The following is a 56,603-nucleotide window of genomic DNA, read 5'->3' on the forward strand; positions in this document are numbered from 1 at the left end:
CCGCACGCCCGTGCTAGAAAGCGCGGACAACGGGGGTGACGCCGCAGCACTGGTGTTCGCCGCCCGGGACACCGCGGCCGGCTACCAGGCCAAGATCGCCGCGGCGGGGCACCAGATCGCCGAGGGCAACAGCTACGAGGTCTGCCTCACCACCGCCCTCACCGCGGAGGTTCCGGCCGGCGGCGTCGACCCCTGGGAGACCTACCAGGCGCTGCGGCGCCGGAATCCCGCCCCGTTCGCCAGCTTCCTGCGCCTGGACAACGTCACGGTCGCCAGCACCTCCCCGGAGAGGTTCCTGCGGATCACCGCCGACGGCGCCATGCGGGCGGAACCGATCAAGGGCACACGCCGCCGGTCAGCGGACCCGGCAGCGGACCGGGCGCTGCGGGACGAGCTGGCCGCCGCGCCAAAGGACCGGGCCGAGAACATCATGATCGTGGACCTGCTGCGCAACGACCTCAGCCACTTCGCCGTCCCCGGATCCGTCTCCGTCAGCCGGCTCTGCGCTGTGGAGAGCTACGCCACCGTGCACCAGATGGTGAGCACCATCGATGCCCGGCTCCGGCCCGGCGCGTCCCGGGCCGAGGCGGTGGCGGCGTGCTTCCCGGCAGGCTCCATGACGGGCGCACCTAAGGTCAGCACCATGGCCATCCTGGACCACCTTGAGTCGGCCCCGCGCGGCGTCTACTCCGGCGCCGTCGGCTACTTCTCGCTCGACGGCGGCACGGACCTCGCCGTCGCCATCCGCACCCTGGTGATGCACGACGACGGCGCGGCGGGCACCACCCTGAGCCTCGGCGTCGGCGGCGCGATCACCGCCGACTCGGACCCCTCCGAGGAATACGAGGAGGTCCGCACCAAGGCCTTCGGCGTGCTCTCGGCCCTCGGTTCGGTGTTCCCGCCCGGCTGAAAGCCCTCTACTGCAGGGTTGCGGTGAGGCGGGCGACGTTGTCGATGTACTTGATCCGGCGCGGGCGCTTCATCCACTCTTCCAGCGTTAGTTCGCGGGAGATGCCGCGGTAGGTCTCCTCGACCTCGCGGATCCGGCTGACGATGTCCTCGCCGAGCATCATCACGGAGACTTCGAGGTTCAGAGAGAAGGAGCGCATGTCCATGTTGCTGGACCCCAGCACGGCCACCTCGTTGTCCACGGTGAAGTGTTTGGCGTGGAGCACGAACGGGGCCTTGTAGAGGTAGATCCGCACCCCGGCCTCGAGCAGCGCCTGGTAATAGGACTGCTGGGCGTGGTGGACCAGGAACTGGTCACCCTTCTCGGAGACGAAGAGCTCGACGTCGACGCCGCGCTGGGCCGCCGTCGTCACCGCATACAGCAGCGAATCGTCCGGAACGAAGTAGGGGCTGCAGATGGAGAGCTTGTGCTGCGCGGAGTAGATCAGCGTGTTGAAGAGGCGGAGGTTGTTCTCCGTGATGAACCCGGGACCGCTGGGAACCACCTGCGCGGTGACGTGGCCCGGCACCGACTCGGGCCGGTGGCCCAGCTGGTGCTCAAGCGACTCGTCCGTCTCGCTGAGCCAGTCGGTGGCGAAGACGACGTTCAGGGTGGTGACGATCTGGCCGCGCATGCAGGCCATCAGCTCGACCCATTCCCGGCCCACCTTGCGGTGCTTCGGGTTGTTATAGGACGGCTCGATCAGGTTCTGCGAGCCGGTGAAGGCCACCTCGCCGTCGATCACCATGATCTTCCGGTGGTTGCGCAGGTCAGGGCGGCGCCACTGGCCGTGGACCGGCTGCAGGGGCAGCATCGGCCGCCAGCGGATCTTGCTGGCCTTGAGCCGGGCGATCAGCTTGCTGTAGCCCTTGATCCGCAAGGTCCCGAGGTGGTCGAACAGCAGCCGGACCTCGACGCCGCGCTCGGCGGCCTCCTCCAGCGCCGTCAGCAGGTCATCGGTGACGTGGTCCGAGCTGAGGATGTAGAACTCGGCGTTGATGAAGCTCTTGGCCTCGCGGGCCGCGGCGGCCATCGCCTTGATCGAATCCGGGTAGCCGGGCAGCAGTTCCACGCTGTTGTTGTCCACCATCGGCAGCGAGCCCAGCGTCTTGTTCAGCTCCGCCGCGGAGGCCACCCATTCGGGGCCGTCGTAGCGGCTTTCGACGGCGGCAAGTTCGGAGGTGCCGGCGCGGATCCGGGTGTTCACGGCCTCCTGCTGGGCACGGCGGCGGCGGGAGAGCCGGAAGTTGCCGAACAGCAGGAACAGCACCAGACCGACGGAGGGGACGAAGAAGATGCCCAGCAGCCACGCCATGGCGGTGGTGGGGCGGCGGTTGCCGGGGATGATGCCCAGCGCCAGCACGCGGATGGCGAGGTCGATCAGCGTGAGGATCAGGATCGCCCAGGACGGGAGTGACCCCACGAACGGTAAAGGCCAGAGCACAGGCGAACCCCTCTAGTTCCAGACCCGCGGAACAGTTCCGGAACGGGCAATTTCCAAATCCTATCCCGGCGCGCCGCACTAAGCTGAAGCCATGACTACGTCCGCCTCCGCTCCCGCCAACGCCACGGTGCTGGTCTTCCTCGATTCCGCTTTCGAGGACGGCCGCGTCGCCGACTCCTCCAAGCCCCAGTTGATGGCCACGGACCAGGGTGCCACCCGCGGCGACGGCATCTTCGAATCCCTCCTGGCCGTGGGCGGCCAGCCCCGCAAACTGCCGCGGCACCTGGCCCGGCTGGCCGGTTCGGCGCGGACGCTGGAGCTGGATATTCCGGCGGAGGACGCTTGGCGGAAGGCCATCGCGACGGCGCTCCGGGAGTTCCGTGCGGGTGCCCATGAGGACGGCGACGACGAGGTGGTGGTAAAGCTGATCGCGACCCGCGGTGTCGAGGGCTCCCCCGTCCCGACCTGCTGGGTGCAGGCTTCCACCCCGCCCGCGGCCGGCCGCGAGCAGCGCGAGAGCGGCATCGACGTGATCCTGCTGGACCGCGGCTACGACAGCGAGGTGGCAGAACGCGCGCCGTGGCTGCTGCTCGGCGCGAAGACCCTCTCCTATGCGGTGAACATGGCCGCCCTGCGCTACGCCCACCACCAGGGCGCCGACGACGTCATCTTCACGTCCTCCGACGGCCGGGTGCTGGAGGGCCCGACGTCGACCGTGCTGCTGGCGCACCTGGAAACCGCCGACGACGGCGACGGCGGAACCCGAACGGTGCGCCGCCTGATCACCCCGCAACTGGACAGCGGCATCCTCCCTGGCACCTCGCAGGGCGCCCTGTTCGCCGCCGCGAAGGCCGCCGGCTGGGAGCTGGGCTACGGCCCGCTGGTGCCGGAGGACCTCTACGACGCCGACGCCGTGTGGCTGATCTCCAGCATCCGGCTGCTGGCGCCGGTCAACCACATCGACGGCAAGGAAGTCGGCACCGCCGACGTCCGCCGCCAACTGACCGCCGAACTGAACGAACTGTTCGCCACCGTCCAGTAGCAGCCGGGGCGTCCGCGTTCCCGCTTAGCCCTGGGCCAGGGCGTCGCTGACGATCTTCGCCAGGGTGGCGGCCGGCTCCGCACCCACGCCCTGGCCGATGGCCACGGCGGAGACGGACAGGGAACCCTTGATGCCGGTGACGACGGCGGTCTGGGTAGCCTGCCCGTCCGGCAGCCCCTGCGTGGTCAGGGACCCGAACGAGGCGTCCCCGCCGGTCTCGACGGGGAGGACCTCCGTCTTGCCGGTGATCTTCTTGCCCTGCAGTTCGATGGTGTAGTTGGCGCACTTGCCGGCGTTGTCCTTTGCGGCGGCGGCTCCCTTGGACAGCACGGACGGGTCCGAGACGGACACCAAGGTCACGGTGGTCATCGCCTGGCCGGAGGAGGACTTCGCCACGCCGCCGGTGTAAGTGCTGCCGGCCGGGATCTGGCCGCTGGTGTCCACCAGGGCGGCGCATTCCTGCGGGGTGATGACGGCCGCGGAGATCATCTGCTTGGCCGCCGCGATGCCCGTCTCCAGCTGGTCTGCCGGGACCGCCGTCAGGGGGTGGCCCTCCCCGTCCTTCAGGCCGGCCAGGATGGTGCCGAGTTCGGCGGTGGTGTAGGCCTTGGGGCTGGCGGTGGCACTGGGGCTGGGCGCCGACGACGAAGCCGCGGACGTCGCCTGGGATCCGGCCGCCGTCGTTTCCGGGGAGCCGGTGGATTGGGCGGCGGTGGATTGGGCGGCGGAGGAACCGCCGCCGGAGCACCCGGCCAGGGCCAGGCCCGCGGCGATGATCAGTGCGGAAGGTACGAGGCGGTGCGTGGTCATGTTGTCCCCCAAAGGATTGTGCGGATACGTGCGGTGCCAATAAGTGCAGTGCGGATGGTTGCGGTGCGGATGCCAACGTTGTGGATGAGCGTGGAGAGGTGCGTGTTGTGCGCGAGCCTACGACATTGCCGGCCGCCGGGACAGCCCGCGGCCGGTGTCATGCCCACGCCTTGCGCAGGGCCGCCCACGCGGCGTCGTCCAGCATGCTCGAGGGGGTGACCGCGACGGCGTTAGCGCCGCCGGCCACCGAGTCGGCGAGCGCGGTTTCCAGGTCTGCGGCGGACACGGTCCCGGAGCGGGCCCACATCCCGGTGGAGATGACGAACCGTCCGGGCCTCGCCGCCATGGCCGCGGCCAGTTGCTTGGAGTAGTCGGGGCCCTTGCCGTTGAGCGCGAAGTAGTTCCAGAGCACCAGCCGGTCCGCCGCCTTGGCCAGCAGGGCGTAGTCGTGCCCGCTTTCCGGCCGGTCCCCCGCCGGGTCCTGCCAGGGCGCCCGGACGTCCATGTCCAGGCTGGCGCCGTTGGCGTGCGCGGCGGCAGCGGCTTTGGCCACCACGGAGGCGAGGGCCTGGGACCGCCAGGCGCCGATGCTGGCGTCCCCGGTGTCGATCCCGCCGTCGGCCGTCCGCGGCCAGTCCTTCGCGCCGGTGGCGCGCATATAGGAGTCGCGGTCGTCCCCGCCGTAGGTGTTGTCGTCGAACATCAGCTCGGTCAGCGCCACGGCGTCGGGGTGGTAGCGGCGGGTCACCTCGTCGACGAACTCCACCAGCCGCTGGCCCACGGGTCCGGTGGTCAGGGCGGTGACGCTGGCGAAGTCCTTGGACCGGGTGCCGTCAAGGTTGATTCCGGCCAGGCCCTGGTTCTTAGCGATCCAGCCCGGGATCAGCAGGTCGATGGTGAGCGTGACCCGGCGTTTGCTGCCGTTGCCCGCGGTGCCGAGGGCCTTGATGGCCTCCGCCACGTGGTCGCGGCCGCCGGCGGCTTCAATCTCGGGGTGCTTGTCCCACCGGAACGCCGTCCAGTCCAGCCGGCCCACGCTGATGGTGACGCTGTTGGCGTTGACCTCGTCGAGCCGCTTGGCCAGGGCCGGGAGGCCGCCTGGGTCCTCGACCACGGTTTCGTAGCCGACGCCCACGGTGCGCTCCGGCGCCGGTGCCTCCGCCCGGGGAGGCACCGGCGTCGAGCAGCCCGTCAGGGCCAGCAGTGCCATGGCCAGCGTTGCGGCCAGCAGCCTCACACCCTGACCTCGGTGACGGCCGCCGCCGTCGGGACGCTGACCACTCCGGTGCGCTTCAGCTTGTTCCAGTGCGCCTGCTTGCCGCGGGTCTCCTGCAGCAGCGCCGCCGCCATGGTCAGGCCGGTGAACACGGAGTAGAAGGGGACCAGCGGCAGGGTCCAGGCGTGCCGCAGGTCCGGCCACGCCCGGTTGAGGGAGAGCCCGAACAGGGTCAGGACCGCCGTGACCACCAGCCCCAGCCAGCCCAGGACCGCCCACGCGTCGGCGCCCAACGGGCTCCGGCCGCCGGCCACCAGCAGCAGCAGGTCCAGCAGGAGGAACAGCTGCAGGACCGGGAGTGCCACCATGGTCACGGTGTTGAACAGCAGGTAGGCGCCGAACCGGCCGCGCCGCAGGTTTCCGATCATGTCCTTGTGCACCCGCATGGTCTGCAGCAGCCCGCGGGCCCACCGGACCCGCTGCCGCCAGAGGGCGTGCACCGTGGACGGCGATTCGGCGTAGACCAGGGCCTTCGGCGCGAACACCACGTTGTACCCGGCCCGGTGCACCCGCCAGGTCAGCTCCAGATCCTCCCCCACGGTGTCCTCACGGAACGGTCCGACGTCGGCCAGGACCGAGCGCGGGAACGCGCCGATGTTGCCGGAGACGATCGGCAGGCAGCCGATCACCGTCAGTGCCCGCCGGACCAGGCCGGTACCCACGTGGCTGATGAACGCGAGCATCCGGGTCTGGACGCGGTTGAGGTTGACCGGCCGGTCGTCGCCGCAGACGGCGCCCACCCGGCGGTCCGTGAAGCCCTGGAGCATCCGCTTGACCGTGCTGCGGGAGAAGATGCCGTCGGCGTCGACGAACATCAGGACCTCGCCGGTCGAGTAGTTCAGGCCGCGGTTCAGCGCGGCGCCCTTACCGGCGTTCTCCTGGGTCAGGACCGTGATCCTCGGGTCCCCGGCGGCGAGCTCGTGCATCAGTTCCAGGGTGTTGTCCGTGGACCCGTCGTCCACCAGGACCACCTCGTACCGGTCATAGGTGGTGAGCTGGATGGAGCGGACGCAGTTCTCGATCACGGTGGCCTCGTTATAGGCCGGGACGATGATCGAGACGGTCGGCCACTCGTTCAGCAGGGTCCCCTGGCCGGTGCGGCGGCGGCGGGTCACCTGCACCTGGAACCAGAGGGCCAGGGGCAGGACCAGCAGCTTCAGGAGGCCGAAGACCAGCACCGGAATGCCGAGCACCACCAGCAGCAGCTGGGCGCCGGGCATCAGCCCGGCCAGGAGATTCTCATACCAGGGCATGGGCGAACGCTCCCCTCGTCTGCCGGAATGACGCCGGGTTGAAGGCCGGGAGGGAGAACGAGGCGAGGACGGCGTCGAGCAGTTCCGGCGCGCGCTGGCTGTTCGCCCCGAATCGGGCATTGATTTCGAGCACCACCGGGGTGCCGTCGGCCCGGCGCCGGACGTCGAGGTCCACCGGCCCGGTGAGGGACAGGGCACGGACGGCGTTCATCGCCAGGTTGCCGACGTCGTTCGCCTCCCCCGCCTCCACCCGGCGGGTACTAAGGGCGTTGCCGACCTCGCCCTGCGCGAGCGCGGTTTTCTCCACGACGACGGCGAACGGCGGTGTGGTGTTGTGCGCCGGGGTTCCGAAGACCATTGGCCCGTACTCGGTGCCTGGGATGAATTCCTGGACGATCAGGCCGCCGGGAAGTCCGGCCCAGTCGACGTCGGAGCCGCTCCGGACCACCGTCACGCCGCGGCCGCCCCGGGACACCCGGGGCTTGATGACGACGGGTCCGCCCAGGAGCTCGATGGCCTCCTCCGCGCAGCGGAAGTCCCGGGGAACCCCGAAGGCGGGAACCGGAACGCCGGCAGAATGCAGCTGCCAGGCGGTGTAGAGCTTGTCATCGGCGAGCGCGACGGCGCCGGTCGGCCCGATGATGACGCGGACGTCCGGGCCAAAGCCGGCCCGGAAGGCGGCCAGGCGGGGCAGTTCCTCACTGACCGTGGGGATCACGAGGTTGATGCCCTCGGCGCCGACCAGCCGGCGCAGCGCGGACACCAGCTCGGGATCCGTGGCCGCGGGTACCCGGACCACCGGCACCCCGGAGACTTCGGCCAGGTCGCGGATGTCCGTGCCGAGGACCGGGATGCCACGTTCGGTCAGTTGCGCGGCGAGGGCACGGCCGGCGGGGCCGCCGACGCCGGTGACCAGCACGCGCGGCTTCACAGCTTCTCCATTTCGGTGCTCAGCAGGCGGACGGGTTCATAGGCCTCGGCCACCCGGCGGCGGGCCTGGCCGCCGCGGAAGGAGGCGATGCCGCGGACCCGTTCGGGCGTCATGTACGGCTTGGCCAGCTGGTCGCTGTGCATCTTCACCGCCTGGACCTTGGCGTCGACGTAGTCGTCAATGTCCACGAAGACGCTGGGGTTGAATTCCCGCGTGGCCGAGGGGCTCTCGTAACAAAGGATCGAGTGGTGCTGCCGCGCGGCCCGCAGGGTGGCCTGGTGCACCGCCTGGTGGTCCTGGTGCTGGTCGTGGTTGGAGTGGGTGAGGATGATGTCCGGGTTGAAGCGCACGATCGCGTGCTCGATGGCGCCCACCATTTCCTGGCTGTGGCGGTGCAGCTCGGTGTCCGTGAAGTTGTGATGGATCATGCCGGTCAGGCCCATGAACGTGGCGCCGCGCTGGGCGTCCAGCGACCGCTCCAGGGCGTTGCCGCCGCGCTTGCCGTCGCTCATCACCAGCCCCTGCACCTCGTGGCCGGAGTCGACGAACTTGGCGAGCGTTCCGCCGCAGGCCAGCTCCAGGTCGTCCGGGTGGGCGCCGATGGCCAGCACCCGGCGGGGCTGCCGGGCCGGGCTTCCACCGGTGCGCAGGGCGGTCAGCGCGATGGCGAGGGCGGTGAGTCCGCCCAGGGTGGCGGTCAGGTCGGCGGTCTGCCAGAACTCGGAGGCGTCCAGGGCAAAGGCGGCGACGTTGGCCAGCAGCAGCACCGCGCCGGTGGCGAGGGAAATCCGGCGCAGAAGTTCGGGACGGCGCAGCCGGCGGTGGAACCAGGATTTCCCCACCGCCGCTGCGACCAGCAGCGCAATCAGCAAGACGATTATCAAGACGTAAATCGAGACCATGAATCTTTCCAGTTCTTCTTCGAGGTGCCGGCCGCCCCCAGTGCTGCGCCGGACAAAATGATGGATCTGCAACCCGCCCGGCAGAGGCTGCCGGGTTCTGGAGGGAAGGATTGCTTGTCAAAGAACCGGTCCGCGGTATCCCGGCGGAGACGTCAAAACCCATGCGCCAGCGGCACTGCGCATACGGCCGGAAGCGGCCGCGCAGCGGGTGCTGAAAAGGCGTATGCGGTATGTGGAGACCCAGCGGAGACCTTGGACTGCCACTTCAGTAAACGTGACGCCCCTATCGGAAAACCCGAGTAGGCAATACCCGAAAAGCATTCGGCCACCGCGGACGGAACTGGCTTTTTGTACTCGATCACGACGGGCGCGATACTCGGTCGGCCTACGGCGGACGGCCTCCCGTGACCGAACATGACGGGGCCGACGCGCGGGCGCGGGCCCCGGGGTGTTAGGTTTTTTGCAGAGTAATGAGAACCGGTGCCAAGCCCTGACTGGCCGGTCGGCAACCCTCCTTTTGCGGCGGGGTGCCTCAGGTGACTACTCGGCAATCGACCATTCGAGCTGCAAGCGTGAACGTAAGGAGTTTGTCGTGTCCGACGCGACCCCGCCCCCAGTCCCCGCCCCCGGAACCGGCACCCCGGCCAACCCTCCCGCGCAGGCCGCAGCGCCCGCGGAGCGGCTGGCCTACCGGCTGCTGACCGGCCCAGACGACCGCAGCTTCTGCGAGCGGATCTCGGCCGCCCTTGCCGAGGGGTATGTGCTGCACGGCAGCCCGGCCGCAACCTTCAATGGCACATCGGTGATCGTGGCGCAGGCACTGGTGCTGCCGGCCGCCGTCGCGGAGGCGGACGCCGCGGTGGCCCGCGCCGTCGACGGTCTGGAATCCGAAGGGCTGGAATCCGAAGGGCAGGCGGGGGCATGAGCTACGCCGGGGACCTGACCCCGCAGGCAACCTGGGAACGGCTGCAGTCCGGCGCGGTGCTGGTGGACGTCCGCACCCGGGCCGAGTGGGCCCAGATCGGCGTCCCGGTGACCGGCGGGGCGGCCGCGGAGCCGGTATTCATCGAGTGGACCCGGGCCGGCGGCGTGCCGAACGAGGACTTCCTGGACGAGCTCCGGCAGCGCGTCCCGGCCGACGCCGAACTGCTCTTCCTCTGCCGGTCCGGGGCCCGCTCCGTCGCGGCGGCAGGGGCTGCGACGGCGGCGGGATTCACCGTCTACAACGTGCTGGACGGCTTTGAGGGCCAGCCGGATGAGGCCGGCGTCCGCCGCGTCAACGGCTGGAAAAACGTGGGCCTGCCGACCGACGGGACCCGCACCGCATGAGTTTCAATCCCGAGGCCGCGGACTGGAACCCGGACACCCAGGCCGTCCGTGGCGGCCTGGACCGGACCGGCTTCCAGGAAACCACCGAGCCGATCTTCCTCAACTCCGGCTTCGTCTACGAATCCGCCGCCGCCGCGGAGCGGGCCTTCACCGGCGAGGACGAGCGGTTCGTCTACTCCCGCTACGGCAACCCCTCGGTGGCCACCTTCCAGGAGCGGCTCCGCCTGCTCGAGGGCACCGAGGCGTGCTTCGCGACGGCGTCGGGCATGTCCGCGGTGTTCACCGCTCTCGGCGCGCTGCTTGGGGCCGGTGACAGGGTGGTCGCCGCCCGGTCCCTGTTCGGATCCTGCTTCGTGATCCTGAACGAGATCCTGCCGCGCTGGGGCGTGGAGACCGTCTTCGTCGACGGCCCGGACCTCGACCAGTGGCGTGACGCGCTCTCGACGCCGGCCACCGCCGTGTTCTTCGAGTCGCCGTCGAACCCGATGCAGGAGATCGTGGACATCGCCGCCGTGAGCGGGCTGGCGCACGCCGCCGGCGCCACCGTGGTGGTGGACAACGTCTTCGCCACCCCGCTGCTGCAGCGCTGCACGGACTTCGGCGCGGACGTGGTGGTCTACTCCGGCACAAAGCACATCGACGGCCAGGGCCGGGTGCTGGGCGGCGCGATCCTGGGCAGCAAGGAGTTCATCGAGGGCCCGGTCCGGCAACTGATGCGCCACACCGGACCCGCGCTGTCCGCCTTCAACGCCTGGGTGCTGACCAAGGGCCTGGAAACCATGTCGTTGCGGGTCAACCACGCCTCCGCCTCGGCGCTGCGGCTGGCAGAGTGGCTCGAGGCGCAGCAGGCCGTGACTTGGGTGAAGTACCCGCTCCTGGCCTCCCACCCGCAGCACGAGCTGGCCGCCAAGCAAATGAAGTCCGGCGGGACCGTGCTGACCTTCGAACTGGCGTCCCCGGCCGGCCGGTCCGCCAAGGATGCCGCCTTCGGGCTGCTGGACGGGCTGCGGATCATCGACATCTCCAACAACCTGGGCGACTCGAAATCGCTGATCACGCACCCGGCCACCACCACGCACCGGGCCATGGGTCCGGAGGGGCGGGCCGCTATCGGGTTGAGCGACGGCGTGGTGCGTCTCTCCGTCGGACTGGAGGACGCGGAGGACCTGATCCGGGACCTTGGCCAGGCGCTGGCGCGGATCCAGTAATCCCCGGCGGCGGCGTGGAACGTACGGCCTAGAACCGGCGGACGGGTGCCAGTGCCGGCAGCGGACCGGTAGCGGTGCCGGCGTCGGGCACGTCCCCGCCGACCGTGGTCCGCACCGCCTCGCCGACGACGGCGCCGAGCCCGGCGCGGCGCTGCAGCTCCGCACCGGTGCCCTCCGCCAGGATCCTGGCCACCCCGGCGCGCACCACGCCGAGCTCGCCCTGATCCGCCAGGACCGGGGCGAGGTAGTCCACCAGGGCGTTCACCACCTCGGCCGCGGGGCGGGGCCGGAAGGTCCCGAAGTCCAGCAGCTCGGAGGACAGCCCGCAGTTGCTCGCCTGCCAGGCCGCCATCCTCAAGAGCACGGTCGGCACCGGCGCCGGGTCCACGCCGTCGTACCACTCGCGCGAGGCGGTCTCCACCAGCGCCCGCACCAGCACCGCCAGCAGCGCCGCGTCCTCCGCGCGCAGGCACACGTCCGCCACCCGGATCTCCACGGTGGGATGGTTCCGGGCCAGCCGCGCGTCGAAGTACACCATGCCCTCATCGAAGAGCACGCCGCTGTCCAGCAGCCGCGACACCACCCTGCGGTAGGCCGCATGGCTGCCGAAGACCATCGTCGGACCGGCAGCGGGCCAGCGGTTCCAGGCTTGGGTGCGGTAGCTCTCGAACCCCGTTTCCATCCCGTTCCAGTACGGGGAGTTGGCGCTGAGGGCGATCAGCACAGCCAGCTTGTCCCGGATCCGGTCCAGCACCGCCACCCCCTCCTCGGGCGAGTCGATGGCGGCGTGGACGTGCAGCCCGCAGGTGAGCTGCTCCTGGACGGTGAGGCCGAACCGCCGCTGCATCGTGGCGTAGCGCAGTTTGGGGGTGGTGTGGGTGGGTGCGGCCAGCGGCGAGGTGGCCAGTGCCGCGACCCGGGCGCCGTGCACCCGGGCGGCGTCGTCGGCGGTCCGGCGGGCCCGACGAATCTGCCGCAGCAGGGCGTCATGCTCCCGGCACGGCAGCGTCTGGGTTTCGATCTGTTCGAGCTTGAGCTCGAAACTGAAGCCGGAATGGCCCTCGCCGGTCTCCGGGCCCCGGACGAGCCCGCGCAGCATGGCGTCCGCGAGCGCCAGCGGCACCCCGCTGACGGGGTCCACGATCAGCAGTTCCTCTTCGACGCCGAAGGTGCGCATACCCCATTGTGCGCCGGGGGTCTTTAGTCCTGGAAGTACTCGATCTTCGCGCCGATGGTGTTCAGCCGCTCGGCCAGATCCTCGTACCCGCGCTCGATCACGTAGATGTTGCGCAGCTCGGACACGCCCCGGGCGGCCAGCATGGCCAGCAGCAGGCAGGCGGCAGGGCGGAGGGCCGGCGGGCACCCCACCTCGGCGGCGCGCCACTTGGTGGGGCCGTTGACGTAGATCCGGTGCGGGTCCAGCAGCTGCACCTGCGCGCCGAGCCGGTTCAGTTCGGTCAGGTAGATGGCGCGGTTCTCGTAGACCCAGTCGTGGATCATGGTCTGGCCCTGCGCGTTGGCGGCGATCACGGCGAAGAACGGCAGGTTGTCGATGTTCAGGCCCGGGAACGGCATGGGGTGGATCTTGTCCTCGGGCGCCTTCAGCTCGGAGGGCCGGGTAGTGACATCCACCAGCCGGGTCCGGCCGTTGCGCGCCACGTATTCGGCGGAGACCTCCAGCCGCTGGCCCATCTGCTCCAGGGTGGCCAGCTCGATCTCCATGAACTCGATCGGCACGCGGCGGATGGTGACCTCGGAGTTGGTCACGATGCCGGCCGTGATCAGGCTCATCGCCTCGATCGGGTCCTCGGAGGGGAAGTACTCGATGTCCACGTCCACCGCGGGCCGGCCGACAATCTTCAGCGTGGTGGTCCCGACGCCGTCGATCTCCACGCCCAGGCGCTGCAGGTAGAAGCAGAGGTCCTGGACCATGTAGTTGGGGCTGGCGTTGCGGATGACCGTGGTGCCGCGACGGTGGGCGGCAGCCATGATGGCGTTCTCGGTGACCGTGTCGCCCCGCTCGCTGAGGACGAAGGAGCGGTTCTCGCCGTCGGCGGGCGGCGCCTGGACGGTGTAGAAGCCGGAGGTGGCCTCCACGCGGAGGCCGAACTGGCGCAGCGCCTGCATGTGCGGCTCCACGGTCCGGGTGCCCAGGTCGCAGCCGCCGGCGTAGGGGAGCCGGTACTCGGCGGACTCGTCCAGCAGCGGGCCCAGCAGCATGATGACGCTGCGGGTGCGGCGGGCTGCGTCGACGTCCATGCCGTCGAGGTCCAGGACGGCGGGGCGGCGGATCTGCAGGTCGGTGGCGTTCAGCCAGGTGCACTCGACGCCGATGCTGGTCAGCACCTCGACGATCCGGTTGACCTCCTCGATCCGGGCCAGCCGGCGCAGTACCGTGGTGCCGCGGTTGATCAGGCTGGCGCAGAGCAGGGCGACGCCGGCATTCTTGCTGCTGTTGACGTCCACGGCGCCGGAGAGGGTGTGGCCGCCCTCCACGCGCAGGTGGGTCATCTGGGGCCGGCCCACCTTGACGATGGTGCGGCCGAAGATGGACTCCAGGCGCTGGATCATCTTCAGGCTCAGGTTCTGCTTGCCCTGTTCCATCCGGGCGACGGCGCTCTGGCTGGTGCCAAGCTCTGCGGCAAGTTTGCCCTGGGTCCAGCCCTTTTCGCCGCGTGCGTCCTTGAGGACCGTGCCGAGGTGTTCTGCAGTGGGAAGCGTCATACCCAAGAAATATCACACATGAGTTACCGACCGCCTCCGGATGCGCTTCAAAGCGCGTAACGTCACACCCCTAGTCGGATGGTGCGATAAATCGCGCTGGTCACTGCTGGCCGAGGAACACCATGTTCCAGGTCCCTGCGGCGACGGCGGCGGCTACTGCCGACCCGGCGATCACCACGCCGCCCAAGACCACCCACACATCCAACCCGGTGAAACGAGCCTGCCGGGCCCAGGTCCGCCGGGCACCGCCGAAGCCGCGCGCCTCCATGGTCACCGCCAGCCGCGACGCCCGCCGGACCGCCTGGACCAGCAGCCCGAAGCTTTGCCCCAGCATGGCCCTGAGCCGTTGCGCCGGGCTGCCGTGCGAGCCCACGCCGCGGGCCCGCCGGGCCATCCCGATGGTCTGCCATTCCTCCGCCATGAGTCCCACCAGCCGCATCGCCGCGAGGGTGCCCAGCACGAACCGGTGCGGCAGCTTCGCCTGCTGCGCGAGGGCGTCGGCCAGGTCCGTGGGGTCGGTGCAGCTCATCAGCAGCACGGCCGGCAGCGCGATCGCGAGGCCGCGCAGCAGGAAGCCGAGGCCCAGCTGGAGTGAGCCCTCGCTGATGGACCAGAGCCCCACGTCCAGCAGGATCCGGCCACGGTCCGGGGCGAGGATGGCGGTGCTCCAGCCGCCCAGGGCAGCGGCCAGGATCAGCGGCCAGCCGCGGCGCCAGAGCAGGGCGGGGGTGAGCCCGGCCAGCGGGAAGAGCAGCACCTCGAAGGCCAGCGCCACGGACGCGGAGACCCAGTCGATGGACAGGGCCAGCGCCACGGTGACCAGCACGACGCCGGAGAACTTGGCCAGCGGGTTGGCGCGGGCCAGCAGGGCGCGGTTTCCCTCCAGGGTCAGGGCTTCCCTCATGCCGCCACCCCCTGCAGCTTGAGCTCGTCGCCGCCGAGGACGTCACTGAATTCGGCGTCGTGGGTGACGGAGACGACGGCGGTGCCGGCGTCCAGGAGTTCGGAGAGGAAGGAGGCCAGCTCGGCCCAGGTGTTGGCGTCCTGGCCAAACGTGGGTTCGTCGAGGACCAGGACCTGCGGGTGGGCGGCCAGCACGGTAGCCACGGACAGGCGCCGCTTCTCGCCGCCGGAGAGGGTGTAGGGGTTGGCGTCCACCAGGTCCCGCAGCCGCAGCCGCTCCAGCAGTTCGTCCACCCGGTCCGCGCCGCGGCCCAGCTGCCGCGGCCCGAAGGTCAGTTCGTCCAGCACCCGGCCGGTCACGAACTGGTGTTCGGGTTCCTGGAAGACCGTGCCGATCCGCGGGATCAGCTGCTGCGCCTTCCAGGCATAGGGGTCGATGCCCGCGCCGGCGCTGAGGTCGGTGGTAGCGGACACGGTCCCGGCCACCGGGGCCAGCAGCCCGGCGAGGGTCAGGGCGAAGGTCGATTTCCCGGCGCCGTTGGGCCCGGTGATGGTGAGCGCGCGCCCCGCACGGACCTGCGCGGCGATACCCTCCTGCACCGGCACGGGCGGCACGGCGCGGAAGCGGGTCCGCAGGCCGCCCCGGCGGGGACGGTCGCGGGACACGGCCAGGGACTCTGCGGCCAGCAACAGCCGGCCCGCTTCGAAGCCGGGTTCCGGACCCTGCCCGGTGTCGCCGGCGCTCCGGGCGCGGGTGGCCGGCACGTGGCCCGGGACCCAGACCCCGGCGGCGATCAGCATCTCCCGCGCCTCGGCCAGCACCCGGTCCGGCGGCCCGTCCAGCAGTACGGCGGATTCGCCCGCGCTGCCGGGCTGCAGCACCACGATCCGGTCCACCAGGTCCTTCCACACGGAAACCCGGTGTTCCACCACCACCAGGGTGGCGCCGGTCCGGTCCAGGCAGCGGCCCACGGCGTCGCGGACCTCCAGCACACCGGCGGGGTCGAGGTTCGCGGTGGGTTCGTCCAGCAGCAGGAGCCCGGGCCGCATCGCGAGGATGCCGGCCAGGGCCAGCCGCTGCTTCTGCCCGCCGGAGAGGGCAGACGTCGGGTGGCCCAGGGGCAGGGATCCGAGCCCGACGTCGTCGAGCGCCTCCCCTACCCGGGCCCAGATCTCCGCGGGCGGGACGGCGAGGTTCTCCGCCCCGAACGCGACGTCGTCACCCACCCGGGAAAGCACCACCTGGGTCTCCGGGTCCTGCTGCACCAGCCCGGCGCGTCCGCGGCGGTCCCGGGGTGGGGCCCCGTCGATGAGCAGGCTGCCGGTCTCGTCGGCGTCGTCGGCGTCCGCGTCCGCGCCGCCGCCCTCGCCGAGCACCCCGGCCAGGGCGTGCAGCAGGGTCGACTTACCGGCGCCGGAAGGTCCCAGCAGCAGGACGCGTTCGCCCGGGCTGATGTCCAGGTCCAGTCCGCTGATGGCGGGCCGGGACCGTCCGGCGTGCCGCCAGCCCCAGCCGCGGGCGGTGACCGCGGCGGGGCGGACGTCGTCGGCGTTCATGCGCGCGGGTGTCAGGAGAAGACGGGTTCGGTGGCCGCCTTGCGGGAGGCGAAGGAGGCCAGCACCCCGGTCCGGGCCAGGCCGCGGGTGGCGATCCAAGCCAGGCCGCCGGCGATCACGGCACCGGAGATGGCGCAGAAGACGATGTAGGCGGCCTTGTCCCCGGCCTCGAAGGCGATGTTCCAGCCCCAGGGCAGGAAGCAGTCGTTCAGGCCGCAGAAGAGGCCCGCGCCGGCGCCGGCGAGCAGGGAGACCGGGAGGTTGAACTTGCTGTAGCGGAAGGCGGCGAAGACCAGCTCCGCGCCGAGGCCCTGCAGGATGCCCGAGATCAGCACGGTGGTGCCGTACTGGGAGCCCATGATCAGCTCGCCGGTGGCGGCGACGGCCTCGCAGAACAGCGCGGCGCCGGGCTTGCGGACCACCAGCATGCCGAGGACCGCGGGGATCATCCAGCCGCCGGCGTAGAGGCCGGTCAGGGGCGGGTAGACGGCGGTGAGCGGGACGGACACCACGTTGGAGCCCTGGTCCCAGGCCCAGAAGATGACGCCGCCGGCAATCGCGATCAGCGCCGCCAGGACAATGTCGACCACGCGCCAGCTCTTTTTGCCGGCCGCTGTGGTGCGGGGGGTGGAAATATCGGTCATGTCGTCCTCCTGAGGTACAGGAGGGGAGGGTATTCCGGCCACGGCGGCCGCTGCCGCGTGTTCCGGACACCCTGAGAACTCGACTCCCTTGCGCCGGTACTAACCGGATCAGGTTCGAGGGTCTGCGGCTGTCCGCACTCTCAGCGCCCACCTACGGTTCCCGGATTCCTCCGGAAGGGTCCGACGGCGGCGCTCCCCTGTCGTTATGAATGTCGCCCGTGTGGGCTGGCCCAGTTTACACCCGCGCCGCCGGGGCCCGCCTCCCCTCCCTGCCGAGCCGGATCAGCACGATCCCGGCCGCCACGAACCACGCCCACATCAGGAGGCCGTAGCCGCCGTAGAGCGCCGGGACGAGGTACCGCAGCGCCTCCGCGAGCAGCCCCAGGGCACCGGCGCCGATGCCCAGCCAGCCCACCGCCCGGGAGAGCCCTGCCCGCACCATGGCCACGGACATGAGGAGAATGCCCGCCGCGGAAAGCACCCCGGCGACGGCGGGTGTGTTGTTCTCGGCGATCACCGCCTCGGCGGCGGCGCTGATCCGCTGCCGCGCGGCGTCGTCGGCCGCCCCGGCGTACCGGTCGCTGAGGTAGACCAGCACCAGAGAGCCGCGGCTGGTAACCGGGATGGCGAGGATCAGCGCCCAGGACAGCCCGCCCACCAGGGCGCCGCCCAGCGCCAGGCCCCGTGCCAGTCCCTCTGCCGCCGGAGCGCACGCCAGGAACAGCGCAGCGAAGACGGGCACCGCCAGGATGTTCGGGACCGTCCAAAGCAGCTGCTCGGCGACGTAGACGGGCTTGTTGCGGGCGATGAACTCAAGCGTCGGCACGGCCCCGTCGACCGGCGGCGGCGCGATGAAGTCCAGCACAAGGGCCAGCACCAGCAGCACCACGAACGCGATCGAGCAGCAGCCGGCCGCCAGCTGGAACGGCGCCCAGGGTGCGCCCCGGTCTCTGTCCATGCCCGACGGTAGGCCGGGCGGCGCGCGGCGGACAGGGGCGTCCGCCCCGGACCGGTGTGCCAGTAGGCTAGGGGCAGTCCTGTTTCCACCCGCAAGGAGCACGAAATGAACATTGTCATCAAACTGCTCGGCACCGGCATCAGCCTGGTCGCCGGTCTCGTCGGCACCAAGCTCGTGGACACCGTCTGGGAGAAGACCACCGGCAACAAGCCGCCGAAGGGCCACGACGACGACGTCCCCACCACGCTGCGCCAGGCCCTGACCTTCGCGCTGATCTCGGCCTCGGTGAGCGCCGTCATCCAGGTCCTCGCCAACCGCGGCACGCAGCGGGCCATCACTCGCTTCGCCAAGACCCAGGACATCGTCTAGGCGCACCGCACCACCGGACTCCGACGGGGAGTCCCCCGGGCATCAGTCCCGGCGGGGCTCCCCGTCCTCGTTGAAGCCGCGTTCCCCGGCGGCCTGCTGCACCACCGCTTCGAGCTCATCCGCGCTCAGCAACTCCGGGTGGAGGTGCTTGGTGCGGTAGCCGGCGCGGCCCACCATGTGCGCGGAGACCGGGACGGTCAGCAGCTGGAAGATCCACGCGACCACCAGCACCGGCCACACCCACCAGGTGCGCATCTGCAGGCCCACGGCGCACAGCAGCAGGAACAGGCCCAGGACCTGCGGCTTGGTGGCGGCGTGCATCCGGCTCATCAGGTCCGGGAAGCGGAGCAGGCCGATCGCGGCGCCGAGGGACATCAGTGCACCCACCACCATGAACACGGCGGACACGGCGTCGATCACCGTATCCCCGGAGAAGGTCTCAGGATTCATGGGGGTGCCTCCTGCGGTCGGCTACGAAGCGGGCCACGGTCACGGACCCGACGAAGCCGATGATCGAGATCGCCACCAGCAGCATCAGGTTGTTCAGGTGCCGGTTGACGGCCATGTCGATGCACAGCGCGGCGCCCAGGATGGCCAGCAGCACGTCGGTGGCGAGCACGCGGTCCAGCAGCGAAGGCCCTCGGGCGATCCGGATGATGGCGCCGCCCGCCGCGAGGGACAGAATCACGGCGGTCACGGCCAGGACGATCGGCATCATGCGGCTGCCTCCTGTTTGAGGGCGGAAACTTCCTCCGGGGAGCCCATGATCCGGATCAGGCCGGCCTCAGTGTCCCGGACGTCCTTGCGGAGCCTGGCGGCGTCCTCGGCGTCGCGGACGTTGATGCCGTGGATATAGAGCGTGGACGTACCCCTGTCCACCTCCACGACCAGGGAGCCCGGAATCAGCGAGATGACGTGGCCGGTGGCGGTGACCAGGAGATCCGAGTGGCTGCGGAGCGGGACCGCGACGATGGCGCTGACCACCCGGGGCCCGCGCACCACGGCGAGGTAGAGCAGCTGGAAGCTCGCCGCGACCACCTTGCCGAGGAACACCAGGCCAAAGGGGACGGCGCGCAGCACGTTGAACCGTCCGCCCAATTCCACCGGCGGCAGGTAGAACAACCGGGCCACGAACACAGCGATCAGCGCCCCGAAGAGCAGGTTGCCGGCGCTGAAGTCCTGCCAGAGGGCGCCCCAGACAATCACCAGCCAGACCAGCAGCGGCAGTTCCTGGCGCAGCGAGATGCGTTTGCGGGTCATTTGCCGCCTCCCTGGGCCACGGGCTGCGGCGGGGCCGGGACCGTGACCTCGTCGCCGAGGACCGCGTGGATGTAGGAGGACCGGTCCAGCATCTCGGCCGCGGACTGGCCGGAGAGGCGGAACAGCGGCCCGGCGAACACGGTCAGGGCCACGCCGAGGATGACCAGCGCCAGAGTGGAACCGACCATGGTGCGCGGCAGCAGGCTCACCGTGTGGCGTGCGGAGGATGTCCCGGCCCCGCCGGTTCCCTGGGACTCACCGCCCGGGGCGGCGAGCAGCACCGGGTCCGGGTGCTCGGCGTCCTCGGGCTTGCGCCAGAAGGCACGGTTCCAGACACGGGCGATGGCCAGCAGGGTCAGGAGGCTGGTCAGGACGCCGCCGGCCACCAGCGCGTACGCCAGCGGGGTGCCGAGCAGGACGCCGGCCTGGAGCAGGCCCAGTTTGCCCAGGAAGCCGGAGAGCGGAGGGATCCCGGCGAGGTTCATGGCCGGGATGAAGAACAGCACGGCCAGCAGCGGGGAGAGCTTGGCCAGGCCCGCCACCCGGTCCACGGAGGAGCTGCCGGCGCGGCGTTCAATCAGCCCGGTGACCAGGAAGAGGCTGGTCTGGATGGTGATGTGGTGCGCCACGTAGAACACCGCGGCGCCCAGGCCGGCCACCGAGGACATCGCCAGCCCGAACACCATATAGCCGATGTGGCTGACCAGGGTGAAGGAGAGCAGACGTTTGATGTCGCTTTGCGCGAGCGCGCCCAGGATCCCCACCACCATGGTCAGCAGCGCCACCACCATCAGCGGGGAGTTGAAGGTGTCGCCGGGGAAGAGCAGCGTCTCGGTGCGGACGATCGCGTAGACGCCCACCTTGGTGAGCAGGCCGGCGAACACCGCCGTAACCGGGGCGGGGGCGGTCGGGTAGGAGTCGGGCAGCCAGAAGGAGAGCGGGAAGACGGCGGCCTTGATCCCGAACGCCACGAGCAGCAGCACGTGCAGCAGGTTCCGGGTTCCCTGGTCCAGGTCCCCCAGCTTCATGGCCAGGTCCGCCATGTTGATGGTGCCGGTGGCGCCGTAGATCATCGCGATGGCGATCAGGAACAGCACCGAGGAGACCACAGAAACCACCACGTAGGTCACGCCGGCGCGGATCCGGGGCCCGGTGCCGCCGAGGGTCATCAGCACGTAGCTGGCCGTCAGCAGGATCTCAAAGCCCACGTAGAGGTTGAACAAGTCTCCGGAGAGGAAGGCGTTGGACACCCCGGCCACCAGGATCAGGTAGGTGGGGTGGAAGATCGAGACCGGGGCGTCGCTGTCGCCGTCGGCCATGCCCTGCCCGGTCGCATAGACCAGCACGGCCAGGCTCACGGCGGAGGAGACCACCAGCATCAGCGAGGAGAACTGGTCCACCACCAGCACGATCCCCCACGGCGGCAGCCAGCCGCCGATGCTCACCGCCGCCGTGCCGCCCTCCCAGACGGAGGCCAGCAGCCAGCACTCGAGCAGCAGGGTCACGGAGAGCAGCGCGATGCTGACCGTCCGCTGCGCCCGGGAGTGCCGGATCAGCAGGAAGGTCAGGGCGGCGCCCAAGATGGGGAGGACGACGGCGAGCGGGGCAAAGCTGGCGATGTTCACTCGGACCCTCCTTCCTGGTTCGGGGCGGTGGTGCGGGAGCCGGGCCGTTCCTCTGCCGCGGCTTCGCTGGCCGGCATCTGGCGGGCGCCGGCCAGGATGGTCCCGCCGGCGTCGGGCTCGACGGCGGGCAACGGGAATTCGGAGGTTTCCTCGGGGATGACGGCGTCGTCCTCGGCGTCGAAGCTGGGCGTCTCGGCGACGCGGAGGTCCTCGGCGTCGTCCTGGATCTCGTCCTGCCGGGCCAGCACCCAGGTGCGGTAGATGATGCCGAGCATGAACGCGGTCACGGCGAAGGAAATCACGATCGAGGTCAGGATCAACGCCTGCGGCAGCGGGTCGCTGTAGGCGCCGGGATCGGTGTCCTTGGCGAACAGCGGGGCCAGGCCGGCGTAGCCGCCCGTGGTGAGGATGAGCAGGTTGGTGGCGTTCGCCAGCAGCATCAGGCCCAGCAGCACCCGGGTGAGGCTGCGCTCCAGGAGCAGGTAGATGCCGCAGGCGTACAGCACCCCCATCACGGTCAGCAGGGTCAGGTTGACGCTCATGCATTCCCCCCGGGGGTGGTTCCGGCGGCCGCGTCCGACTGCTCTTCGAAGTGTTCGTCGATTTCGGCGCCGAGGCTGCGGAGCACGTCCAGGGCCAGGCCGACGACGACGATGTAGACGCCGATGTCGAAGATGGTGGAGGTGACGAACTTGATGTCACCGAAGACCGGGAGCCAGAGTTGGACGATGGCGCTTTGGAAGACCTCGCCGCCCAGGAGCAGCGGCGCCACCCCGGACACGGCCGCCGTCGCCAGGCCGATACCCAGCAGCGCGCCGGCGCTCAGCGGCGCGGCCTCGCGCAGCTCGAACCGGCCGCCGGCCAGGTAGCGGATGGTCAGCGCCAGCCCGGCCATCAGGCCGCCGGCGAAGCCGCCGCCGGGCAGGTTGTGCCCGGCCAGCAGCAGGTAGATCGAGAAGACGATCATCGAGTGGAACACCAGGCGGGTCACCACCTCGAAGATGATGGAACGCCGCTCGGGGGCGAGGGTCCGGCCGGCCACCAGCCAGGCGTCCTTGGTGGACGCCGCGAACCGGCGGCTCAGGGCCAGCGCGGCGCCGTCGCGGCTGTGCGCGGGGGCGGCCAGGCGGCCCACCGTGCCCTCGACGACCGAGCCGGAGGACCGGATCCGGTCGCCACGGCCGCGGACGAAGATGAGGCTGGCGACGCCGGTGGCGGCAAGGGCCAGCACGGAGATCTCGCCGAAGGTGTCCCAGGCCCGGATGTCCACCAGGGTGACGTTGACGACGTTGAGCCCGCCGCCGCCGTCGTAGGCCAGCCGCGGGAAGTCCAGCGAGACCGGCGTGGCGACCCGGGCACCGAGGGCGTAGATCGCCACGAAGATCATGGTCAGGCCGAAGCCGGCGCCGATGATGATCCTGACCACGCGGTACCGGCCGCCGGTGCGGTCCCGGAGTTCGGCCGGGAGGCTGCGCATGGCCAGCACGAACGCCACCAGGATGATGGTTTCCACCAGCATCTGGGTCAGCGCGAGGTCCGGGGCGCCCTGCAGTGCGAACATCAGCGCGATGCCGTAGCCGGTGACGGAGACCATCAGGACGGCCAGGAACCGCTTGTTGGCGCGGACCGCGGCGAGGGCGCCGACCACGATGCCGGCTCCGGCCACCAGTTGCAGCGGGGACCCCGGGTCGATGACGTAGAGGTCCGCCGGGAGGGGCTTGCCCGCGAGCAGGATGGCGGTCAGCGGGAGCAGGAAGGCCACGCTGAGGATGACGGCCAGGTAGAAGTAGAGCGAACCGCGCTGGGTGCGGCCGGTGACCCACACGGCGGCGTCGTCGAGCGCGCCGATGGTCTGCTGGTAGGCGCGGTCGCCGTTGATCCAGCCCGGAACCAGCTCCTGGGCCTGGGCGACGGCGCCGCGGCCGTAGTACATCGCCAGTCCGAGGGCGAAGGTCACGGCGGTCAGGCCCAGCGCCGGCGTGATTCCGTGCCAGAGGGCGAGGTGCCCGGCGTCGTGGGCGTCCTCACCGGCGAACAGCGCGGCGTAGGGCTGGATCCAGCCGTCCACCGGCGCGGGCCACAGCCCGTAGGCCACCGTGAGGACGGCCAGCACTGCGGGCGCGGCCAGGAAGGCGGGCTTGATGGCCTTGAACCGGGTGACCGGGACGCCGTCCTTGACCGCGAACGCGCCCCAGAGGAAGCGCGCGCTGTAGGCGAAGGTCAGGATCGACCCGACGACGACGCCGGCCAGGACCACCACTCCCCAGGGCCCGGACCCGGCGTGGTGCACGAAGGCCTCGAAAACGGACTCCTTGGCCACAAACCCGGCCAGCGGGGGCACCCCGGCCATCGAGGCGGCGCCGATCACGGCCACGACGCCGAGCGCCCGGGAGGACCGGAACACACCGGAGAGCTTGCGGATGTCGCGGGTGCCGGCCTGATGGTCGATGATGCCGACCACAAGGAACAGGGTGGCCTTGAACAGCCCGTGGGCCAGCAGCAGGGCGATCCCGGCCAGGGCGGCGTCGGGCTGCCCGAGGCCCACCACCATGCTCAGGAAGCCGAGCTGGCTGACGGTGCCGTAGGCGAGGATGAGTTTGATGTCCGTCTGGCGCAGCGCCCGGTAGCCGCCCACCAGCATGGTGGCCAGGCCCAGGCCCAGCACCACCGGCAGCCAGGTGTCCGTCCCGGCGAACCCGGGCGCCAGCCGCGCCACGAGGTAGATGCCGGCCTTCACCATCGCCGCGGCGTGCAGGTACGCGCTGACCGGGGTGGGGGCCGCCATGGCGCCCGGCAGCCAGAAGTGGAAGGGCACCAGCGCCGACTTGGTGATGGCCCCTACCAGCACCAGCACGACGGCGGTGGCCACCGCCGGCGCGGCGGGGCCGGCCACCAGCTCCGGCGCCTGCTGCAGCAGGGCCGAGATCCGGTAGGTGCCGGCGAAGGATCCGAGCATGATCAGGCCCACCAGCATGGCCAGGCCGCCGGCGGTGGTGACGATCAGGGCCTGCAGCGCGGAGCGGCGGGCGGCCAGGCGGGTCCGGGCGTAGCCGATCAGCAGGTAGGACAGGACGGTGGTGAGCTCCCAGAAGATGAACATGAGGAGCAGGTCGTCCGCGGTGACCAGCCCGAACATCGCCCCGGCGAAGGCCAACAGCTGCGCCCCGAAGCCGCCCAGGTTGCTGTCCTTGTTCTTGAAGTACCGGGCGCAGTAGACCAGGACCAGCGCCCCGACGCCCAGGATCAAGAGGGACATCACCCAGGCCAGGGCATCCATCCGGAAGGCCAGCTCCAGGCCGAGGTCGGGAATCCAGGGGACCAGCAGGGCGGGGGCGTCCGGGGCCGCGTACACGGCGTCGTGCTGCAGGATCAGCCAGAGGAACGAGCCCGCGGGGACCGCCGCCAGTGCGTAGAACGCATTCCTGCCAACCCGGCGGAAGAGAAACGGCGCCACAAGAGCCACAGCGAAGTGCACGGCTAGGACTGTGATCACTGGTATCTCCGCAACGTCAGGAATTCGGTTATCAAAAAGTTGGAGCAGGCGGCGCATGTGGTTAGGTTCAGTCCGAACAGTTTACCAAGCGTGTACAAATTCTTTTCTGCCCGTTTCATCCCGGTCCGGGCGGCGGGGACGGCTAACATCAGGGCTATGAATTCCGCCACCGCTCCCGAGGCCGCACCGGCGTCCGAACTTGGTTCCGGACGCCAGCCCGCCGGGAGGGGACGCATCCTGGCCTGGGCCGCGTGGGACTGGGGCTCTGCCGCGTTCAACGCCGTGATGACGACCTTCGTCTTCACCGTGTACCTGACGTCCAAGGCCTTCGGCGGCGAGGACGAGGCCTCCGCGGTCCTCGGCACCGCCCTGGCCATCGCCGGCGCCGCCATCGCGGTGCTCGCCCCGGTCACCGGACAGCGGTCCGACGCCGGCGGCCGCCGCAAGCTCTGGCTGGGCGTGAACACCGCCGCCGTTGCGCTGCTCACCGGGCTGTGCTTCTTTGTCTTCCCGCGGCCGGAATTCCTGCTGCTGGGGGTCACCCTGATCGCCCTCGGCAATATCTTCTTCGAGTTCGCCGGCGTCAATTACAACGCCATGCTCGCCCAGATCTCGACGCCGGCCAACATCGGCAAAATCAGTGGCTTCGGCTGGGCCTCCGGCTACCTCGGCGGCATCGTGGCGCTGCTGATCGTCCTGCAGCTGTTCGTCCAGCCGAGCATCGAGTGGTTCGGCGCCTCCACCGAGGACAGCCTGAACATCCGACTGGTCGCCATCTTCTCGGCGCTTTGGCTGCTGGTCTTCGCCGTCCCGGTCTTGGTTGCCGTGCCCGAAGTGCCCATCGTCCGGCAGGACAGACTGGGCTTCTTCGCCTCCTATGGACTGCTGGCACGCCGGATCAAGGCCATCTACCGAACCAGCCCGCACACCATCTACTTCCTGCTGGCCAGCGCCATCTTCCGCGACGGCCTCGCCGCCGTGTTCACCTTCGGCGGGGTGATCGCCGCCGGCACCTTCGGCTTCGACCTCAAGCAGGTCATCTTTTTCGCCATCTTCGGCAACGTCGTCGCCGCTGTCGGCGCACTCGTGGGCGGACTACTCGACGACCGGGCCGGCCCCAAAGCGGTCATCATTGGCTCCCTGGCGGGCCTGCTGGTGGCTGGCACCGCGCTGCTGATCCTGGGCAACGGGACATATTCCTTCTTCGGCATATCCTGGTCCGGCAGCATGACCTTCTGGGTCTTCGGCCTGTTCCTCTGCCTCTTCGTAGGGCCCGCCCAGTCTTCCTCCCGCGCCTACCTGGCCCGGCTGGCCCCCACCGGAGAGACCGGTGAGCTGTTCGGGCTCTATGCCACCACCGGCAGGGCCGTGAGCTTCCTCGCCCCAGCCCTGTTCACCCTCTGCATCACCATCGCCACGCCCCTGGTGGCCCCGGGCCAGGCGCAGCGCTGGGGCATCGTCGGGATCATGGTTGTGCTGCTGGCCGGCCTGCTGGTGCTGCTGCCGGTCAAGGCCCCGGGCAAAACGGACATCGCCGTCGTGCCATCCCACTAGCCGCCCGCATCGGCTGCCATCTTCAACGCGCCCCAAAACCGGGTGCGGCCACTAGGCTGGTGGCATGAACGTGGATGAGACCGAACTTCCCGGACTGGGCCGGCGCAAGGATTTCATGACCGCCTCGGGGCGCCGGATCGGCGTCGTCGAATACCGCGAGGGGCAGACCGAGCTCATCGTCTCCACCTGGGACGACCCGGACACCTGCCAGGCCTCGATTCCCCTCACCGCAGACGAGGCAGCCGCCCTGGGCAACCTGCTCGGCGGGCAGCGGCTGGCCATGCAGCTCTCAGAAGCCCACCGCGAGGTTCCCGGCATTGTCACCCGCCAGTTCTCCATCGCGGCCGATTCGCCGTTCCAGAACCAGCCCATGGGCAAGGCCTGCATCCGGACCCGCAGCGGCGCCTCGATCGTGGCGATCATGCGCGAGGGCGAGGTGCTCCCCTCCCCCGGCCCCGACGTCGTGCTCCACCCCGGCGACCTGCTGGTGGCCGTCGGCACCCAGGAGGGCCTGGACACCGCGGCCTCCATCCTGCGCAACGGATAAGCCATGGATGCCCTCGCCGTGACCCTGATCGAGCTGGGGGCCGTCGTGTTCTGCCTCGGCCTGCTGGCGAGGCTGGCCGGGCGGATCGGCATGTCCCCCATCCCGCTGTACCTGGTCGGCGGCTTGTTCTTCGGCGCGGGCGGGCTGGTCAAGCTCGAGGGCATGCACGAGTTCGCGCACCTCTCCAGCGAGATCGGCGTCATCCTTCTCCTGCTCATGCTCGGCCTGGAATATACGGCTGCCGAGCTGGTTACCGGGCTGCGCCGGTCCTGGCAGGCCGGCGTGCTGGACCTGGTTCTGAACTTCGTCCCCGGGGCGGGTCTGGCGCTGCTGCTGCGCTGGGGCGTGGTGGGGGCCATGGTGATGGGCGGTGTGACCTACATTTCCTCCTCCGGGATCGCCGCGAAGGTGATCACGGACCTGGGCCGGATCGGCAACCGCGAGACGCCGGTGATCCTGTCCATCCTGGTCTTCGAGGACCTGGCCATGGCCGTGTACCTCCCCGTCCTGACGGCCACCCTGGCCGGGGTGAGCCTCCTGGTGGGCCTGCAGACCGTGGGGATCTCGCTCGCCGTCGTCACCCTGGTCCTGGTGGTGGCGCTGCGGCACGGGCACCACGTCTCCCGGGCCGTGCACAGCGAAAACTCCGAGGTTTTCCTGCTCAACCTCCTTGGCGCGGCGCTGTTGGTGGCCGGCCTGGCCGCGGCCATGCAGGTCTCCGCGGCGGTGGGCGCGTTCATGCTCGGCATCGCGATTTCCGGCGCGACGGCCCATAGCGCCACTCGGATCCTGGAGCCGCTGAGGGACCTGTTCGCCGCGATTTTCTTCGTGGTCTTTGGCTTGAACACGGACCCCCGGTCCATCCCGCCGGTGCTGGGCTGGGCGCTGGTCCTGGCGGTCCTCACCGCGGCCACCAAGATGCTGACGGGCATTTGGGCGGCCAAGCGGGCCGGCATCGCGATCCCCGGCCGGTTCCGTGCCGGGGCGGCCCTGATTGCCCGCGGCGAATTCTCCATCGTGATCGCGGGCCTGGCGGTGGCCTCCGGCGCGGTGCCCCGGGAGCTCGCGGCGCTGGCCACCGCCTATGTCTTGATCATGGCAGTGATGGGTCCGCTCGCGGCCAAGTTCATCGAGCCCGTGGTCCGGGCGGTCCGGCGGCCGGCCCGGCGCGCGGTGCAGCGGGCGCGGCCGGTCAACTGACAGCCCGTGCAAGCGCCCCAGCGCACCGCCCGCCGGCTAGGACGTGATCTCGGTGCGGTGGAAGTTCAGGTGGCTGCGGCTGGCGGTGGGGCCGCGCTGGCCCTGGTACCGGTTGCCGTACTCGCCGGAGCCGTAGGGGTGCTCGGCGGCGGAGCTGAGCCGGAAGAAGCACAGCTGGCCGATCTTCATGCCGGGCCAGAGCTTGATCGGCAGGGTGGCCATGTTGGACAGTTCCAGCGTGACGTGGCCGGAGAAGCCGGGATCGATGAAGCCCGCCGTCGAGTGCGTCAGCAGCCCCAGCCGGCCCAGGGAGGACTTGCCCTCCAGCCGGGCCGCAATGTCGTCGGGCAGGGTGACCGTCTCGTAGGTGGAGCCCAGGACGAACTCGCCGGGGTGCAGGATGAACGGCTCGTCGGCGTCGACCTCCACCAGACGGGTCAGCTCCGGCTGGTCCACGGCGGGGTCGATGTGCGCGTACTTGTGGTTGTCGAAGAGGCGGAAGAAGCGGTCGATCCGCACGTCCACCGATGAGGGCTGGACCATGGCGGGGTCGAACGGTTCCAGCACAATCCGCTGGGAGTCAATTTCGGTACGAATGTCGCGGTCAGAGATCAGCACAGGATCAAAAGTACCGCAGGTTCCCGGCTCCCCCGCGTCCGTGCCGGCGGCTCCGTCACAGAGGGTCCGGCGGCGGCACTCAGGCCGCGGCCTGCTCCGCTTCCAGCAGCATCTTCAGCTGCTCGAGCTGCACCACCTGGGCCTGCATGGCGCGCCGCATCTTGGCCGAGAGCAAGAACGAGGCCACGCCGGGCCGGTACCGCAAGGCAAAGCGGACGTGGGTGCTGCCGCCGTGGGTGCTCAGATAATAGCCGCAGTGGACCCGGGCACGGCCGGAAATGACCTGGAACTGAATCTCCGCGCCGGGGCGGGCGGCCGTAAGCTCGAAGTCCCCGGCCGCCGGGGGAAAACTGCCGGCGGTAAGCGCCGGCCGGTACACCGAGCCGGGGGCACCCACCGCGCCGGAGACCAGCGCGACACTCTCGATCCCCTCGCGCCAGTACGGCAGGTTCCGGGGGTCCAGAAGGAAGGCGTAGATGCCCATGGCGTCGTACTGGATGACGACGTCGTGCTCTGCATACGCCACGGAAGTTCCCTCAAGGTCGGACTAATGGTGCTCGTAGCCCGCTTCCCCCTCAGACCGCAGCTAACCCCACCACGGTATCCAGCGGCCGGGGCTGCCGCATCGTCACCGGCCCGTCTTTACCGAAGAGTTATGCAGCCGGTACCGGGCGTTGATGTTCGGGGAACTCCCGCGCCTGGGGTAAGGTGAATCTCGTTGTTCCGCAGGACACAGCCGAGGGTTATTGGCCGGTCCCTGCGCGGCTGTAGCTCAATGGTAGAGCGCTAGCTTCCCAAGCTTGATACGCGGGTTCGATTCCCGTCAGCCGCTCCATTTCCCCCTCCTCCGCCCTCCCGCCGTCACGAAGCGACGCGGCCCATTAGGCGGCTACCTGTATCGTTCGAAGTCTGGAACCTATTCGGTTCCGCTACAGGAGCGAACATGGCTGACAAATCCCCCCGTCAAGCAGCATCCAAGAAATCCACCAAGTCCATCAAGGAAAAGCGCGCCGATAAGAGGGCCGCCGCCGCGCCGCCCAGCTCCCTGGACAAAGGCACCCCCGTCAAGGCCGCGGGCGCCAAGAAAAAGTGATTGAGTCATCGAAACGACTCACCCTCGGTGTCCTTGCCAGCACGCGCAAGCAGGACGAACGCCGACTCCCCGTCCATCCGGGCCATTTTGAGCGCATCGCTCCGGAACTCCGCGAGCACATGATCGTCGAGGCCGGATACGGCAGCCGGTTCGGCATGACGGATGACAGGTTGGCGGAGCTGGTGGGCCGGGTCGCCCCGCGCCCGGAGGTACTGGACGCGGCCGACGTCGTCCTGCTGCCGAAGCCCCAGCCCGAGGATCTGGCCGAGCTCCGGGATGGACAGGTCCTCTGGGGCTGGCCGCACTGCGTCCAGGAGCCGGCGATCACCCAGCTGGCGATCGACAAGAAGCTCACGCTGATCGCCTTCGAGGCCATGAACCACTGGGCCAGCGACGGCGGTTTCGGCCTCCACGTCTTCCACAAGAACAACGAGCTGGCAGGCCACTGCTCGGTGCTGCACGCACTGTCCCTGACCGGATCCACCGGGGACTACGGCCGGCGGCTGAGCGCCGTCGTCATCGGTTTCGGGGCCACCGCGCGCGGCGCCGTGACGGCCCTCAACGCCCATGGCATCCATGACGTGCAGGTGCTGACCAACCGCGGAGTCGCCGCGGTGGGTTCCCCCATCCACTCCGTGCGGATCGCCCAGTTCGACCACGACACGGAGGCGCCCTTCCTCAGTGAGGTCATCACCGAACGGGGCCGGGTGCCGCTGGCCCCGTTCCTGGCGGAAAGCGACATTGTGGTCAACTGCACCCTGCAGGATCCGACAGCACCGCTGACGTACCTGCGCACCGGGGACCTGGCCGCGTTCCGGCCCGGCAGCCTGATCATCGACGTTTCCTGCGACGAGGGCATGGGCTTCAGCTGGGCGAGGACCACCACGTTTGCCGAGCCGATGTTCACGGTCGGCACCAGCATCGACTACTACGCCGTGGACCACAGCCCGTCGTACCTCTGGAACTCCGCCAGCTGGGAAATCAGCGAGGCTTTGCTTCCGTTCCTGGCCACGGTGCTGTCCGGTCCGGAGGCGTGGGACGGTGATGAGACCATCCGCCGCGCCATCGAAATCCGCGACGGCGTGGTGTTGAATCCGGATGTCCTGGTGTTCCAGCACCGGCAGCCGGACTATCCCCACCTGGCCACGGCCGGCTAGCTGTCGCGCGCCGGTTCCCGATCACCGCGCACTTTTCGGACAGCCGCTACGCCGATCCGCGGAGCGGCTGTCCTTTTCCGGCGCGGAAACCTACGCCCGGACAATCCGCAGCAGCCGCCGCCGGTGCCGGAGGTCCACCCGGAGCATCAGCTGCCCCCGCCGGGCCAGCAGCACCGCCACCGACGCCGCAGCCAGTGCCGGGACCCCGCCGGAGATGAGGATCGCGGTGTGCGGGTCGACGTGCTCGGCCAGCCACCCCATCAGCGGCCCGCCGATCGCCTGCCCGCCGATCAGCACCATGATGTACAGGCTCATCACCCGTCCGCGGATCCCCATGTTGGCGCTGACCTGCACCAGCTGGTTGGCGGCGGTGAGGAACATCAGGCACCAGAATCCGGCCAGCACCATCGCCGCGCCGAACCAGACCATCGAGGGTGCAGCCGCACCGAGGCAGAGCATCAGCCCGTACATGCCGGCCCCAAGCATGACCGAGCGCAGCCGCAACTCGCGCCGCCGGGCCGAGGTGATGGCCCCGGCCAGTGCGCCGAGCGCCACCAAGGCGTTGAGCAGACCGTACCCGCCGGCGCCGACGTCGTATACGTGGTCCGCGAAGGCGGCCAGCAGCACCGGCAGGCTCATGGCGAAGACGGACACGAACCCGGCCATCAGCCAGGGCCAGTAGATCGTGGGCTTGGCGAGGGCGTAGCGGAGACCCTCCTTGAGCATGCCCTTGCGCTTGGCGGCGGGCGGCGTGGTGTGCAGTTCGTCCTTGCGCAGCACCAGCAGCATGGTCACGGTGGAGCAGCATGCGACGGCGTTGCCCGCGAAGGCCCATCCCGCCCCCACCGCGCCGAGCAGGATCCCGGCGACGGCCGGCCCGATCAGGCCGCCCAGCTGGAAGATCGTGGAGTTCAGGCTGATGGCGTTCCGGAGGTACACCGGCCCCACCAGTTCGTTGACGAACACCTGACGTGCGGGCTGGTCCAGCACGGTGACCAGGCCCAGCGCCAGGGCAATCGCGTAAACATGCCAGACCTCGATCCGGCCCGTCAGCGCCAGGACGGCGAGCGCCGCGGCGAGGACGGCCGCCACCGACTGGCACAGCATCAGGATCCGGCGTTTGGCGAAGCGGTCAGCCATCATGCCGGCCCACGGCCCGAGGAAGAGCGAGGGCAGGAACTGCAGGGCCACGGTCACCCCGACGGCCGTGACCGAACCCGAAAGCTGCAGCACCAGCCAGTCCTGGGCGATCCGCTGCATCCACAGGGCGATCACCGCGATGAAATGCCCGGCCGCGAAAATGCGGTAGTTCCGGACCGTGAGCGAGACGAAGGTGTGCCGCCAGGGCAGCCGTTCGCTGACGACGGCGAGCGGCTCGGTCACGGGCGGCGACGGCGGCAGGGCCGGCACGTCGGCGGCGGGCGACGACGGTGGCAGCGCCGCCGGCGCGGGCCGGCGGGTAGGGGTCTGGTCTGGGTCGGCGGCCTGGAACGGCGGTGGGGGTGCCACGGAAAAGTCCTCGTGAGAGTGGGCCTGCGGGGGTCGGTTTAACGCTAGGCTGGCCGCAATCGATTATGGAAGGTTATTGGATGCATAACTCCCATCACGAAATGCAATGCACCCCCCTGGCCGTCGGCGGGTCCGGGACTCGCGCCCGTGTTTGAGCCCGCCCAGCTCCGGTCCTTCCTGGCCGTCGCCGAGACGCTGAGCTTCACCCGTGCGGCGGAACGGCTGGGGCTTGCCCAGCCCACCATCAGCCAGCACGTTCGGAAGCTGGAGGCCGCCGCCGGCCGGACCCTGATCGCCCGGGACACCCGGGACGTGCGCCTGACGGACAACGGCGACGCCATGGCCGGGTTCGCCCGGAGCATCCTCTCCGCCCACGACTCGGCGGCCCGGTACTTTTCCGGCTCGGCGATGCGCGGCCGCCTGCGGTTCGGCACCGCCGACGACTTGGCCATCACGGGACTGCCCCGGATCCTGCGGGAGTTCCGGCAGGTCTACCCGCAGATCAACCTGGAACTGACGGTCGGCCAGAGCGACCAGCTGTACAAACGCCTCAACGCCGGGCAGCTGGACCTGGTGTTCGTGAAGTGGGTGGCAGGGGCCAAGGACGGCACGGTGGTGCAGCAGGACTCCTTCGCCTGGGTGGGCCTGGAGCAGACCGCCCTGGCGCCCGGACACCCGGTGCCGCTGATCGCCTACCCCGCCCCCAGCCTCAGCAGGAAGCTGGCGATCGACGCCCTGGAGGCCTCCGGCCGCACCTGGCGGATCACCTGCACCACGCGGCAGATCAGCGGGGTGCTGGCGGCGGTGCGGGCGGGTATCGGCGTCGCCGTGATGCCGTCGTCGCTGGTTCCGGACGATCTGAAGATCATCACCCGGCGCTTCGACCTGCCGCCGGTGGGCGACGTCGACTTCACGTTGATCCGGAATCCGCTGGCAAACACGGAAGTCATCGAGGCGTTGACCCAGACCATCACGGGCCGCGCGCTGCACCGTCCGGCGTAGGGAATACCCGGCCTTACCTGCCCTTTCGGGGCGCACTACCTGCCGGCGGCCGGGACGCCCGGGCGGGGATACGCAACCATTGAACCCGCCGGATACTTGCCCTATCCTGACACTACTTGCAGGTCAAGCAGAGGCCAGCCACCCCGCTCAGTCAAGAGAGCACAGACTACGGACGCTTCCTGCCGTCGCTGCCGGTATTCCCGGCCCTCCGTGGCACCCAGCGTTCGGGATAGGCCAGCAATGACGCCAGCCATGAATACTCCCCACGCCTCGATGCGGCCGGCCCCGCGCCGGCTCGGCCCCCGCACCCCGGCACGCCCGCCGGCTGCGGCCGCGGCACGGCTGGAGGGACTCACCCACCCGGCCCTCGGGCGACTCGATCCGCACCCCGCACCGGCACGCGCAGACGGCGACTATGTGGGCATTCCGTTCTGCGAACGCTGCGGCACCGACGAGTTCGTCTACCTGGAGTCGTTCGTTCCGCCCCGGCACCACCGCGACGGCTCCGTCAGCCAGCTCGGCGAGGTGACCTACTTCTGCTCCGGCTGCGAGGACTTCTCCGCCCATGCCGTTCCCGCGTCCTGGGCACCGCCCGGCTGGTACCTCGGCTAAGCCCGGGCTAAACCACAAAGGGGCGGCGCGGGAACCGAAAGGTCCCCGCGCCGCCCCTGTGTTGCGCTCCCGGGCGCGCCGCCCGGCCCGCCCGGGAGGCGCCGGATCGTCCTAGATCAGCCCGTCGGAGAGGTGGTTTGCGGTGCCGAAGCGGTGCGCGGTGATGCTGACCGCCTGCTCGTGCAGGAACGGCAGCAGTTCAACGCGGCCGGCCTCGGTCACGGGGTGGGTGTAGACGGCCAGGTCCGGACGTCCGCCGGTGGCCTCGGCGAGGGCGACGGGGTCGCCGCCGATCAGGCGGATCCGCGGCACGGCGAGCTTCGGCGCGGCGGCAAGGCGCCCCGCCGAGGCCAGCCACGCGGCGTCGTCCTCCACCGTCGCCGAGATTCCCAGCCCGGCGAGCACGGCCTGCAGCTGGGCGGGCAGCGCCGCGGCGCTGGAAACCGTAAGGGTGGACCCGGCGCGGACGCCGGCGGCCAGCACGCGGACCAGCTCGGCGAGCGGGCTGCCCGCGGAGAGCCGGACCAGGACCGGCAGCGGCCGGTAGCGGAAGACGTTGCGCTCCGCGCTTAGCCCGGAGACGTCCTTGGCGGTGCCGAACTCGTCGAACCAGGCCTGCGCGTCGGAGGCGAGGGAACGCTGCAACGGGGCGACGTCGGCGGCGGCCAGGAAGCCCTTGGCGGCGTCCTCGATCCGCGCCACCTCGGGGCTCAGCGGGCCCGGGGCCGCGGTGGCTTCCGTACTGGCCCAGTCGCCCAGCCCGGCGAGGTAGTTGGGGCCGCCAGCCTTGGTCCCGGCGCCAACGGCCGACTTCTTCCAGCCGCCGAAGGGCTGGCGCTGCACGATCGCGCCGGTAATGCCGCGGTTGACGTAGAGGTTTCCCGCCTCGATGGTGTCCAGCCAGAGGGCCAGTTCATCCGAGTTCAGCGAGTGCAGCCCGGCGGTCAGGCCGTACTCGGTCTGGTTTTGGATGGCGATGGCCTCCTCCAGGGTGGCGGCGGTCATCACGCCCAGTACCGGCCCGAAGAACTCGGTGAGGTGGAAGTAGGAACCGCGCCGCACGCCGGAGCGGACGCCGGGGCTCCAGAGCTTCCCGGAGTCGTCGAGCTGCCGCGGTTCCACGGCCCAGGTCTCACCCTCGCCGAGCGTGGTCAGGGCGTTCAGGAGCTTGCCGCCGGCGGGTTCGATGATCGGGCCCATCTGGCTGGCGGGGTCCTCCGGGTAGCCGACCTTGAGGGAGGTGACGGCGTCGATCAGCTGGTTGTGGAAGCGCTTGGAAGTCGCGACGGAGCCCACCAGGATCACCAGCGACGCGGCCGAACACTTTTGGCCGGCGTGGCCGAACGCGGAGTAGGCCACGTCCTTGGCGGCCAAATCCAGGTCGGCGCTGGGGGTGACGATGATGGCGTTCTTGCCGCTGGTTTCGGCCAGCAACGGCAAGTCCTTGCGGAACGAGCGGAACAGTTCGGCCGTCTCGTAGCCGCCGGTAAGGATGACGCGGTCCACGGCCGGGTGGGAGATCAGCTGCGTTCCGAGCTCCCGTTCGCCCAGCTGCACCATGGTCAGCACGTCGCGGGGGACGCCGGCCTCCCAGAGCGCCTCGACCATGACGGCGCCGCTGCGGGCGGCCTGCTTGGCGGGCTTGATGACGACGGCGGAGCCGGCGGCCAGAGCGGCGAGCGTGGAGCCGGCGGGGATGGCAACCGGGAAGTTCCACGGCGGCGTCACGACGGTGAGCTTCGCGGGGACGAACGTGGCGCCGTCGACGTCGTCGAGCTTCCGCGCCGATTCGGCGTAGTAGTGGGCGAAGTCGACGGCCTCGCTGACCTCGGGGTCGCCCTGGTCGATGGTCTTGCCGGTCTCGCTGGCCATGACCTCGAGCAGTTCGGCCCGGCGGGCTTCCAGCGCGTCGCCGGCGCGGTGCAGGATCTCGGCCCGCTCGGCGCCGGAGAGGGCGCCCCAGGCCTTGCCCTTGGCGACAGCGGTGTCGATGACGGCGTTGAGGGTGTCCTCGTCGGTGATGGTGGCGGCCTCGACGGCGGCGTTGCCCAGGGTGGAGCCCGGCACGCGGTCCAGGATGGCGCGGCCCCAGTCGCGGTTGGCGGGCAGCGACGGGTCGGTGTCGGGGGTGTTCCGGAAACCCTCGCGCGGCATCGGTTCGGCCGGGAGGGCGCGGTTCTGACGGCGGTTCGGGGCCGGGACCTCCTCGTCGAGCGCGGCCAGGGAGGCCAGGAAGCGCTGCTTCTCCCGTTCGAAGAGCTGCTCGTTCTCGGAGAGTTCGAACACGGCGGACATGAAGTTGTCCTGGCTGGCGCCCTCCTCGAGCCGGCGGATCAGGTAGGCGATCGCGACGTCGAACTCGGCGGGGTGGACCACCGGGGTGTAGAGCAGGAGCGAACCGACGTCCTGCTTGACGGCCTCGGCCTGGCCCTGCGCCATGCCGAGCAGCATTTCGAATTCGATGCCCTGGTGCCCGGCGTCCGCGAGGCCGCGCTTCTTGGCCAGCAGCCAGGCGAAGGCGATGTCGAAGAGGTTGTGCCCGGCGACGCCGATCCGGACGTTGCGGATCCGGTCCCGGTGCAGTGAGTAGTTGATGACGCGCTTGTAGTTGGTGTCCGAGTCCTGCTTGGTGTTCCAGGTGGCCAGCGGCCAGTCGTGCAGGGAGGCCTCGACCTGTTCCATCGGCAGGTTGGCGCCCTTGACCACGCGGACCTTGATCGGGGCGCCACCGGTGGCGCGGCGCGCGGCGGCCCAGTCCTGCAGGCGGATCATGGCCGAGAGGGCATCCGGCAGGTAGGCCTGGAGCACGATGCCGGCCTCGAGGTTCTTGAACTCGGGCTTGTCCAGGATCCGGGTGAAGACCGCGATGGTCATGTCCAGGTCCTTGTACTCCTCCATGTCCAGGTTGATGAACTTGGCCTTGCCGCCGTTGGCCGCGAAGGACGCGGCGCGGGTGAAGAGCGGGGTGAGCTTCTCGACGACGTGCTCGACGGCCTCGTCGAAGGCCCAGGCGGAGTGCGGGGCGACCGTGGAGGAGACCTTGATCGAGACGTAGTCGACGTCGGGACGGGCCAGCAGCGCGTGCGTGCCCTTGAGCCGGCGGGAGGCCTCATGCTCGCCGAGCACGGCCTCGCCGAGGAGGTTGACGTTGAGCTTGATGCCGTCCTTGCGGATCTTGGCGATGGCCGGGCCCAGCTTGGCGTCGGTGGCGTCCACGATCAGGTGGCCGACCATCTCGCGGAGCACGCGGCGGGCCACCGGGATGACCACCTGCGGCAGGGCCGGCGCCATGGTTCCGCCGAGGCGGACGGCGGCGCGCATGTACCAGGGCAGGAAGGCGGGGACCTTGGGGGCCAGGGCGGCGAGGTTGCGGGCGGCGACGTGGAGGTCCTCGGGGCGGACGACGCCGTCGACGAACCCGACCGTGAAGCCGAGGCCGTTCGGGTCCTTCAGCACGCCGGCGAGCTGCTGGGCGGACGCGTCGACGGGAACCTTGGAGGCGGCGGTGAGCCAGCGGCGCACCAGCGCGATGCAGTCATCGGCCAGGGCCGCCGCTTCGGCGACTGTCGTGGCCGCGGCGGCGGTGACGGCGCCGGTTTCCGTGGAGGTGTGGGTCATGGTGGCACTCGGGCTTTCTCAAGATGTGGACGTTTCTTCCCATCAGTATGCGATTCGTATCACGTAAGATAAAGCGACGTTTTCTGAGGATTACTGGTTAGAAAAACCGCATCTTTGAGCCGCCCTCCCTCACCTCCTGCACTCCCCGTTCCGACGCTCCCTCACGTCCTGCCAACAACGACGGAACCCTCCCGCAGAAACTGCGGGAGGGTTCGCCGAAACTGAGGAAGCGTCCGCCAGCAACGCGCCGAAACTGCGGGAGGGTTCGCCGGAAGCGCGCCGGATCTGAGGGAGCGTCGGGTGTGGCGGCGAGGTGAAGGCGCCGCGGGTCAGCCGACGTGCCGGTGCTGTTCCACCGCCTCCTGGTGCCGCGGGCTCGCCGGGTTCATCAGCGAGTGCTTCCGGCCGTAGCCGAAGTAGATGCACAGACCCACCACTAGCCAGACGCCGAAGCGCAGCCAGGTCTCCCAGTGCAGCTGGGCCATCAGGAAGGCCGAGGCCAGCATGCCGAAGAGCGGCACCACGGGCATGAACGGTAAGCGGAAGGTGCGCGGGGCGTCCGGGCGCTTGTAGCGGAAGATGATCACCGAGAGGCAGACGACGACGAACGCGGCCAGGATGCCGATGTTGGTCAGGTCCGCCACGGCCTTGATCGGGAACACCCCGGCCAGCAGGGCGGAGGCGACGCCGGCGATCCAGGTGACCCGCTGAGGGGTGCCGTGCCGGTCCGTCTTGGCGAACCAGCCCGGGAGCAGGCCGTCGCGGCTCATGGAGAACCACACGCGGGTGACGCCGAGGAGGAACGTCAGCATCACGGTCAGGATCGAGAGCACGGCGAAAACGGAGATGATGGTGGCGATCACCGGCAGGCCCACACCGTTGAAGGCGGAGGCGAAGCCGGCCTTCGGATCAATGTCCTTGTAGTTCTGCATGCCGGTGAGGACCAGGGTGGCGGCGACGTAGAGCAGCATGGCGATAATCAGGGACAGCACGATCGCCTTGGGCATGTGCTTCTTGCCGTCGGTGGCTTCCTCCGCCGCGGTACTCATTGCGTCGTAGCCGAACACCGCGAAGAACACGGTGGCAGACCCGGCCAGCACCGGACCGAAGCCGCTGGGCATGAATGGGTTGTAGTTATTGGTGTTGATGTAGAAGATGCCCAGTCCGATGATGAATAGGATCAGGACCACCTTGATGGCAACGGCGATCAGCTCGAAGCGTCCGAAGGCCCGGGTGCCGCGGGACAGGATCCAGGTCACCAGCAGGCAGACCAGGATGGCGGGAATGTTCACCACGCCGCCCTTGCCCTCGTCCACGGTGGAGGTCATCCAGACCGGCATGTGGATCCCGATGCCGGAGAGGAAGGCGTCGAAGTAGCCGGAGATGCCGATCGCCACCACGGCCACGATGGCGATGTATTCCAGCAGCAGGTCCCAGCCGATGAACCAGCCGATCACCTCGCCGAGCGCCACGTAGCCGTAGGTGTAGGCGGAGCCCGCGCGCGGGATCATGCCGGCGAATTCGGCGTAGGACAAGGCGGCCGCCGCGGAGGCCAGGCCCGCGATCAGGAAGGAGAACAGCACCGCCGGCCCCACCCCGGGCTCGCTCTCGCTGCCGTGCGCCACGAGGCCGGCCAGGGAGAAGATGCCGACGCCGATGATGCCGCCCACGCCGATGGCCGTCAGTTGCCAGAGGCCCAGGCTCTTGAACAGGCCGCTGTGCTTGCTTTCTTCCTCGATGTCGTCGATCGGCTTGCGCCGCATGATCGATCTGGTCAGGTCGCTGGTGCTCATTCCGGTCTCCTGCGTCGGGTGGACCCCGCCCCCGCCGGCGGCGGGCACCCGTGGTGGGGGTCACATGATTGACCCAGTATGCAAGCCGGATCCCATTAGATAAAGTGACTTCTCCTAACCGATAAACATTAGAATTCACAAGGAATTGTCATGCTCGATGTCCGGCGGCTGCGGCTGCTGCGCGAACTCCAGATCCGCGGCACCCTGGCCGAGGTGGCCGAAGCGCTTCAGTACAGCCCGTCGTCGGTCTCCCAGCAACTGGCCCAGCTGGAGAAGGAAGCCGGCGTCGAACTGCTCCGCAAGACCGGCCGCCGGGTCCAGTTGACGCCGCAGGCGGAGGTCCTCGTGGCCCACACGGCCCAGCTGCTGGAGACGCTGGAACAGGCCGAGGCGGACCTTGCCGCCTCGCTGACCACCGTGACCGGCACCGTGCGGATCGCCGTTTTCCAGTCGGCCGCCCTGGCGCTGATGCCGGACGCCCTGACCCGGATGACCGAGAGCTATCCCGAGGTCCGGATCGAGATGACCCAGCGGGAACCGGAGACGGCGCTGCACGAGACCTGGGCTCGGGACTTCGACCTGGTCATCGCCGAGCAGTACCCCGGCCACGCCGCGCCCCACTACGCCGAACTGGACCGGGTCAGCCTGACCCGGGACGCCATCCGGCTGGCCGTTCCGCCGGCCGCTCCCGGCCGGCCCACGGCGGCCTCGCTCGCGGACACCGCCGGCATGCCGTGGGTGATGGAGCCGCGCGGCGCTGCGTCCCGGCACTGGGCGGAGCAGGCCTGCCGCAGCGCCGGCTTCGAACCCGACGTCCGCTTCGAGACCGCGGACCTGCAGGCACAGATCCGGCTGATCGAGTCGGGCAACGCGGTGGCACTGATGCCGGACCTGGTCTGGACCGGCCGGGGCACCACGGCCCGGCTGATTGAACTGCCGGGCCGGCCCTACCGGACGGTCTTCACCTCGGTCCGGCGCTCCAGCGCGAAGCGGCCGGCGATCCTGGCCGCCCGCGAGGTACTGGCGCGGACGGCGGCCTCGATCTCGCCGACGGAGTGAGCGGCGGCGGATACGAACCGCACGGCCACGGGGGTGTTCCCTGGCTCACAGCGGGTCAAGCGCCCCGGCGCTAGACTGAAGCTGTTATGAATCGCACAATGTTCAAGTCCAAAATCCACCGCGCCACGGTCACCCACGCGGACCTTCACTATGTCGGCTCGGTCACCGTGGACCTGGACCTGCTGGAAGCGGCGGACATCCTCCCGGGCGAGCTGGTGTCCATTGTCGACGTCACCAACGGCGCGCGGCTGGAGACCTACACCATCGCCGGCGAGCGCGGTTCGGGCGTCATCGGCATCAACGGGGCCGCCGCGCACCTGATGCACGAGAACGACATCGTCATCCTCATCACCTACGCCCAGATGACCACCGAGGAGGCCAAGGCCTTCACGCCCACCGTGGTCCACGTGGACCGGGACAACCGTGTGGTGCAGATCGGCAACGACCCCGCAGAAGGCCACACCGCCGGGATCCTCCGGCCGCCGCATGCGCTGAACAACGCCGCCCTGAGCTGAAGCCGCCCCGCCCCCTGACCCCGGAACCGGCCGGATGCTAGGCGTCCTGGCCGGCTTCTTCGTGGTCTGGTCGATCATCCTGGTCGGCATGGTCGTCGGCCGCCGCGGCATCCTCGGCGAGAACGCCCGCTCCGTCCTGAGCGCCCTGACCTTCTTTGTCGCCAGCCCCGCCCTGCTGTTCGAGACCCTCAGCAAGGCCAGGCTCAACGAGGTCTTCGCCGCCCCGCTGTTGGTCACCGCCGTCGGAGCCGTCGCCACCGCGGCGCTATATTTCGCGCTGGTCCGCTTTGTGCTCAAGCGGCCGCTGCCGGAGGCCCTGGTCTCCTCGATGAGCGCTTCCCTGGCCAACTCGGCCAACCTCGGCATCCCCATCGCCGTCTTCGTCCTCGGCAACGCCGGGTACGTCGCCCCGCTGCTGATCTTCCAGCTCGCGTTCTTCACGCCGCTGTTCCTGATCCTGCTGGATGCCACCACCAGCGGCCACCGGACCACGCCGCTGAGCTTTCTGCTGATGATCCTGCGCAACCCGATGATTGTCGGGTCCGCGCTCGGGTTGGTGGTGGCGGGTACCGGCGTGCAGATCCCGGAGCTGGTGCTGCAGCCCATCCATCTGATTGGCGGCGCCGCGATCCCCGCCATGCTGCTGGCCTTCGGCATGAGCCTGAACGGCTCGCGGCCCCTGCACGCCGCCGCGGGCCGCCGCGTGGACACGGTGCTGGCCAGCTGTTTCAAGCTCGTTGTGCACCCGGCGCTGGCGTTCCTCTTCGCCCGCTTCGCCCTCGGGCTGGACGGCCAGGCACTGTTCGCCGTCGTCGTCACCTCCGCGCTGCCCACCGCCCAGAACGTCTTCGTCGTCGCCACCCGCTACCGGACCGGCCTCACCGTCGCCAAGGACACCGTGCTGATCACCACGGTGGTGGCCGTCCCCGCCATGATCGGGGTGGCCCTGCTGCTGGCCTGAGCGGCGTGGCACCCCGGACGCCCGACCCGCCGCCACTAGGCTGGTGACGGCCTTTCGCGGCCACGCATCAGGCAGCACACCGGGGGAAGCAGGATCATGGGCAGGAACGACGACGGCGCACGCGCCGCAGCCAAGGGACGCCGCGGCGTCATCGACTGGATCGCCTGCGGGGTCGCGGGCCTGGTGCTGGTCTCCACCACCGCGTGCGGCGGGCCCGCCCCGGCGGCCGCCGACGCCGTCCCGGCAGCGGTCCACACGACAGCCGCCACCAGCGCTGCCCCCTCCCCGACCGCCACGCCGTCGCCGTCGGCGGACCCGGAGAACCCGCTGGACCCGGACACCGTCCCGGCGGTCGGCGCCTCAGGGGCCACGGCACCGCACGGACAGCCCGCCTTCGCCAGCAAGGCCCTGGACGTGCTCGCTACCCTGCCCGTCAAGGGCCGCGCACCCAAGACCGGGTACTCCCGCGACCAGTTCGGCCAGGCCTGGGCCGACGTCGACCGCAACGGCTGCGACACCCGCAACGACATCCTCCGCCATGACCTGACCGGAACCGCCCTCAAGCCGGGCACCCACGACTGTGTGGTCCTCTCCGGCACCCTGAACGACCCCTATACCGCGGCTGCCATCGCCTTCGTGCGCGGCAGCAGCACCAGCTCGGCGGTGCAGATCGACCACGTCGTGGCGCTCAGCGACGCCTGGCAGAAGGGCGCCCAGCAGCTCAGCCCCGCCCAGCGCCTCGCCCTCGCGAATGACCCGCTGAACCTCCTCGCCGTCGACGGCCCCACCAACACGAAGAAGAGCGACGGCGACGCCGCCACCTGGCTGCCGCCGAACAAGGCCTACCGCTGCGAGTACGTTGCCCGTCAGATCTCGGTCAAAGCCACCTACTCGCTCTGGGTCACCCAGGCCGAGCACGACGCCATGGCCCGGGTGCTGGGCGACTGCCCCGGCGCCCTGGCCCCGACGAACGAACAGGCGCCCGCCGCCGCCGCGGCACCGCCCGCCCAGGCAGCCCCGGCGCAGCCGGCTCCGGTGCAGGCAGCTCCCGCGCAGGCGCCCGCCGCCGCACCGGCCCCCGCCGCCGTCGTCCCCGCGGCCCCCGCCGCCGCATACTACGCCAACTGCGCGGCCGTGCGGGCCGCCGGCGCCGCTCCCCTCCGCCGCGGCCAGCCGGGGTACAGCAGCAAGCTGGACCGCGACGGCGACGGCATCGCCTGCGAATAACCGCCCGGCTGTCACACCCGGGGCGCCGGCGGTGTCTGGTGTGTAACAACGGTTCTTCGGACAGGAGTTAGACATGGCAGCACAGCGCGTTCTCATCCTCGGGGCCGGCTACGCCGGCGTCATGGCCGCCAACCGGCTCGCCGGCCGCTCCCCGGCGGCGCGGGTCACCGTGGTCAACCCGGCGGCGGACTTCATCGAGCGGATCCGGCTCCACCAGGTGGCCGCCGGGGCCAGGGCCTCGGCCGCCGTTCCGCTCGGGTCCCTCCTGAACCCGGCGGTGGAACTGACAGTCGACAGTGTGGTGCGGATCGACCCGGCCCGGCGGCTGGTACACCTCGCCGGCAGCCCGGCTCCCCTGGCCTACGACGCGCTGCTGTACGCCGTCGGCAGCGGCCACGCCCCGGCCGCACCCGGCACCGGGGACGACGCCGGCTGCGGCTTCGGTGTCCAGGACGCCCCTTCGGCCGCCCGGCTCCGGTCCCGGCTGCGCAGTCTGGCCCCCGGCAGCACCGTCAGCGTGGTGGGTGCCGGGCTGACCGGGCTCGAGCTGGTGACCGAAATCGCCGAAAGCCACCGGCACCTGCGCCTGCGCCTGCGCCTGATGACCCGCGGGGTGGTGGGCGGGGACCTGACGCCCTCCGGCGCGCGTGCGGTCCGGGCCCGGCTGGCCCGGCTCGACGTCGAGGTGGTGGAGAATACCGACGTGCGGTCCTGCGACGAGTCCACCCTCACCACCTCCGCCGGCGCGGTCCTGCCCTCGGCCTGCACCGTCCGGGCGGCCGGCTTCGCGGTGCCGCCCCTGGCGAGGGACAGCGGCCTGCCCACCGACCCGCACGGCCGGCTCCTGGTTGATTCCTCCCTCGCCTGCCCGGACCACCCGGGCATCTTCGGCGCCGGCGACGCCGCCAAGGTCGCCGGTCCGGAGGGCCTGCACCTACGGATGAGCTGCGCGTCGGCGCTGCCGCTGGGCGCCCAGGCCGCCGACGGCATCGCCGCCCACCTCGACGGCGGCGGGCCCTCCCCGGCGTCCGCCGGCTACCTGCTCCGCTGCATCAGCCTGGGCCGCGGCGCCGGCCTCATCCAGCCCGTCACCGCCGGGGACCACCCCCGCGGTCCGGTGCTCCGCGGCCCGCTGGCCGCGCTGGCCAAGGAACAGGTGTGCCGGATGACGGTGTCCTGGCTCCGGGTCGAGTCCCGCCGGCCCGGCTCCTTCAGCTGGCCCCGCGGGCCGAAGGCGGCGCTGCCCGAACACACCGCCGGGGTGCGGTAACGCCATGGACAGCCACCGGACCTTCGCCGAATACCGCCCGCTGCTGTTCACCATCGCCTACGAGATCACCGGTACGGCCGCGGACGCCGAGGACGTACTCCAGGAGAGCTACCTGAAGTGGTCCGCCGTGGATCCGGACGGCATCGACAACCCCCGGGCGTACCTGGCCACCATCGTCACCCGCCAGGCGCTGAACGCCCTGCGGAGCGCGCGGCGGCGCGAGGACTATGTCGGACCGTGGCTGCCGGAGCCGGTGGCCACCCTCCCGGATGTCGCGGACGACGCGGTCCTCGCCGACTCGCTCTCCTTCGCCATGCTCGTGGTGCTTGAAAGCCTCTCCCCGGACCAGCGGGCCGCCTTCATCCTCCGGGAGGTCTTCGACACTCCTTACGAGGAGATCGCCGGGGCGACGGGCAAGACGCCGGCCGCGGTCCGCCAATTGGTCCACCGCGCCAAGGAACACGTGGCCCGGCGCACCCCGCGCTACGACGTCGATGCCCGGGACCGGAAGGACGTCACTGACCGCTTCATCGCCGCCGCGATGGGCGGCGACGTGCAGGCCCTCATGGACGTCCTGGCCCCCGGCGCCGTCCTGCTCTCCGACGGCGGGGGCAAGGTCTCGGCCGCCCGCCGCCCGGTGGTGGGCGCGGAAAACATTGCCCGCTTCCTGCTCGGCCTCGCAGGCAAGCCGCTCCCGGACATGCGGGTGGAGCCCGCACTCCTGAACGCGATGCCCGCGATCGTCATCTCCAGCGGCGGCCGCGCGGACCTCGCCGTCGTGATCGAGGTCAACGGCGGGCACGTCACCGGGCTGTATTTGGTGCGCAATCCGGACAAGCTCGGCGCCGTCGCGTCGGTCCGGCACCTCGGCCGCTAACCCGGTAGCGCACCCTTCACCGTCCCGTGCTTACTCCGGGCGGACCTTCAGCATGTTCCCAGCGCGTAACAAAATGTGCTTTTTTGCCTGTTGACGTTCTTTATTGTGCGATTATGATGAATAATCATGTGAGCTGCTTCACACCACCCGCACTGTTTCAAAGGAGAAATCATGACCATGCACGAAGACGCTCTGCGCCGGGCCTCCAGCCAGGGCGGGTGGGACCGCCGGACGCTGCTGAAGACGTTCGGTGCCGGCGCCGTCGCCTTCGCCGGGGTGCCCCTGCTCAGCGCCTGCACCGGCGGCAGCGGACCCGCCGCCAGCGGCAACAAGACGGTCACCTTCGGTTCCGGTTCGTCCGACGAGGTGCCCAAGGCCGCGTACAAGGCCGTCACCGACGCGTTCACCAAGAAGTCCGGCATCGCCGTCACCACCAACACGGTTCCGCACAACGACTTCCAGAACAAGATCAACACCTACCTGCAGGGCAGCCCGGACGACACCTTCACCTGGTTCGCCGGCTACCGCATGCAGTACTACGCCGGCAAGGGCCTGCTCGCCCCGATCGACGACGTCTGGGAGAAGATCGGCGGCAACTACTCGGACGCCATGAAGAAGGCGTCCACCGGCGCCGACGGCAAGATGTACTTCGTCCCGAACTACAACTACCCGTGGGGCTTCTTCTACCGGAAGAGCCTCTGGGCCGAGAAGGGCTACGAGGTCCCCACCACGTACGACGCCCTCCTGGCCCTGTGCAAGAAGATGCAGGCGGACGGGCTCATCCCGATCGAATTCGCCGACAAGGACGGCTGGCCGGCCATGGGCACCTTCGACTACCTGAACATGCGCCTGAACGGCTACCAGTTCCACATGGACCTGACCGCGCACAAGGAATCCTGGGACCAGAAGAAGGTCAGTGACGTCTTCGACACCTGGAAGGCCATGCTGCCGTTCCAGAACCCGAACGCCCTTGGCATGACCTGGCAGGACTCCGCCAAGAACCTGGGCGACAAGAAGTCCGGCATGTACCTGCTCGGCTCCTTCCTTACCCAGCAGTACACGGACAAGACCGTGGCCGCGGACATCGACTTCTTCCCCTTCCCGGAACTGGCGATGGAAGGCCGCGACGCCGTCGAAGCCCCCATCGACGGCCTCCTGCTCTCCAAGAAGGGCGGCCAGAACCAGTCGGCCAAGGACTTCCTCGCCTACCTCGGCACCCCCGAGGGCCAGGACGTCTACGCCTCCGTGGACAGCTCCAACATCGCCACGGCCAAGGGCTCGGACACCTCGAAGTTCACGCCGCTGACCAAGAAGATGGCGGACGTGATCACCAACGCCAAGAGCATCAGCCAGTTCTTCGACCGTGACGCGCTCCCGGCCATGGCGAACAACGTCATGATCCCCGCGCTGCAGTCCTTCATCAAGGACGGCACCGTGGACGTCAAGAACCTGGAAGCCCAGGCCAAGTCCCTCTACGCCGCGCAGTAGCGCTGCCAGGGCCCTTTCATCGGCACTAAGGAAATGTTCTTGTGAGTACACCATCCAAAACGAGCCCCGCCGGGGCACGGCGTCCAGCCGCTGCCCGGGCGGGGCGGGTCCGCCGCCTTTCCGGCCGCGACAAGTGGATCCTGGCCTTCATGGTGGGACTTCCCACCCTGATCCAGCTGGTTCTGGTCTGGATCCCCACGCTGCTTTCGGCGGCCCTGTCCTTCACCCGGTGGAACGGCCTGAGCCTGGACGACATCAAGCCGGCGGGCGTCAGCAACTACGACTTCATCGCCCAGAACTACCCGCCGTTCTGGCCGGCCGTGCAGCACAACGTGCTGTGGCTGGTGTTCCTGGCCGTGATCGCCACCCCGCTGGGGCTTCTGCTGGCCATCCTGCTGGACCAGAACATCCGCGGCACCAGGATCTACCAGAGCATCTTCTTCACCCCGGTGATGCTCTCCCTGGCCCTGATCGGCGTCATCTGGCAGCTGTTCTACAACCGGGACAACGGTCTGTTGAACTTCCTGCTCGGCACCGCCGGCACGCCCCAGGCCGTCGACTGGTTCGGTGACTCCGGCGTGAACATCTGGGCCGCGCTGATCGCCGCGACCTGGCGCCACGCCGGCTACGTCATGATCCTCTACCTGGCCGGCCTCAAGGGTGTGGACCCCACGCTCCGCGAGGCGGCCCAGATCGACGGCGCCAACGCCGTGCAGACCTTCTTCCGGGTCATCTTCCCGGCGATGCGTCCGGTCAACGTCATCATCATCGTCATCACCGTGATCGAATCCCTCCGGGCCTTCGACATCGTCTACGTCATCAACCGCGGTACCAACGGCCTGGAACTGATCAGCGCCCTGGTGATCCAGAACCTCGTCGGCGAGGGCCAGGTGATCGGCGTCGGCTCGGCCCTGGCCGTCATCCTGCTGGTCATCTCGCTGGTACCCATCACGTTCTACCTGTCCCGGGCCTTTGGAAAGGACAAAGAGGCATGAGCATCGCACAGCCTACGGACGCACGCCCGGCGGGCCGGGCACCGTCACGGCGCGGCGCCGCCGCCGGAACCGGGAGCCAGAGCGCCGGCAAGCGCAACAAGCCCCGCTTCGGCCTCCACATCTTCCTGAGCGTGCTCGCGGTGATGTGGCTGATCCCCCTGGCCTGGACCGTCTTCACCGCACTCCGGCCGAAGGCGGACACGGACAAGTACGGCTACTTCAGCTTCGGCGGGTCCTTCAACTTCGACAACTTCGTCCAGGCCTGGACCCAGGGCGGCTTCGCCCAGTACGCCTGGAACTCGGCCCTGATCACCATCCCCTCCGTCATCCTGGTGCTCTTCTTCGCCTCCATGATGGCGTTCGCGGTCAGCCGGGTCAGCTGGAAATTCAACGTCACCCTGCTGATCATGTTCACCGCCGGCAACCTGCTCCCCCCGCAGGTCCTCGCCGCCCCGCTGTTCGAGATGTTCAAGCTCCTCCCGCTGCCCTACAGCGTCAGCGACTCCGGCAGCCTGCTCAACACCTACATCAGCGTGATCGCCGTGGACACCGCCTTCCAGATCGGCTTCGTGACCTTCGTGCTCTCGAACTACATGAAGGCCCTCTCCCCGGAACTGACCGAGGCCGCCCTGGTGGACGGCGCCGGCATCTGGCGCCAGTACTGGGAAATCATCCTCCCGCTGTGCCGGCCGGCCCTGGCCGCCATGGGCACTCTGGAAGTCATCTTCATCTACAACGACTTCTTCTGGCCGCTGCTGTTCCTGCAGAGCGGTGACCGGCTGCCCCTGACCACCGCCGTGAACAACCTGCAGGGCCAGTTCCTCTCCAACTACAACCTCATCGCCGCCGGCGCCATGATCACTGCCATCCCCGCCCTGGTGATCTACCTCCTGCTCCAGCGGCACTTCGTAGCCGGCCTGACCCTCGGCTCCAGCAAAGGATAATTGTGGACAAAAGCACCAAGCCCCCCAGGGCCTCGATGGACTACATCACCGCCCGCCTCGGCTCCGAGGGCGCCCCGCAGCTGGCCTTCGGCGGCGACTACAACCCGGAGCAGTGGCCGGAGGAGACCTGGGCCGAGGACGTCGCCCTGATGCGCGAGGCCGGCGTGAACCTGGTCAGCGTCGGCATCTTCAGCTGGTCCCTGCTGGAGCCCTCCGAGGGCGAGTACGAGTTCGGCTGGCTGGACCGGGTCCTGGACCTGCTGCACGAGAACGGCATCCGGGTGGACCTGGCCAACGCCACTGCCTCCCCGCCGCCGTGGTTCAGCCACAAATACCCGGAGTCCCTGCCCGTGACGGCCGACGGCGTGCGGCACAGCTACGGTTCCCGGCAGGCGTTCGCCGCCTCCAGCCCGGACTACCGCCGCGCCGCCGCCGCCCTGACCGAGCAGATCGCCACCCGTTACAAGGACCACCCCGCCGTCGTCATGTGGCACGTGCACAACGAGTACGGCTGCCACAACCAGCCCGACTACTCCGACGGCGCCGCCGCCGGTTTCAGGGTCTGGCTGAAGAACCGCTACGGCACCCTGGACGGGCTCAACGCCGCCTGGGGCACCGCGTTCTGGTCCCAGCGCTATTACGACTGGGAGGAGATCCTGCCGCCGCGTACCTCCGGGACCTGGGTCAACCCCACCCAGCAGCTGGACTTCGCCCGGTACTCCTCCGACGAACTGCTCGAGTGCTACAAGGCCGAGGCGGAGATCATCCGCTCCCACTCGGAGCACCCGGTCACCACCAACTTCATGGGCTTCAACATGGGCCTGCACCAGCCGGTGGACTACTGGCGCTGGTCCGAGCAGATGGACGTGGTCTCCAACGACCACTACCTGATCGCCGAAGACCTGCGGAACTACCAGGAGCTCGCGGCGACGGCGGACCTCACCCGCGGCTGGGCGCAAGGCAAGCCCTGGCTGCTGATGGAACACTCGACGTCGGCGGTCAACTGGCAGCCGCGCAACATCGCCAAGGCGCCCGGAGAAATGCTGCGCAACTCGATGCAGCACGTGGCCCGCGGCTCCGACGGCGCCCTGTTCTTCCAGTGGCGCGCCTCCCGCGCCGGGGCCGAAAAGTTCCACTCCGGCCTGCTACCGCACGCCGGGACGGAGACCAAGGTCTGGCGCGAGGTGGTCCGGCTCGGCCAGGCCCTGCGCAGCCTGGCCGAGATCGCCGGCTCCACCGTCACCGGAGCCTCCGGCCGGGTGGACGTCGCGATCGTGCACGACACCGACGCCCGCTGGGCCTCGGAACTCGACTCGCACCCCAGCGTGGACGCCTCCAACATCGCCGAGACCCGCCGCTGGCACGACGCCTTCTACCGGGTCGGGATCCCCACCGACTTCGTCCGCAGCACCGACGACCTCTCCGGCTACCGGCTGGTCATCGCCCCTATGCAGTACCTCATCACCGACGAGGGCGCCGCCAACCTGGACGGCTTCGTCCGCGCCGGCGGCCACCTGGTGGTGTCCTACTTCTCCGGTATCGTGGACGAAAATGACCACATCAGGCTTGGCGGCTACCCCGGCGCGTTCCGCGAACTGCTCGGCGTGCAGATGGAGGAATTCTTCCCGCTCCGCGCCGGCGAGAGCGTCCCGCTCAGCCGCTTCGGCGCCGGCACGTACTGGAACGAACTGGGCCACGCCACCACCGCCGACGTACTCTCCGCCGTCGCCCACGGCCCGGCGGCCGGATCCCCCGCGGTGACCCGCAACGTCGCCGGCAAGGGACGGGCCTACTACGCCGCCACCACCCTTACCCCCGAGGGGCTGCGGGAACTGCTCGCCGTCGTCTGCCCCGACGCCGGCGTCGCTCCCCTGGTCCCGGACCTCCCGGCCGACGTCGAGGTGGTCCGCCGGGCCAAGGACGGCACGCACTGGACGTTCTGCATCAACCACTCTGACCGGGACGTGCACCTGCCGCTGGAAGGCTACGACGTCCTGGCCGACGCCGGGCTCGACGGCGGCCTGGGGCTCCCGGCCGGAGGCGTCGCCGTCGTCCGTTCCACCTCCCGGCAGTAGCCGCACCCGCCGGCCACTTCACCCGACAACGCATAGAAGGACTCCCGATGCTCGCCGCAGCCCGTCACTCAGCCATCCTCGCCGAGGTTCAGCGCGAGCGGATCGTCCGCGTCGCGGACCTCGCCAAGATGCTGGGCGTCTCGCTGATGACGGTGCGGCGGGACATCGAGGCCCTCGACGCGGCCGGCGCGGTGGAGAAGATCCACGGCGGCGCGAAGCTCCCCGGCGGGGCCAGCACCCACGAGCCGGGTTTCGAGCTGAAAATGACCCAGCTCAAGGACGAAAAGATGGCCATCGCCCAGGAGGCGGCGGCCCAGGTCCGGGAGGGGATGGCGGTGGGCCTCAGCGCCGGCACCACCACCTGGGCGCTGGCGCAGCTGCTCACGGCCGGGCCGCAGATCACCCTGGTGACCAATTCGGTGCGGATCGCGGACACGTTCCACCAGAGTTCCTCCCCGTCCACGGTGATCCTCACCGGGGGCCAGCGCACCCCCTCGGACGCCCTGGTGGGGCCGCTGGCCACTTCCTCGCTCCGGCAGCTGCACCTGGACGTGCTCTTCCTGGGCGTCCACGGGGTGGACCCGGATGCCGGGTTCACCACGCCGAATGTGCTGGAAGCCGAAACGGACCGGGCCTTCGTGGCCGCGGCCCGGCGGGTGGTGGTCCTGGCCGACCACACCAAGTGGGGCACCCTGGGCATCAGCACCATTGCCGCCCTCGAGGACGCCGACGAACTGATCAGCGACGACCTCCTGGGCATCGAGGCCCGGCGCATCCTCGGCGAGCGCGTGGGCCGGTTGCGGCTGGCCCCCACGCACACCGCCGGCGCGGCCACCGGCTGAGCCGCTCCCCCCATCCCCTACCCGACGCCCTCCCCCTAAATCCCCGAACCTGACGACGCCTGGAGCTGCAGTGAACAACCCGGACCTGAACCTTGCCCCGGAGAGCCGGACCCCGGCCACTCCGGCGGCGCCCGCGCCGCTGTACCTGCGCCGCTCCGGCACCGCCCTGCTGCTGGACTTCCGCACCGGCGAGCCTGCCCTGCTGCACTTCGGCGCGGACCTCGGCCCTGAGCTGCCGGACCTGACGCTCCTGACGGACCCGGTGCCGCACTCGGCCCTGGACGTGCCGGTGACCCTGGGCCTGGTCCCGCAGGCCTCCTCCGGCTGGCGCGGCCGGCCCGGCCTGCGCGGCCACCGCGGGGGCACCGCGTTCTCGCCCCGGCTGCGGCTGGTCTCCGTGGACGCCGGCCCCGGCGACGACGCCTCCGCGGTCCTCACCCAGGCCGACCCGGACGCAGGAATCACCGTGCGCACCGAACTCCGGCTCAACGACGGCGGGCTGCTGCAGCTGCGCCACACCCTGGTCAACGACGGCGGCTCCCCCTACACCGTGGAGGAACTTGCCGCGGTGCTGCCCGTGGGCCGCGCGGCCGCGGAGGTCCTGGACCTCACCGGCCGCTGGTGCCGGGAATCCCACCCGCAGCGGCTCCCCCTGCACCAGGGCACCTGGGTCCGCTCCGGCCGGCACGGCCGCACCGGCCACGACGCCTCGCTGCTCCTGGCCGCCGGCACCCCCGGCTTCGGCTACCGGCACGGGCAGGTCTGGGCCGTGCACCTGGGCTGGAGCGGCAACCACGAGAGCTTCGTGGACACCACCGGCGACGGCCGCACCGTGATCGGCGCCTCCGAGCTCCTCGGATCGTCCGAGGTCACCCTCGCCCCGGGTGAGAGCTACGAGACCCCGTGGTTGTTCGCCGCCTACTCCGACGCCGGCCTGGACGGCATCACCGCCGCGTTCTACGCCTGGTTCCGCGCCCGCCCGCACCACCCCACCGCCGGCAAGCCCCGGCCCGTGGTGCTCAACGTCTGGGAGGCCGTCTACTTCGACCACCGGCTGCCGGCCCTGCTGGACCTTGCCGCCACCGCCGCCGCGCTCGGCGTGGAACGCTACGTCCTCGACGACGGCTGGTTCCGCGGCCGCCGGAACGACACCGCGGGCCTTGGCGACTGGTACGTGGACGAGGATCTCTGGCCGGACGGGCTGACCCCGCTGATCGACGCCGTCACCGGACACGGCATGGAATTTGGTCTCTGGGTGGAACCGGAAATGGTCAACGAGGACTCTGACCTGGCCCGCGCGCACGCCGACTGGATCGCCGGACCCGCCACCGGCGGTTCCGGAAACGGTCCGGCCGGCCGGCTGCCCGAGCGCTGGCGGCACCAGCAGGTCCTGGACCTGGTGAACCCCGAGGCTTGGCAGTACATCTACGACCGGCTCCACGCCCTGCTGAGCGGGAACCGGATCAGTTACCTCAAGTGGGACCAGAACCGGGACCTGACCGAGATGGGACACGACGGCCGGCCCTCCGTCCACGCCCAGACCCGCGCGGTCTACCGGCTGCTGGACGCCCTGCGCGCGGCCCACCCGGATGTGGAGATCGAAAGCTGCTCCTCCGGCGGCGCCCGCGTGGACCTGGGCATCCTGGAACGCACCGACCGGGTCTGGGGATCGGACTGCAACGACGCCCTGGAGCGCCAGACCATCCAGCGCTGGACCGGGATGGTGGTCCCGCCCGAGCTGGTGGGCTCCCACATCGGTCCCACCCGCAGCCACACCACGGCCCGCACCCACGACCTGTCCTTCCGCGCGGTCACCGCCATGTTCGGCCACTTCGGCCTGGAATGGGACATCCGGCACCTCGCAACCGCCGAGCGGGACGAACTGGCCGGGGCGATCGCCCTGTTCAAGGAGTACCGGGGGCTGCTGCACAGCGGCCGGATGGTCCGGGCGGACGAACCGGACCCGGCGCTGCGGCTGCACGGGGTGGTGGCGCACGACGGCGGGGAGGCCCTGTTCGCCTTGGTGTCCGTGGCCACCTCGTTCGCCGAGACCCCCGGCCGGGTGTGCCTGCCGGGCCTGGACCCGGACACCCGGTACCGGGTCGAGGCGGTCTACCCCGCCGCGACTGACCGCGGCGCCTACCTCCAGACCGCACCGCCGGGCTGGCTGGCCGGCGGCGTGGAGGCCGCCGGACGTTTCCTGGCCGGATCGGGCCTGCCGATGCCGGTCCTGAACCCGGAGCACGGCGTGCTCCTGTCCGTCCGCCGGGCCGGCGGCGGCGCACCCCACAGCGGCACCCCGGTAAGGAACTCCTAGCATGGAACAGATCACCAAACGCGCCTACAAGCTCTCCGACGGGCGGGACCTGATCTACTTCGACGACGCGGACACCACGCTGCCGCCGGACCGCGGCCCGGACCTGCGCGAACCCATGGACCGGCCGGAAACCGCCGCCATGCGACAGGACGTGCTGACCGGCGAGTGGATCTCCATCGCGGCGGCCCGGCAGAACCGCGTGGTCCTGCCGCCCACCCACCGGGACCCGCTGGCCCCGGCGTCGCGGGACAACCCCTCCGAGATCCCCAGCCGCTACGACGTCGCCGTCTTCGAGAACAAGTCCCCCTCCTTCGGCCCGGCCCTCACCGGCCCGGACGCCCCCGAAGGGCTGGAGGACCTGGCCCGGATCGGCCTGGGCCGCAGCCGGCAGGCGGTGGGCCGCTGCGAGGTGGTCTGCTTCTCCCCCGAGCACACCGGGTCCCTCGCCCGCCTGTCCCGGTCCCGGATGCGGACCGTGGTGGAAGCCTGGGCGGACCGCACCTCCGCGCTCTCCGCGCTCCCCGGCGTCGAACAGGTCTTCCCGTTCGAAAACCGCGGCGAGGCGATCGGCGTGACCCTGCACCACCCGCACGGCCAGATCTACGCCTACCCGTACATCACCCCCCGCACCTCCCAGCTGATCCGCACCCTGGCGGACTACGAGGGCTCCCTCTTCGAGGACATCCTCGCCTTCGAACAGAACTCCGAGCGGGTGCTGCTGCAGGGTGAGCACTGGACGGCGTTCGTGCCGTTCGCGGCGCGCTGGCCCTTGGAGGTCCACATCCTCCCGCACCGGCACGTCCCCGACCTCGCCGCCACCACCGATGCCGAACGCGACGAATTCGCCGGCCTCTACGGGCGGCTGCTGCGCGGCGTCGATGCCCTGTACGACACGCCAACCCCGTACATTTCGGCGTGGCACCAGGCCCCGGTCAACGCCCACCGGGACGACATCCGGCTGATGCTGCAACTGACCTCGCCCCGGCGGGAGAAGAACAAGCTGAAGTACCTGGCCGGGTCGGAGGCCGCCATGGGCGCGTTCATCGCTGACATCCCCCCGGAAACCGCCGCGGCCCGGCTGCGCGAGGCCATCGCCACCGCCGACGCCGCCACCGGCATCCCCACCACGTAGCAGGAAGAACCACCCGCCATGACTGAACTCTCCCAGCAGGGACGCGACTACTTCGCCGGCCAGTTCGGCCACCAACCCGAGGGGGTCTGGTCCGCCCCGGGCCGCGTGAACCTCATCGGCGAGCACACCGACTACAACGACGGCTTCGCCTTCCCCATCGCGATCGAGAAGCGCGCGGCCGTCGCCGCGTCCCGCCGGGAGGACCGGCGGCTGCGGGTGGCCAGCGACTCCTTCCCCGGCGTCGTCGACGTCGGACTCGACGGCCTGGACCCGGACGCGCTGCAGGGCTGGTCCGGCTACCCCCTTGGCGTCGCCTGGGCCATGGCGGAGGCGCTGCGGAGCGCAGGCCGCGACGTCGCGCAGCTGCCCGGCGTGGACCTTGCGCTCACCTCCGACGTTCCCGCCGGCGCCGGCCTCTCCTCCTCCGCCGCGGTCGAATGTTCCGTGGCACTGGCCCTGAACGAGCTCTGGGACGCGGGCCTGGACCGGCAGGAGCTCGCCCGGATCGGCCAGCTCGCGGAGAACCGCGTGGTCGGGGCACCCACCGGCATCATGGACCAGTCCGCCTCGCTGCTGGGCGAACCGGACCACGGCATCCTGCTGGACTGCCAGAGCCTGGTGACCGAGATCGTCCCGCTCGGGTTCGAGTCCGCCGGCGTGGGCCTGCTGGTCATCGACACCCGCACCAGCCACTCACACTCCGACGGCGGCTACGCCAGCCGCCGCCGCTCCTGCGAGGAGGGCGCGGAGGCGATGGGCGTACGCAGCCTGCGCGGCCTGGGTCCGGAAGACCTGCCCCGCGCCGAGGCCACCCTGGAGCCGGTGACGTTCCGCCGGGTCCGGCACATCATCACCGAGAACCAGCGGGTCCTGGACACGGTGGCCACCCTGCGCAGCCACGGCGCCGCCGCCATCGGCCCGTTCCTGAACGCCTCGCACGTCTCCATGCGGGACGACTTCGAGATCTCCACCCCGGAACTGGACCTAGCGGTCTCCACCGCCCAGTCCCTCGGGGCGATCGGCGCGCGGATGACCGGCGGCGGGTTCGGCGGGGCGGCCATCGCCCTGGTCCGGGACGCCGACGCCGAGACCGTCGCCCGCGGCGTGCTCGAGGCCTTCGACAAGGCGGGCTTCACCCACCCCCCGCACATCTTCCCGGTCACCGCGGCCGAGGGCGCCCGGCGCGAGCCGGCGTTCGAGGAGGCCTAGGGTTAGACCCGGGCCAGCCCGGCGACCTCGGCCAGCAGTTCAACGGACCGCAGCCGGTCCTCGACCCGGGGGCTCTGGTGCGCCACGATCAGCTCGTCGGCGTCGGCGTGCTTCGTGAAGCCGTCCAGGTACTCCATGACAGCGTCGGAGGTGCCGACGGCGGAGTACTTCATCATCTGTGCCATGTGCTGGCCCTGCGGGGAGTCCAGGATCATGTCCGCCTCATCGTCGCTAAAGACCCGGCCGTTGCCGAAGAACAGGGACACCCGGGCGCGTTTGGTGGCCTGGAGCATCTCCTGCGCGTCGGAGGCG

At 70.1% G+C, this 56,603-nt stretch carries 51 protein-coding genes, 1 tRNA gene and 2 riboswitches (2 of these 54 running past the window's edge); of the genes, 28 read left to right on the top strand and 24 right to left on the bottom strand.

Translation table 11 applies throughout. The features are described 5' to 3' along the window. Positions 1-910, top strand: the final stretch of a protein-coding gene (gene pabB, locus AB0O44_RS03975) for an aminodeoxychorismate synthase component I (protein ID WP_364134479.1). Its footprint begins 1,130 nt before the window's first position; only the last 910 of its 2,040 coding nucleotides appear in the window; its start codon lies beyond the left edge, outside the window; its stop codon occupies positions 908-910. Between the two features lie 7 nt (positions 911-917). On the opposite strand, the gene cls is transcribed toward pabB, so the two are convergent. Beyond that, positions 918-2,393 (bottom strand): cardiolipin synthase, encoded by a 1,476-nt coding sequence (gene cls / locus AB0O44_RS03980; RefSeq protein ID WP_290256404.1) that lies wholly within the window; start codon positions 2,391-2,393, stop codon positions 918-920. Between the two features lie 91 nt (positions 2,394-2,484). Between cls and AB0O44_RS03985 the strand changes: the two genes are divergently transcribed. Continuing rightward, on the top strand, positions 2,485-3,435 hold the full coding sequence (locus AB0O44_RS03985) for an aminodeoxychorismate lyase (protein ID WP_364134482.1): 951 nt from the start codon (positions 2,485-2,487) through the stop codon (positions 3,433-3,435). A gap of 24 nt (positions 3,436-3,459) precedes the next feature. Here the strand turns inward: AB0O44_RS03985 and AB0O44_RS03990 are convergent, their stop codons facing one another. The 5 genes from AB0O44_RS03990 to AB0O44_RS04010 all read right to left on the bottom strand — a co-directional run bounded on the left by AB0O44_RS03990 (position 3,460) and on the right by AB0O44_RS04010 (position 8,607). Continuing rightward, complete coding sequence (locus tag AB0O44_RS03990) at positions 3,460-4,245, bottom strand: hypothetical protein (RefSeq protein WP_364134485.1); 786 nt, start codon at positions 4,243-4,245, stop codon at positions 3,460-3,462. Between the two features lie 157 nt (positions 4,246-4,402). Beyond that, complete coding sequence (locus AB0O44_RS03995) at positions 4,403-5,482, bottom strand: hypothetical protein (RefSeq protein WP_364134488.1); 1,080 nt, start codon at positions 5,480-5,482, stop codon at positions 4,403-4,405. Continuing rightward, on the bottom strand, positions 5,479-6,774 hold the full coding sequence (locus tag AB0O44_RS04000; protein WP_364134491.1) for a glycosyltransferase family 2 protein: 1,296 nt from the start codon (positions 6,772-6,774) through the stop codon (positions 5,479-5,481). The genes AB0O44_RS03995 and AB0O44_RS04000 overlap by 4 nt, the downstream gene beginning before the upstream one ends. Next, positions 6,761-7,705, bottom strand: a complete 945-nt coding sequence (locus AB0O44_RS04005) for an ATP-grasp domain-containing protein (RefSeq protein WP_364134494.1) — start codon at positions 7,703-7,705, stop codon at positions 6,761-6,763. The genes AB0O44_RS04000 and AB0O44_RS04005 overlap by 14 nt, the downstream gene beginning before the upstream one ends. After that, on the bottom strand, positions 7,702-8,607 hold the full coding sequence (locus AB0O44_RS04010) for a PIG-L deacetylase family protein (protein WP_290256410.1): 906 nt from the start codon (positions 8,605-8,607) through the stop codon (positions 7,702-7,704). Before AB0O44_RS04010 ends, AB0O44_RS04005 begins: the two co-directional genes overlap by 4 nt. Positions 8,608-9,073: 466 nt before the next feature. Then, positions 9,074-9,186, top strand: a riboswitch (SAM riboswitch). A 103-nt stretch (positions 9,187-9,289) separates the two neighbouring features. Between AB0O44_RS04010 and AB0O44_RS04015 the strand changes: the two genes are divergently transcribed. Genes AB0O44_RS04015 through AB0O44_RS04025 form a run of 3 tightly spaced genes read left to right on the top strand, consistent with a single transcriptional unit; the run spans position 9,290 to position 11,144 of the window. Continuing rightward, entirely contained in the window at positions 9,290-9,532 is a 243-nt protein-coding gene (locus AB0O44_RS04015; protein ID WP_364134697.1) for a DUF1737 domain-containing protein, read from the top strand. Then, positions 9,529-9,936: a rhodanese-like domain-containing protein gene (locus AB0O44_RS04020; RefSeq protein WP_364134497.1), complete on the top strand. Its 408-nt coding sequence runs from the start codon at positions 9,529-9,531 to the stop codon at positions 9,934-9,936. The genes AB0O44_RS04015 and AB0O44_RS04020 overlap by 4 nt, the downstream gene beginning before the upstream one ends. Beyond that, entirely contained in the window at positions 9,933-11,144 is a 1,212-nt protein-coding gene (locus AB0O44_RS04025) for an O-succinylhomoserine sulfhydrylase (protein WP_364134500.1), read from the top strand. Before AB0O44_RS04020 ends, AB0O44_RS04025 begins: the two co-directional genes overlap by 4 nt. Before the next feature lie 28 nt (positions 11,145-11,172). On the opposite strand, the gene AB0O44_RS04030 is transcribed toward AB0O44_RS04025, so the two are convergent. From AB0O44_RS04030 to AB0O44_RS04055, 6 genes are all read right to left on the bottom strand, one after another. Beyond that, positions 11,173-12,321 carry a glutamate--cysteine ligase gene (locus AB0O44_RS04030; RefSeq protein WP_364134503.1) on the bottom strand — a complete coding sequence of 383 codons (1,149 nt, stop codon included), beginning with the start codon at positions 12,319-12,321 and terminating at the stop codon, positions 11,173-11,175. 23 nt (positions 12,322-12,344) lie between these two features. Beyond that, entirely contained in the window at positions 12,345-13,868 is a 1,524-nt protein-coding gene (locus AB0O44_RS04035; RefSeq protein WP_364134506.1) for a UDP-N-acetylglucosamine 1-carboxyvinyltransferase, read from the bottom strand. A 100-nt stretch (positions 13,869-13,968) separates the two neighbouring features. After that, a complete protein-coding gene (locus tag AB0O44_RS04040; RefSeq protein ID WP_364134509.1) occupies positions 13,969-14,772 on the bottom strand; it encodes an energy-coupling factor transporter transmembrane component T in 804 nt (267 codons plus the stop codon). Continuing rightward, complete coding sequence (locus tag AB0O44_RS04045; protein ID WP_364134512.1) at positions 14,769-16,328, bottom strand: ABC transporter ATP-binding protein; 1,560 nt, start codon at positions 16,326-16,328, stop codon at positions 14,769-14,771. Before AB0O44_RS04045 ends, AB0O44_RS04040 begins: the two co-directional genes overlap by 4 nt. Before the next feature lie 11 nt (positions 16,329-16,339). Next, positions 16,340-16,972 carry an ECF transporter S component gene (locus AB0O44_RS04050; protein ID WP_290256417.1) on the bottom strand — a complete coding sequence of 211 codons (633 nt, stop codon included), beginning with the start codon at positions 16,970-16,972 and terminating at the stop codon, positions 16,340-16,342. Positions 16,973-17,039: 67 nt separating this feature from the next. Then, a riboswitch (TPP riboswitch) is annotated at positions 17,040-17,181 on the bottom strand. Positions 17,182-17,207: 26 nt separating this feature from the next. Next, entirely contained in the window at positions 17,208-17,930 is a 723-nt protein-coding gene (locus tag AB0O44_RS04055; RefSeq protein ID WP_364134515.1) for a hypothetical protein, read from the bottom strand. 105 nt (positions 17,931-18,035) lie between these two features. Between AB0O44_RS04055 and AB0O44_RS04060 the strand changes: the two genes are divergently transcribed. Continuing rightward, complete coding sequence (locus AB0O44_RS04060) at positions 18,036-18,299, top strand: DUF4235 domain-containing protein (protein WP_290256419.1); 264 nt, start codon at positions 18,036-18,038, stop codon at positions 18,297-18,299. 42 nt (positions 18,300-18,341) lie between these two features. Here the strand turns inward: AB0O44_RS04060 and mnhG are convergent, their stop codons facing one another. From mnhG to AB0O44_RS04090, 6 genes are read right to left on the bottom strand one after another with little or no spacing between them, the layout of a single operon-like run. After that, a complete protein-coding gene (mnhG, locus tag AB0O44_RS04065) occupies positions 18,342-18,749 on the bottom strand; it encodes a monovalent cation/H(+) antiporter subunit G (RefSeq protein WP_364134518.1) in 408 nt (135 codons plus the stop codon). After that, the gene (locus AB0O44_RS04070) at positions 18,739-19,017 is read right to left on the bottom strand and encodes a monovalent cation/H+ antiporter complex subunit F (protein ID WP_290256421.1); all 279 of its coding nucleotides are present in this window, start codon (positions 19,015-19,017) and stop codon (positions 18,739-18,741) included. Before AB0O44_RS04070 ends, mnhG begins: the two co-directional genes overlap by 11 nt. Further along, positions 19,014-19,559: a Na+/H+ antiporter subunit E gene (locus tag AB0O44_RS04075; RefSeq protein ID WP_290256422.1), complete on the bottom strand. Its 546-nt coding sequence runs from the start codon at positions 19,557-19,559 to the stop codon at positions 19,014-19,016. Before AB0O44_RS04075 ends, AB0O44_RS04070 begins: the two co-directional genes overlap by 4 nt. Then, on the bottom strand, positions 19,556-21,184 hold the full coding sequence (locus AB0O44_RS04080) for a Na+/H+ antiporter subunit D (protein WP_364134523.1): 1,629 nt from the start codon (positions 21,182-21,184) through the stop codon (positions 19,556-19,558). The genes AB0O44_RS04075 and AB0O44_RS04080 overlap by 4 nt, the downstream gene beginning before the upstream one ends. Beyond that, complete coding sequence (locus AB0O44_RS04085; RefSeq protein WP_364134526.1) at positions 21,181-21,726, bottom strand: Na(+)/H(+) antiporter subunit C; 546 nt, start codon at positions 21,724-21,726, stop codon at positions 21,181-21,183. The genes AB0O44_RS04080 and AB0O44_RS04085 overlap by 4 nt, the downstream gene beginning before the upstream one ends. Further along, complete coding sequence (locus tag AB0O44_RS04090; RefSeq protein WP_364134529.1) at positions 21,723-24,677, bottom strand: Na+/H+ antiporter subunit A; 2,955 nt, start codon at positions 24,675-24,677, stop codon at positions 21,723-21,725. The genes AB0O44_RS04085 and AB0O44_RS04090 overlap by 4 nt, the downstream gene beginning before the upstream one ends. A gap of 156 nt (positions 24,678-24,833) precedes the next feature. Between AB0O44_RS04090 and AB0O44_RS04095 the strand changes: the two genes are divergently transcribed. The 3 genes from AB0O44_RS04095 (at position 24,834) to AB0O44_RS04105 (ending at position 27,978) form a co-directional block, all read left to right on the top strand. Then, positions 24,834-26,231: an MFS transporter gene (locus tag AB0O44_RS04095; protein ID WP_364134532.1), complete on the top strand. Its 1,398-nt coding sequence runs from the start codon at positions 24,834-24,836 to the stop codon at positions 26,229-26,231. Positions 26,232-26,295: 64 nt separating this feature from the next. Further along, positions 26,296-26,778: a cation:proton antiporter regulatory subunit gene (locus AB0O44_RS04100; protein ID WP_290256427.1), complete on the top strand. Its 483-nt coding sequence runs from the start codon at positions 26,296-26,298 to the stop codon at positions 26,776-26,778. Positions 26,779-26,781: 3 nt separating this feature from the next. Further along, a complete protein-coding gene (locus AB0O44_RS04105) occupies positions 26,782-27,978 on the top strand; it encodes a cation:proton antiporter (RefSeq protein ID WP_364134536.1) in 1,197 nt (398 codons plus the stop codon). Between the two features lie 36 nt (positions 27,979-28,014). Here the strand turns inward: AB0O44_RS04105 and dcd are convergent, their stop codons facing one another. After that, positions 28,015-28,596: a dCTP deaminase gene (dcd, locus tag AB0O44_RS04110; protein WP_364134539.1), complete on the bottom strand. Its 582-nt coding sequence runs from the start codon at positions 28,594-28,596 to the stop codon at positions 28,015-28,017. Between the two features lie 79 nt (positions 28,597-28,675). Continuing rightward, a complete protein-coding gene (locus AB0O44_RS04115; protein ID WP_364134542.1) occupies positions 28,676-29,122 on the bottom strand; it encodes an SRPBCC family protein in 447 nt (148 codons plus the stop codon). Positions 29,123-29,357: 235 nt separating this feature from the next. Between AB0O44_RS04115 and AB0O44_RS04120 the strand changes: the two genes are divergently transcribed. The 3 genes from AB0O44_RS04120 (at position 29,358) to AB0O44_RS04130 (ending at position 30,846) form a co-directional block, all read left to right on the top strand. Beyond that, positions 29,358-29,431: transfer RNA gene (locus AB0O44_RS04120), tRNA-Gly, on the top strand. A 108-nt stretch (positions 29,432-29,539) separates the two neighbouring features. Continuing rightward, positions 29,540-29,689, top strand: a complete 150-nt coding sequence (locus AB0O44_RS04125; protein ID WP_290256431.1) for a hypothetical protein — start codon at positions 29,540-29,542, stop codon at positions 29,687-29,689. Continuing rightward, a complete protein-coding gene (locus AB0O44_RS04130) occupies positions 29,686-30,846 on the top strand; it encodes a N(5)-(carboxyethyl)ornithine synthase (RefSeq protein WP_364134545.1) in 1,161 nt (386 codons plus the stop codon). Before AB0O44_RS04125 ends, AB0O44_RS04130 begins: the two co-directional genes overlap by 4 nt. A 90-nt stretch (positions 30,847-30,936) precedes the next feature. Here AB0O44_RS04130 and AB0O44_RS04135 read toward each other — a convergent pair whose 3' ends face one another. Then, positions 30,937-32,283 (bottom strand): MFS transporter, encoded by a 1,347-nt coding sequence (locus tag AB0O44_RS04135; RefSeq protein WP_364134700.1) that lies wholly within the window; start codon positions 32,281-32,283, stop codon positions 30,937-30,939. Between the two features lie 219 nt (positions 32,284-32,502). Between AB0O44_RS04135 and AB0O44_RS04140 the strand changes: the two genes are divergently transcribed. Next, positions 32,503-33,357 (top strand): LysR substrate-binding domain-containing protein, encoded by an 855-nt coding sequence (locus tag AB0O44_RS04140; RefSeq protein WP_364134548.1) that lies wholly within the window; start codon positions 32,503-32,505, stop codon positions 33,355-33,357. Between the two features lie 252 nt (positions 33,358-33,609). Further along, positions 33,610-33,969 (top strand): hypothetical protein, encoded by a 360-nt coding sequence (locus AB0O44_RS04145; RefSeq protein ID WP_364134551.1) that lies wholly within the window; start codon positions 33,610-33,612, stop codon positions 33,967-33,969. A 111-nt stretch (positions 33,970-34,080) separates the two neighbouring features. On the opposite strand, the gene AB0O44_RS04150 is transcribed toward AB0O44_RS04145, so the two are convergent. Both AB0O44_RS04150 and AB0O44_RS04155 read right to left on the bottom strand, forming a co-directional pair. Further along, positions 34,081-37,587, bottom strand: a complete 3,507-nt coding sequence (locus tag AB0O44_RS04150) for a bifunctional proline dehydrogenase/L-glutamate gamma-semialdehyde dehydrogenase (protein ID WP_364134553.1) — start codon at positions 37,585-37,587, stop codon at positions 34,081-34,083. A 329-nt stretch (positions 37,588-37,916) separates the two neighbouring features. After that, a complete protein-coding gene (locus AB0O44_RS04155) occupies positions 37,917-39,380 on the bottom strand; it encodes an amino acid permease (RefSeq protein ID WP_290256436.1) in 1,464 nt (487 codons plus the stop codon). Between the two features lie 150 nt (positions 39,381-39,530). Between AB0O44_RS04155 and AB0O44_RS04160 the strand changes: the two genes are divergently transcribed. The 14 genes from AB0O44_RS04160 to galK all read left to right on the top strand — a co-directional run bounded on the left by AB0O44_RS04160 (position 39,531) and on the right by galK (position 56,291). Then, entirely contained in the window at positions 39,531-40,439 is a 909-nt protein-coding gene (locus tag AB0O44_RS04160) for a LysR family transcriptional regulator (RefSeq protein WP_364134556.1), read from the top strand. 86 nt (positions 40,440-40,525) lie between these two features. Further along, positions 40,526-40,954 carry an aspartate 1-decarboxylase gene (gene panD / locus AB0O44_RS04165; RefSeq protein ID WP_364134559.1) on the top strand — a complete coding sequence of 143 codons (429 nt, stop codon included), beginning with the start codon at positions 40,526-40,528 and terminating at the stop codon, positions 40,952-40,954. A gap of 34 nt (positions 40,955-40,988) precedes the next feature. Further along, positions 40,989-41,915 carry an AEC family transporter gene (locus AB0O44_RS04170; protein ID WP_364134562.1) on the top strand — a complete coding sequence of 309 codons (927 nt, stop codon included), beginning with the start codon at positions 40,989-40,991 and terminating at the stop codon, positions 41,913-41,915. A 96-nt stretch (positions 41,916-42,011) separates the two neighbouring features. Further along, positions 42,012-43,142: a DUF1524 domain-containing protein gene (locus AB0O44_RS04175; protein ID WP_364134565.1), complete on the top strand. Its 1,131-nt coding sequence runs from the start codon at positions 42,012-42,014 to the stop codon at positions 43,140-43,142. Between the two features lie 73 nt (positions 43,143-43,215). Then, a complete protein-coding gene (locus AB0O44_RS04180) occupies positions 43,216-44,412 on the top strand; it encodes an FAD-dependent oxidoreductase (protein WP_364134568.1) in 1,197 nt (398 codons plus the stop codon). A 4-nt stretch (positions 44,413-44,416) separates the two neighbouring features. Further along, positions 44,417-45,289, top strand: a complete 873-nt coding sequence (locus AB0O44_RS04185) for an RNA polymerase sigma-70 factor (protein WP_364134571.1) — start codon at positions 44,417-44,419, stop codon at positions 45,287-45,289. Between the two features lie 171 nt (positions 45,290-45,460). Next, positions 45,461-46,777, top strand: a complete 1,317-nt coding sequence (locus AB0O44_RS04190) for an ABC transporter substrate-binding protein (RefSeq protein WP_364134574.1) — start codon at positions 45,461-45,463, stop codon at positions 46,775-46,777. A gap of 41 nt (positions 46,778-46,818) precedes the next feature. Beyond that, complete coding sequence (locus AB0O44_RS04195; RefSeq protein WP_290256444.1) at positions 46,819-47,772, top strand: sugar ABC transporter permease; 954 nt, start codon at positions 46,819-46,821, stop codon at positions 47,770-47,772. Next, positions 47,769-48,716: a carbohydrate ABC transporter permease gene (locus AB0O44_RS04200; RefSeq protein WP_364134578.1), complete on the top strand. Its 948-nt coding sequence runs from the start codon at positions 47,769-47,771 to the stop codon at positions 48,714-48,716. Before AB0O44_RS04195 ends, AB0O44_RS04200 begins: the two co-directional genes overlap by 4 nt. Positions 48,717-48,718: 2 nt before the next feature. Then, positions 48,719-50,791, top strand: a complete 2,073-nt coding sequence (locus AB0O44_RS04205; protein WP_364134581.1) for a beta-galactosidase — start codon at positions 48,719-48,721, stop codon at positions 50,789-50,791. Positions 50,792-50,838: 47 nt separating this feature from the next. Further along, entirely contained in the window at positions 50,839-51,633 is a 795-nt protein-coding gene (locus AB0O44_RS04210) for a DeoR/GlpR family DNA-binding transcription regulator (protein WP_290256447.1), read from the top strand. A gap of 85 nt (positions 51,634-51,718) precedes the next feature. Beyond that, positions 51,719-53,950, top strand: a complete 2,232-nt coding sequence (locus AB0O44_RS04215) for an alpha-galactosidase (protein WP_364134702.1) — start codon at positions 51,719-51,721, stop codon at positions 53,948-53,950. 1 nt (position 53,951) lies between these two features. After that, complete coding sequence (gene galT, locus AB0O44_RS04220; protein ID WP_364134585.1) at positions 53,952-55,082, top strand: galactose-1-phosphate uridylyltransferase; 1,131 nt, start codon at positions 53,952-53,954, stop codon at positions 55,080-55,082. Between the two features lie 18 nt (positions 55,083-55,100). Further along, positions 55,101-56,291: a galactokinase gene (gene galK, locus AB0O44_RS04225; RefSeq protein ID WP_364134588.1), complete on the top strand. Its 1,191-nt coding sequence runs from the start codon at positions 55,101-55,103 to the stop codon at positions 56,289-56,291. Positions 56,292-56,293: 2 nt separating this feature from the next. Here the strand turns inward: galK and AB0O44_RS04230 are convergent, their stop codons facing one another. Continuing rightward, positions 56,294-56,603 carry the 3' end of an LLM class flavin-dependent oxidoreductase gene (locus tag AB0O44_RS04230; RefSeq protein WP_364134591.1) on the bottom strand. It continues 680 nt past the right edge of the window, so only the last 310 of its 990 coding nucleotides appear in the window; the start codon falls outside the window, past its right edge — the gene reads right to left on this strand; the stop codon is at positions 56,294-56,296.

It is taken from the genome of Arthrobacter sp. NPDC080082, from assembly GCF_040686595.1.
Classification (GTDB): Bacteria; Actinomycetota; Actinomycetes; order Actinomycetales; family Micrococcaceae; genus Arthrobacter.

What these genes read in the sequence shown, in the direction of transcription:
- AB0O44_RS04030 (WP_364134503.1), bottom strand. Translation starts at nt 12,321, where the DNA reads ATGCGCACCTTCGGCGTCGAAGAGGAACTGCTGATCGTGGACCCCGTC.
- AB0O44_RS04145 (WP_364134551.1), top strand. Translation starts at nt 33,610, where the DNA reads ATGAATACTCCCCACGCCTCGATGCGGCCGGCCCCGCGCCGGCTCGGC.
- AB0O44_RS04010 (WP_290256410.1), bottom strand. Translation starts at nt 8,607, where the DNA reads ATGGTCTCGATTTACGTCTTGATAATCGTCTTGCTGATTGCGCTGCTG.
- AB0O44_RS04045 (WP_364134512.1), bottom strand. Translation starts at nt 16,328, where the DNA reads ATGAACGCCGACGACGTCCGCCCCGCCGCGGTCACCGCCCGCGGCTGG.
- AB0O44_RS04035 (WP_364134506.1), bottom strand. Translation starts at nt 13,868, where the DNA reads ATGACGCTTCCCACTGCAGAACACCTCGGCACGGTCCTCAAGGACGCA.
- AB0O44_RS04060 (WP_290256419.1), top strand. Translation starts at nt 18,036, where the DNA reads ATGAACATTGTCATCAAACTGCTCGGCACCGGCATCAGCCTGGTCGCC.
- AB0O44_RS04050 (WP_290256417.1), bottom strand. Translation starts at nt 16,972, where the DNA reads ATGACCGATATTTCCACCCCCCGCACCACAGCGGCCGGCAAAAAGAGC.
- AB0O44_RS04125 (WP_290256431.1), top strand. Translation starts at nt 29,540, where the DNA reads ATGGCTGACAAATCCCCCCGTCAAGCAGCATCCAAGAAATCCACCAAG.
- AB0O44_RS04085 (WP_364134526.1), bottom strand. Translation starts at nt 21,726, where the DNA reads ATGAGCGTCAACCTGACCCTGCTGACCGTGATGGGGGTGCTGTACGCC.
- AB0O44_RS04055 (WP_364134515.1), bottom strand. Translation starts at nt 17,930, where the DNA reads ATGGACAGAGACCGGGGCGCACCCTGGGCGCCGTTCCAGCTGGCGGCC.
- AB0O44_RS04040 (WP_364134509.1), bottom strand. Translation starts at nt 14,772, where the DNA reads ATGAGGGAAGCCCTGACCCTGGAGGGAAACCGCGCCCTGCTGGCCCGC.
- AB0O44_RS03990 (WP_364134485.1), bottom strand. Translation starts at nt 4,245, where the DNA reads ATGACCACGCACCGCCTCGTACCTTCCGCACTGATCATCGCCGCGGGC.
- AB0O44_RS04170 (WP_364134562.1), top strand. Translation starts at nt 40,989, where the DNA reads ATGCTAGGCGTCCTGGCCGGCTTCTTCGTGGTCTGGTCGATCATCCTG.
- AB0O44_RS04025 (WP_364134500.1), top strand. Translation starts at nt 9,933, where the DNA reads ATGAGTTTCAATCCCGAGGCCGCGGACTGGAACCCGGACACCCAGGCC.
- AB0O44_RS04070 (WP_290256421.1), bottom strand. Translation starts at nt 19,017, where the DNA reads ATGATGCCGATCGTCCTGGCCGTGACCGCCGTGATTCTGTCCCTCGCG.
- AB0O44_RS04155 (WP_290256436.1), bottom strand. Translation starts at nt 39,380, where the DNA reads ATGAGCACCAGCGACCTGACCAGATCGATCATGCGGCGCAAGCCGATC.
- AB0O44_RS04190 (WP_364134574.1), top strand. Translation starts at nt 45,461, where the DNA reads ATGACCATGCACGAAGACGCTCTGCGCCGGGCCTCCAGCCAGGGCGGG.
- AB0O44_RS04185 (WP_364134571.1), top strand. Translation starts at nt 44,417, where the DNA reads ATGGACAGCCACCGGACCTTCGCCGAATACCGCCCGCTGCTGTTCACC.
- AB0O44_RS04095 (WP_364134532.1), top strand. Translation starts at nt 24,834, where the DNA reads ATGAATTCCGCCACCGCTCCCGAGGCCGCACCGGCGTCCGAACTTGGT.
- AB0O44_RS04200 (WP_364134578.1), top strand. Translation starts at nt 47,769, where the DNA reads ATGAGCATCGCACAGCCTACGGACGCACGCCCGGCGGGCCGGGCACCG.
- AB0O44_RS04105 (WP_364134536.1), top strand. Translation starts at nt 26,782, where the DNA reads ATGGATGCCCTCGCCGTGACCCTGATCGAGCTGGGGGCCGTCGTGTTC.
- AB0O44_RS04000 (WP_364134491.1), bottom strand. Translation starts at nt 6,774, where the DNA reads ATGCCCTGGTATGAGAATCTCCTGGCCGGGCTGATGCCCGGCGCCCAG.
- AB0O44_RS03985 (WP_364134482.1), top strand. Translation starts at nt 2,485, where the DNA reads ATGACTACGTCCGCCTCCGCTCCCGCCAACGCCACGGTGCTGGTCTTC.
- AB0O44_RS04075 (WP_290256422.1), bottom strand. Translation starts at nt 19,559, where the DNA reads ATGACCCGCAAACGCATCTCGCTGCGCCAGGAACTGCCGCTGCTGGTC.
- galK (WP_364134588.1), top strand. Translation starts at nt 55,101, where the DNA reads ATGACTGAACTCTCCCAGCAGGGACGCGACTACTTCGCCGGCCAGTTC.
- mnhG (WP_364134518.1), bottom strand. Translation starts at nt 18,749, where the DNA reads ATGAATCCTGAGACCTTCTCCGGGGATACGGTGATCGACGCCGTGTCC.
- AB0O44_RS04175 (WP_364134565.1), top strand. Translation starts at nt 42,012, where the DNA reads ATGGGCAGGAACGACGACGGCGCACGCGCCGCAGCCAAGGGACGCCGC.
- AB0O44_RS04180 (WP_364134568.1), top strand. Translation starts at nt 43,216, where the DNA reads ATGGCAGCACAGCGCGTTCTCATCCTCGGGGCCGGCTACGCCGGCGTC.
- AB0O44_RS04020 (WP_364134497.1), top strand. Translation starts at nt 9,529, where the DNA reads ATGAGCTACGCCGGGGACCTGACCCCGCAGGCAACCTGGGAACGGCTG.
- AB0O44_RS04100 (WP_290256427.1), top strand. Translation starts at nt 26,296, where the DNA reads ATGAACGTGGATGAGACCGAACTTCCCGGACTGGGCCGGCGCAAGGAT.
- AB0O44_RS04150 (WP_364134553.1), bottom strand. Translation starts at nt 37,587, where the DNA reads ATGACCCACACCTCCACGGAAACCGGCGCCGTCACCGCCGCCGCGGCC.
- AB0O44_RS04160 (WP_364134556.1), top strand. Translation starts at nt 39,531, where the DNA reads ATGCTCGATGTCCGGCGGCTGCGGCTGCTGCGCGAACTCCAGATCCGC.
- galT (WP_364134585.1), top strand. Translation starts at nt 53,952, where the DNA reads ATGGAACAGATCACCAAACGCGCCTACAAGCTCTCCGACGGGCGGGAC.
- AB0O44_RS04210 (WP_290256447.1), top strand. Translation starts at nt 50,839, where the DNA reads ATGCTCGCCGCAGCCCGTCACTCAGCCATCCTCGCCGAGGTTCAGCGC.
- panD (WP_364134559.1), top strand. Translation starts at nt 40,526, where the DNA reads ATGAATCGCACAATGTTCAAGTCCAAAATCCACCGCGCCACGGTCACC.